The organism is Variovorax sp. GW458-11-26-14-LB1, assembly GCF_059423965.1.
In genome coordinates this window covers 55629-108436 of the sequence record NZ_JBWKYW010000020.1, presented here as the reverse complement: position 1 = coordinate 108436, position 52808 = coordinate 55629, and the positions used below count along the sequence as shown (strand labels likewise).

The 52808-nt window shown below is 68.3% G+C and carries 46 protein-coding genes, 1 pseudogene and 1 riboswitch (1 of these 48 only partly in view); of the genes and pseudogenes, 17 read left to right on the top strand and 30 right to left on the bottom strand.

Translation table 11 applies throughout. From position 1 onward, the window contains the following. The first annotated feature begins 114 nt into the window (after nt 1-114). Genes AC07YS_RS15605 through AC07YS_RS15585 form a run of 5 tightly spaced genes read left to right on the top strand, consistent with a single transcriptional unit; the run spans nt 115 to nt 4722 of the window. The gene (locus AC07YS_RS15605) at nt 115-504 is read left to right on the top strand and encodes an S-adenosylmethionine decarboxylase family protein (protein ID WP_062473535.1); all 390 of its coding nucleotides are present in this window, start codon (nt 115-117) and stop codon (nt 502-504) included. Nucleotides 505-518: 14 nt separating this feature from the next. Continuing rightward, nucleotides 519-1247 (top strand): nucleotidyltransferase family protein, encoded by a 729-nt coding sequence (locus AC07YS_RS15600; protein WP_495270357.1) that lies wholly within the window; start codon nt 519-521, stop codon nt 1245-1247. Next, nucleotides 1244-2188 carry a hypothetical protein gene (locus AC07YS_RS15595; RefSeq protein ID WP_495270358.1) on the top strand — a complete coding sequence of 315 codons (945 nt, stop codon included), beginning with the start codon at nt 1244-1246 and terminating at the stop codon, nt 2186-2188. The genes AC07YS_RS15600 and AC07YS_RS15595 overlap by 4 nt, the downstream gene beginning before the upstream one ends. A gap of 6 nt (nt 2189-2194) precedes the next feature. Next, entirely contained in the window at nt 2195-3586 is a 1392-nt protein-coding gene (locus AC07YS_RS15590) for an aminopeptidase P N-terminal domain-containing protein (protein ID WP_354345955.1), read from the top strand. Continuing rightward, entirely contained in the window at nt 3583-4722 is a 1140-nt protein-coding gene (locus tag AC07YS_RS15585) for a hypothetical protein (RefSeq protein ID WP_495261307.1), read from the top strand. Before AC07YS_RS15590 ends, AC07YS_RS15585 begins: the two co-directional genes overlap by 4 nt. A 36-nt stretch (nt 4723-4758) precedes the next feature. Here AC07YS_RS15585 and AC07YS_RS15580 read toward each other — a convergent pair whose 3' ends face one another. From AC07YS_RS15580 to AC07YS_RS15510, 15 genes are all read right to left on the bottom strand, one after another. Next, nucleotides 4759-5097, bottom strand: a complete 339-nt coding sequence (locus AC07YS_RS15580) for a DUF3325 domain-containing protein (protein ID WP_319358189.1) — start codon at nt 5095-5097, stop codon at nt 4759-4761. After that, complete coding sequence (locus tag AC07YS_RS15575) at nt 5097-6743, bottom strand: PepSY-associated TM helix domain-containing protein (RefSeq protein WP_495261306.1); 1647 nt, start codon at nt 6741-6743, stop codon at nt 5097-5099. The genes AC07YS_RS15580 and AC07YS_RS15575 overlap by 1 nt, the downstream gene beginning before the upstream one ends. Then, nucleotides 6740-7048 (bottom strand): DUF3649 domain-containing protein, encoded by a 309-nt coding sequence (locus tag AC07YS_RS15570; RefSeq protein ID WP_370680729.1) that lies wholly within the window; start codon nt 7046-7048, stop codon nt 6740-6742. The genes AC07YS_RS15575 and AC07YS_RS15570 overlap by 4 nt, the downstream gene beginning before the upstream one ends. Before the next feature lie 156 nt (nt 7049-7204). Beyond that, nucleotides 7205-8557: an esterase-like activity of phytase family protein gene (locus AC07YS_RS15565; RefSeq protein ID WP_495269365.1), complete on the bottom strand. Its 1353-nt coding sequence runs from the start codon at nt 8555-8557 to the stop codon at nt 7205-7207. Between the two features lie 74 nt (nt 8558-8631). Further along, nucleotides 8632-10953 (bottom strand): penicillin-binding protein 1C, encoded by a 2322-nt coding sequence (gene pbpC / locus AC07YS_RS15560; protein ID WP_354345963.1) that lies wholly within the window; start codon nt 10951-10953, stop codon nt 8632-8634. A gap of 21 nt (nt 10954-10974) precedes the next feature. Continuing rightward, on the bottom strand, nt 10975-16977 hold the full coding sequence (locus tag AC07YS_RS15555) for an alpha-2-macroglobulin (RefSeq protein WP_495269364.1): 6003 nt from the start codon (nt 16975-16977) through the stop codon (nt 10975-10977). 123 nt (nt 16978-17100) lie between these two features. After that, nucleotides 17101-17577, bottom strand: coding sequence for a DUF2269 family protein (locus AC07YS_RS15550; protein ID WP_495269363.1), 477 nt, complete (start codon nt 17575-17577; stop codon nt 17101-17103). Continuing rightward, nucleotides 17574-17951 (bottom strand): DoxX-like family protein, encoded by a 378-nt coding sequence (locus tag AC07YS_RS15545; protein ID WP_495269362.1) that lies wholly within the window; start codon nt 17949-17951, stop codon nt 17574-17576. Before AC07YS_RS15545 ends, AC07YS_RS15550 begins: the two co-directional genes overlap by 4 nt. Then, on the bottom strand, nt 17948-18427 hold the full coding sequence (locus AC07YS_RS15540) for an SRPBCC family protein (RefSeq protein WP_235926923.1): 480 nt from the start codon (nt 18425-18427) through the stop codon (nt 17948-17950). Before AC07YS_RS15540 ends, AC07YS_RS15545 begins: the two co-directional genes overlap by 4 nt. Before the next feature lie 7 nt (nt 18428-18434). Further along, nucleotides 18435-19574, bottom strand: a complete 1140-nt coding sequence (locus AC07YS_RS15535; RefSeq protein ID WP_495269361.1) for a saccharopine dehydrogenase family protein — start codon at nt 19572-19574, stop codon at nt 18435-18437. Continuing rightward, nucleotides 19571-21181 (bottom strand): FAD-dependent oxidoreductase, encoded by a 1611-nt coding sequence (locus tag AC07YS_RS15530; RefSeq protein WP_495269360.1) that lies wholly within the window; start codon nt 21179-21181, stop codon nt 19571-19573. Before AC07YS_RS15530 ends, AC07YS_RS15535 begins: the two co-directional genes overlap by 4 nt. Nucleotides 21182-21298: 117 nt before the next feature. Next, nucleotides 21299-22855, bottom strand: a complete 1557-nt coding sequence (locus AC07YS_RS15525) for a polyamine aminopropyltransferase (RefSeq protein WP_370869692.1) — start codon at nt 22853-22855, stop codon at nt 21299-21301. Further along, nucleotides 22852-23070 carry a DUF350 domain-containing protein gene (locus AC07YS_RS15520; RefSeq protein ID WP_062473571.1) on the bottom strand — a complete coding sequence of 73 codons (219 nt, stop codon included), beginning with the start codon at nt 23068-23070 and terminating at the stop codon, nt 22852-22854. Before AC07YS_RS15520 ends, AC07YS_RS15525 begins: the two co-directional genes overlap by 4 nt. A gap of 60 nt (nt 23071-23130) precedes the next feature. Further along, nucleotides 23131-24612, bottom strand: a complete 1482-nt coding sequence (locus AC07YS_RS15515; protein ID WP_070063341.1) for a DUF4178 domain-containing protein — start codon at nt 24610-24612, stop codon at nt 23131-23133. A gap of 106 nt (nt 24613-24718) precedes the next feature. After that, the gene (locus tag AC07YS_RS15510; RefSeq protein ID WP_062473577.1) at nt 24719-25768 is read right to left on the bottom strand and encodes an SPFH domain-containing protein; all 1050 of its coding nucleotides are present in this window, start codon (nt 25766-25768) and stop codon (nt 24719-24721) included. A gap of 176 nt (nt 25769-25944) precedes the next feature. Here AC07YS_RS15510 and AC07YS_RS15505 point away from each other — a divergent pair, with 176 nt between their 5' ends. The 3 genes from AC07YS_RS15505 (at nt 25945) to AC07YS_RS15495 (ending at nt 29363) form a co-directional block, all read left to right on the top strand. Further along, complete coding sequence (locus tag AC07YS_RS15505; RefSeq protein WP_070063343.1) at nt 25945-28293, top strand: NADP-dependent malic enzyme; 2349 nt, start codon at nt 25945-25947, stop codon at nt 28291-28293. A 180-nt stretch (nt 28294-28473) separates the two neighbouring features. After that, nucleotides 28474-28887, top strand: coding sequence for a guanyl-specific ribonuclease (locus tag AC07YS_RS15500; protein WP_056574987.1), 414 nt, complete (start codon nt 28474-28476; stop codon nt 28885-28887). A 50-nt stretch (nt 28888-28937) separates the two neighbouring features. Further along, on the top strand, nt 28938-29363 hold the full coding sequence (locus AC07YS_RS15495; RefSeq protein WP_095747788.1) for a barstar family protein: 426 nt from the start codon (nt 28938-28940) through the stop codon (nt 29361-29363). A 43-nt stretch (nt 29364-29406) separates the two neighbouring features. Here the strand turns inward: AC07YS_RS15495 and AC07YS_RS15490 are convergent, their stop codons facing one another. The 4 genes from AC07YS_RS15490 to AC07YS_RS15475 all read right to left on the bottom strand — a co-directional run bounded on the left by AC07YS_RS15490 (nt 29407) and on the right by AC07YS_RS15475 (nt 34457). After that, the gene (locus tag AC07YS_RS15490; protein WP_495269359.1) at nt 29407-29556 is read right to left on the bottom strand and encodes a hypothetical protein; all 150 of its coding nucleotides are present in this window, start codon (nt 29554-29556) and stop codon (nt 29407-29409) included. A gap of 92 nt (nt 29557-29648) precedes the next feature. Then, the gene (gene rsmA / locus AC07YS_RS15485; protein ID WP_495269358.1) at nt 29649-30416 is read right to left on the bottom strand and encodes a 16S rRNA (adenine(1518)-N(6)/adenine(1519)-N(6))-dimethyltransferase RsmA; all 768 of its coding nucleotides are present in this window, start codon (nt 30414-30416) and stop codon (nt 29649-29651) included. Nucleotides 30417-30442: 26 nt separating this feature from the next. Further along, nucleotides 30443-31846 (bottom strand): peptidylprolyl isomerase, encoded by a 1404-nt coding sequence (locus tag AC07YS_RS15480; RefSeq protein ID WP_062473582.1) that lies wholly within the window; start codon nt 31844-31846, stop codon nt 30443-30445. A 19-nt stretch (nt 31847-31865) separates the two neighbouring features. Then, nucleotides 31866-34457, bottom strand: a complete 2592-nt coding sequence (locus AC07YS_RS15475) for an LPS-assembly protein LptD (RefSeq protein WP_159274211.1) — start codon at nt 34455-34457, stop codon at nt 31866-31868. Between the two features lie 132 nt (nt 34458-34589). Between AC07YS_RS15475 and AC07YS_RS15470 the strand changes: the two genes are divergently transcribed. The 5 genes from AC07YS_RS15470 (at nt 34590) to AC07YS_RS15450 (ending at nt 39810) form a co-directional block, all read left to right on the top strand. Then, the gene (locus tag AC07YS_RS15470) at nt 34590-35687 is read left to right on the top strand and encodes an aminoglycoside phosphotransferase family protein (protein ID WP_495269357.1); all 1098 of its coding nucleotides are present in this window, start codon (nt 34590-34592) and stop codon (nt 35685-35687) included. A gap of 79 nt (nt 35688-35766) precedes the next feature. Then, a complete protein-coding gene (locus tag AC07YS_RS15465) occupies nt 35767-36498 on the top strand; it encodes a 16S rRNA (uracil(1498)-N(3))-methyltransferase (protein WP_495269356.1) in 732 nt (243 codons plus the stop codon). Nucleotides 36499-36605: 107 nt separating this feature from the next. Next, nucleotides 36606-37961 (top strand): M20/M25/M40 family metallo-hydrolase, encoded by a 1356-nt coding sequence (locus tag AC07YS_RS15460; RefSeq protein ID WP_495269355.1) that lies wholly within the window; start codon nt 36606-36608, stop codon nt 37959-37961. A 100-nt stretch (nt 37962-38061) separates the two neighbouring features. Beyond that, nucleotides 38062-38526, top strand: a complete 465-nt coding sequence (locus AC07YS_RS15455) for a YidB family protein (RefSeq protein ID WP_062473592.1) — start codon at nt 38062-38064, stop codon at nt 38524-38526. A gap of 105 nt (nt 38527-38631) precedes the next feature. Beyond that, nucleotides 38632-39810, top strand: a complete 1179-nt coding sequence (locus AC07YS_RS15450) for an MFS transporter (protein ID WP_495265874.1) — start codon at nt 38632-38634, stop codon at nt 39808-39810. Between the two features lie 3 nt (nt 39811-39813). On the opposite strand, the gene AC07YS_RS15445 is transcribed toward AC07YS_RS15450, so the two are convergent. Beyond that, nucleotides 39814-40689 (bottom strand): alpha/beta hydrolase, encoded by an 876-nt coding sequence (locus AC07YS_RS15445; protein WP_495269354.1) that lies wholly within the window; start codon nt 40687-40689, stop codon nt 39814-39816. Nucleotides 40690-40839: 150 nt separating this feature from the next. Next, nucleotides 40840-42351 carry a M20 family metallopeptidase gene (locus AC07YS_RS15440; RefSeq protein WP_495269353.1) on the bottom strand — a complete coding sequence of 504 codons (1512 nt, stop codon included), beginning with the start codon at nt 42349-42351 and terminating at the stop codon, nt 40840-40842. 92 nt (nt 42352-42443) lie between these two features. On the opposite strand from AC07YS_RS15440, the gene AC07YS_RS15435 reads away from it, so the two are divergent. Next, on the top strand, nt 42444-43298 hold the full coding sequence (locus AC07YS_RS15435) for a DUF72 domain-containing protein (RefSeq protein WP_495269352.1): 855 nt from the start codon (nt 42444-42446) through the stop codon (nt 43296-43298). Nucleotides 43299-43331: 33 nt separating this feature from the next. Here the strand turns inward: AC07YS_RS15435 and AC07YS_RS15430 are convergent, their stop codons facing one another. Next, nucleotides 43332-43844, bottom strand: coding sequence for a bactofilin family protein (locus tag AC07YS_RS15430; protein WP_493194885.1), 513 nt, complete (start codon nt 43842-43844; stop codon nt 43332-43334). Between the two features lie 115 nt (nt 43845-43959). Between AC07YS_RS15430 and AC07YS_RS15425 the strand changes: the two genes are divergently transcribed. Continuing rightward, the gene (locus AC07YS_RS15425) at nt 43960-44892 is read left to right on the top strand and encodes an ion transporter (RefSeq protein ID WP_492744064.1); all 933 of its coding nucleotides are present in this window, start codon (nt 43960-43962) and stop codon (nt 44890-44892) included. Here the strand turns inward: AC07YS_RS15425 and AC07YS_RS15420 are convergent. The 4 genes from AC07YS_RS15420 to AC07YS_RS15405 all read right to left on the bottom strand — a co-directional run bounded on the left by AC07YS_RS15420 (nt 44837) and on the right by AC07YS_RS15405 (nt 47896). Next, nucleotides 44837-45424 (bottom strand): IMPACT family protein, encoded by a 588-nt coding sequence (locus AC07YS_RS15420; RefSeq protein ID WP_139702950.1) that lies wholly within the window; start codon nt 45422-45424, stop codon nt 44837-44839. The genes AC07YS_RS15425 and AC07YS_RS15420 overlap by 56 nt on opposite strands. Before the next feature lie 37 nt (nt 45425-45461). After that, entirely contained in the window at nt 45462-46049 is a 588-nt protein-coding gene (gene metW / locus AC07YS_RS15415) for a methionine biosynthesis protein MetW (protein ID WP_062473606.1), read from the bottom strand. After that, nucleotides 46046-47206, bottom strand: coding sequence for a homoserine O-succinyltransferase MetX (gene metX / locus AC07YS_RS15410; protein ID WP_495269351.1), 1161 nt, complete (start codon nt 47204-47206; stop codon nt 46046-46048). The genes metW and metX overlap by 4 nt, the downstream gene beginning before the upstream one ends. Before the next feature lie 126 nt (nt 47207-47332). After that, nucleotides 47333-47896, bottom strand: coding sequence for a TMEM165/GDT1 family protein (locus tag AC07YS_RS15405; RefSeq protein ID WP_062473609.1), 564 nt, complete (start codon nt 47894-47896; stop codon nt 47333-47335). A 9-nt stretch (nt 47897-47905) separates the two neighbouring features. Next, nucleotides 47906-48092, bottom strand: a riboswitch (yybP-ykoY riboswitch). Between the two features lie 259 nt (nt 48093-48351). On the opposite strand from AC07YS_RS15405, the pseudogene rbp reads away from it, so the two are divergent. Continuing rightward, nucleotides 48352-48657, top strand: a pseudogene (rbp, locus tag AC07YS_RS15400) (RNA-binding regulator); the annotation flags it as partial. Between the two features lie 112 nt (nt 48658-48769). On the opposite strand, the gene AC07YS_RS15395 reads toward rbp, so the two are convergent. Genes AC07YS_RS15395 through AC07YS_RS15380 form a run of 4 tightly spaced genes read right to left on the bottom strand, consistent with a single transcriptional unit; the run spans nt 48770 to nt 51795 of the window. Further along, entirely contained in the window at nt 48770-49555 is a 786-nt protein-coding gene (locus AC07YS_RS15395) for an SDR family oxidoreductase (protein WP_495269349.1), read from the bottom strand. A gap of 43 nt (nt 49556-49598) precedes the next feature. Continuing rightward, complete coding sequence (lptC, locus tag AC07YS_RS15390; protein ID WP_070063362.1) at nt 49599-50249, bottom strand: LPS export ABC transporter periplasmic protein LptC; 651 nt, start codon at nt 50247-50249, stop codon at nt 49599-49601. Next, nucleotides 50246-50794 carry a KdsC family phosphatase gene (locus AC07YS_RS15385; RefSeq protein ID WP_495269348.1) on the bottom strand — a complete coding sequence of 183 codons (549 nt, stop codon included), beginning with the start codon at nt 50792-50794 and terminating at the stop codon, nt 50246-50248. The genes lptC and AC07YS_RS15385 overlap by 4 nt, the downstream gene beginning before the upstream one ends. Then, on the bottom strand, nt 50794-51795 hold the full coding sequence (locus AC07YS_RS15380) for a KpsF/GutQ family sugar-phosphate isomerase (RefSeq protein WP_095948397.1): 1002 nt from the start codon (nt 51793-51795) through the stop codon (nt 50794-50796). Before AC07YS_RS15380 ends, AC07YS_RS15385 begins: the two co-directional genes overlap by 1 nt. An 86-nt stretch (nt 51796-51881) precedes the next feature. Between AC07YS_RS15380 and AC07YS_RS15375 the strand changes: the two genes are divergently transcribed. Next, nucleotides 51882-52808, top strand: partial view of a monovalent cation:proton antiporter family protein gene (locus AC07YS_RS15375; RefSeq protein WP_495269215.1) — the beginning only. The gene runs 1059 nt beyond the window's last position; only the first 927 of its 1986 coding nucleotides appear in the window; it begins with the start codon at nt 51882-51884; its stop codon lies beyond the right edge, outside the window.

The window sequence follows — 52808 nt, the reverse complement described above, 5'->3', positions numbered from 1 at the left end:
GGTAAACGGGAGAACCCGAGATTTTACCGGGCGAGCCGCGCCCGGCCTCGATACAGGGCCAACACTCCGCTGATGCTCTCTTGTGTCGCAGGCCCGGCTGCTAGAGTTGCCCCCATGCAAGGGCTGCACCTCACCGCCGATCTCCACGACTGCCAATGCGGCCTCCAATGGCTCACCGACGGGCGCGCGCTCGGCGAGGTCTGCACCAAGGCCGTGGCCGCCGCCGGGCTGCAGGCCGTGGGCAAGCTGGTCCATGGTTTTCCGGCCACGCCGCAGGGGCCGGGCGGCGTGACGGCCACGCTGCTGCTGGCCGAATCGCACCTGTGCATCCACACCTGGCCCGAGCAGCGCGGCGTGACGCTCGATGTGTACGTCTGCAACTTCGGCGCCGACCACTCGGCCAAGGCGCATGCGCTGATGGCCTGCCTGGTGGCGCTGTTCCAGCCCCGCCACAGCGAACGCAACGAACTGCAACGCGGCCGTGTGGCCGGGTCGGTGCAGTGATGGCGGTGCGCGCGATGATCCTGGCCGCCGGCCGCGGCGAACGCATGCGGCCGCTGACCGACGCCACGCCCAAGCCCCTGCTCGAAGTGCGCGGCAAGCCGCTGATGCAGTGGCCGATGGAAGCGCTGGCCGACGGCGGCTTCACCGAGCTGGTGGTCAACACCGACTGGCTGGGCGCGCAGGTCGCCGCCCGGTTCGGCGCGCGCCCCGTGCTGGACGGGCGTGGTGCGCTGTCCATTTCGTATTCCGACGAGGGCCGCGACTTCGGCGGCGCGCTCGAAACAGCGGGCGGCATCGTGCGCGCGCTGCCGCTCCTGGGCGAGGTCTTTTGGGTCGCGGCCGGCGACGTGTTCGCGCCCGGCTTTCGCTTCACCCAGGCCGCCGTCGACCGCTTCCTGGCCAGCGGCAAGCTCGCCCACCTGTGGCTGGTGCCGAACCCGGCGCACAACCTCAAGGGCGACTTCGGCCTCTCGGCCGACGGGCTCGCGCTGAACCTGGCGGCAGAGAAATACACCTTCTCGACCATCGGCCTGTACCGCGCTGCGCTGTTCGCGCCGCCGTACTGCGACATCCAGGCCGGCAACCCGGGCGGCGCCAAAGCCCCGCTGGCACCGATCCTGCGCGCCGCCATGGACAACCAGCAGGTGAGCGCCGAGCTCTACACCGGCGACTGGACCGACGTGGGCACGCCGCAGCGCCTGCAGCAACTCAACGCCGGGGTCGCGCCGGCAGCGGGCGCATGACGCTCGCGCCGCTGCCCGACGCCCTGCGCCTGCTGCCGCAGCGCCTGCAGGACCTGGCCCTGGCCACCGCCGCCGAACGCAACGACGGCGCGCCCGAAGACCCGCTGACCGTCCCGCTCTACGTGAGCGACTTCACGCGCCTGAGCCTCGCGCCCATGCGCCAGGGCTGGCACGTCGAATACTTCGGCGACACCTGGGGCGACGCCTTCGACGAAACCCTGGCCTGCCTGAGCCGGCAGGACGTGGCCGACTGCATCACCTCGCTGTCGTTCAGCGGCCCCGACAGCGGGGCCAACGGCTCGCGCGAATGGATGTTCACGCCGCTGCTCGACAGCCCGGTGATGTTTCCCCGCCTGCGCTCGCTGTTCATCAAGCCGACGCAGCCGGAAGACCACAACCAGTCGCTCGTCTGCACCAGCGACGGCATCCTCGAGGAAGGCGGCGACATCGCGCGCTGGGTGCGCAAGACGCCGCACCTGAGCGAACTGACGGTGCCGAACGCGCCGAACGCCGACTTCTTCGCCGTGCCGCTGCCGCAACTGACCAGCCTGTGCGTCGGCGCCCATTTCGACACGCAGCACTTCATCCGCCACCTGGCCGCCGCAACGCAGCTGCCGGGCCTCAGGCTGCTGGATTTTTCCGAATCCACCGAGCAGCAGATGGCGTGGCCGGCCGACCGGACGCCCGGCGGCATCACGGCCTTCGCAGACTACGAGGCCTTGCTGCACAGCCCCGTGGGCGCGCAGCTGCGCGTGCTGAGGCTGCGCAACACCTGCCTCGACCTGGCCCAGCTGCAGCAGCTGCAGGGCGTGCGGCAGCGGCTGCAATTCATGGTCATCCAGTCAACGATCGGCGGCTACGTCAGCCACTTTGCACAGGATGTGTTCCCATGGCGGCATCTGGTACCCGCGGACCCCGGACTTGCACCGTATCGAAAGTGAAATCCCATGCTCAATGACACCACGATCTACGCCGAGCGCCGCGCGCGCCTCGCCTCGCAACTGGGCAAGGACGGCATCGCCATCGTCCCCACCGCGCCCGAGCGCCAGCGCAACCGCGACAGCGACTTCCTGTTCCGCCACGACAGCTACTTCTACTACCTGACCGGCTTCACCGAGCCGAACGCGTGGCTGGTGCTGGCGGGCGACGGCCGCGCCACGCTGTTCTGCGCACCGAAAGACCTGGAGCGCGAGATCTGGGACGGCTACCGCCTCGGCCCCGACGCCGCCCCCGCCGCGCTGGGCGTGGACGAGGCCTTCTCGGTGAACGACCTCGACGCGAAGTTGCCGAAGCTGCTCGAGAACCGCTCGACCGTGTGGTTCCCCTTCGCCACCCACAAGGGCCTGGAAACCCGCATCGACGGCTGGCTGCAGTCGGTGCGCGCGCGCGTGCGCTACGGCGCGCTGTGCCCCGAGGAACAGCGCGACCTGTGCGGCCCGCTCGACGAGATGCGCCTGGTCAAGGACGCGCACGAGCAGGACATCATGCGCCGCGCCGCACAGATCAGCGCCCGCGCCCACATCCGCGCGATGCAGCTGTCGGCCCGCATGCTGCGCGAGGGCAAGGACGTGCGCGAGTACCACCTCGACGCCGAGCTGCTGCACGAGTTCCGCCTGGGCGGCTCGCAGTACCCGGCCTACGGCTCCATCGTCGCGGCCGGCGCCAACGCCTGCGTGCTGCACTACCGCGCCGACGCCGCGCCCGTGCGCAAGGGCGAGCTGGTGCTGATCGACGCCGGCTGCGAACTCGACGGCTACGCCAGCGACATCACCCGCACCTTCCCGGCCGACGGCAAGTTCAGCGGCCCGCAGCGCGCGCTGTACGACCTGGTGCTCGCCAGCCAGGACGCCTCGGCCGCCGCCACCAAGGCCGGCAACCGCTTCAACGACCCGCACGATGCGGCCGTGAAGGTGCTGGCGCAGGGCATGCTCGACCTGGGCCTGCTCGACGGCAACAAGGTCGGCAGCGTCGACGACGTGATCGATTCGCGCGCCTACTTCCAGTTCTACATGCACCGCACCGGCCACTGGCTGGGCATGGACGTGCACGACTGCGGCAGCTATGTCGAACCCACGCAGGTGGGCGAGGTGAGCGAGCGCAAGGACCCGCTGTCCAACGAGCTCATCAAGAACCGCCCGAGCCGCATCCTGCACCCGGGCATGGTGCTGACGCTGGAGCCCGGCATCTACGTGCGGCCCGGCGAAGGCGTGCCCGAGAAATTCCACAACATCGGCATCCGCATCGAAGACGACGCGATCGTCACGGCCACGGGCTGCGAACTGATTTCGCGGGGGGTGCCGGTGAAGGCGGATGAGATCGAGGCGTTGATGCGGGGGTGAACACCGTCCGCAAGCGGCGCGCCAGGCTGGTGGACGACCGCCCGCCGTATTGGATGCAGCAGTGGCTGCTGCATCACAAGGAATCGGACCGGTTCGATGGACGTGAGTACCGCATCTACGACGTCCACGCGTCCAAGGGGACGCCACTGTCCTCGGTCTGCGCCGAAGGCGTGATTTCGCGGATCAGCGATACCGCACTGGAATTGCGGGAGCCCGAGTCCGTCGTGTCCGCCTATGCGATCTGGTTCGGTCTGCTGATGGCCGCGCCGCTGGTGGCATTGCTGTTCCATGTAGACATACCCCAGACGATCATGGGCACGCTGATCGCGCTCTGGTTGATCGGCGTGACGCTGTACGCCGTGATTTTCGGCGCGCGCTCGATTTTCATGACCTTCAGGGAGGTGCTGCGCCCCTCGCCGTTGACCGTCGGGATTCTGTGCGACCGGCGCAACCAAAGGCTGTGGTGGCGCGAGGAAGGGAAGGACCGCTGGGTCGCGTGGGAGCGCATCCGTGTCGCCCATCGCAAGGGATGCCCCGCGACGCAGACCTCCGAAGACTTGCGTCTGCTGATGCTGAACAAGGACGATGCCCTCGTCACCACAATGGAGCAGGGCACGGAGCCATTGACGTTGCCGCTGCCGAGCTGGGGCTTCGGTCATCGATGCACGCAATCGCATGAGAACGAGACGTGCAAGGCCGTCGTCGACTTCATCGCGGTGTTCATGCGTCACGGCCCCGAGCAATTGCCCGCCACCCGCTGGCGGACACCGGAACACGACCGCGAACGCCTGTTCCTGGACCTGGCTGGCACCCTGAATTTTTTCGCCGGGCCTCGTGCGCATGCATCAAGACCGTTGCGCGCCTTCTGCGCCGTGCTGATGGCACTGGCCGCACCGCTCCTGCTGCCACCGCAATGGCTGCATGCGCTCGCCGAATTTCGGCGTCGGCCGAGCGAATGGTCGGAAGCCACCCTGCAGGCGGTCGGGATCGATTCGCCGACGACCCGCCTGGCCGTGCCCGCGGGCAGCCGCCCGTTGCACGCGCCGCTCGATCAGGAGCAACGCGCTCTGGCGTGGATCTGGATCGCCACCGCCTTCGCGACCTACCTCATCGTGGGTTGGAAGATCGTCCACTGAGTGCGCGGACGGGTGCGGGCCCGGATGCCCGCGCGATCACAAGCAGAACAGCAGACTGAGAAACGCAACGCCCCCTGCTGCAGACGCGATCCAGTGAAAGCGATGCGGCAACCCGCTCAGCAGCCCCACCGTCGCCAGCGCCGCCGCCGTGAGCGCCCCGAGCCACAGCACCCACCCCACCGACCCGCCCGCCGCCTCCAGGCTGGCCCACAGCGACAGGCACAGCAGCGCCGTCCCGCCGAGCTGCAGCCAGCGGCGCCAGGCACCCGGCGTGCTGCCGCGGCCGAAGACGTCTTCGCTGTGGCGGTCCATCGCGAGGCTCAGCGCACAGAAGCCGGCCAGCGAGGCGGCGAACACCAACCCGAGCAGCGGCATCACGACCCCTGGCCCGACGCTGCGAGCTCTGTCGGCGGCGGCTTGACTGCCTTCTTCGGCGCGGCCAAAGCCTTGCGGCGCTTGCGCTCCACCAGCCAGGTCGCACCCGCCAACCCCAGGCCGAGCGCGATCGCCACGAGGTCGAAGCCCGCCACCGAACTCGGGCCGCTGCGCAAGCTCACGGTGAGCGGCGCGGGGCCGGTGAAGGCGTTGAGCACCGGCAACAGTGCGAACAGCAGCGCGCCGAGCGCAAGCTGCGCCTGCCACATGCGCAGGGTCGGGCGCAGCAGGCCCAGCACGGCGGTGGCGCCCCAGACGATGAAGAACCAGCGGATCTCGGCCTCGTTGCGGCCGGCCACGTCGACCGGCAGCAGGCGGTTGGCCCAGAAGAAGGCGGCCATCGCCACGGGCAAGCCCGCGATCGCGCCGAGGTTCAGGCCGTCGACGAGCCGCAGGCCGAAGCCGATGCGTCCGCCCTGCTTGAGGGTCTTGGCGTATTTCTGGCGCTCCTTCACGGCCCACAGCAAGAGGCCCGTCGCCACCATCAGGCAGCCCGCCAGGCCCGACACGAAGAACAGCGCGCGCAGCAGCGGATCGGCAAAGCGGCCGATGTGCAGGCCGTAGAGCACGCCGCGCGTTTCGGCCGCGGCCTTGGGCACGTCGCCGAAGGTGCCGATGAGCGCGCCGGTCGTGCCGTTGAACTGCATGCTGGGCTGGTCGTACGACAGGTGCCGGCCTTCGGCCCGCGTGAGCGAGACCACGGCGTTGGCGTCGTTGGGCTGGTGCACCACGATGCGGCCGACGGGCGCGCCTTCCCAGTGGGCCGTGGCCTGCGCCACCATGGGCGCGAGGGGCGCCAGCGCGGCCTTCGTGCCCGAGGCCTTGATCTGCGTGCGCACGCCGCCCGGGAAGGCCTCGGCGAAGAAGGTGTCGTTGCCGCCGTGCGCCTTGTAGGCCACCTGCGGCCCCCACGGCATGTACATGAACATCAGCGTGACCAGCCCGGTGTAGGTGATCATGGCGTGGTACGGCAGCGCGAGCACGGCGGTGACGTTGTGCGCGTCGAGCCACGAGCGCTGGCCCTTCTTCGGGCGGAAGGTGAAGAAGTCCTTGAAGATGCGCTTGTGCGTGACGATGCCGCTGACGATGGCCACGAGCATGAACATCGCGCAGAAGCCGACGATCCAGCGCGCCCAGAGCGCGGGCATGTAATGCAGGTCGAAATGCAGGCGGTAGAAGAACTCGCCGCCGCGCGTCTCGCGCGGCGCGGTGATCGCCTGGCCCGTGGCCGGGTCGAGCATGGCGCGGTCGAAGCTGCGGCGCCGGTCCACGGGCGGCGAACCGGGTGGCGGCGGCTTGGCCCACAGCAGACTCACGCCGGGCTCGCGCTCGGTGGGCAGGGTGATGAACCAGCGCGTGGCATCGGGCGCGTGGCGCTGCATGAAACCCAGCGCGTTGTCGGCGGCCACCGGCTGCGGCACCGTGCCAGGCGCCACGGCGTGCAGCTCCGGCTTCATCCAGAAGGTGATCTCGTCCTTGAAGTACGAGGCCGTGCCGGCCGCGAACACCATGAAGAGCACCCAGCCGACCAGCAGGCCCGACCAGGTGTGCAGCCAGGCCATCGACTGACGGAATCCTTCCTTCATGCGGCACCTCCGCCGCCCTGGGTCCACAGCAGCAACAGCAGACCCTGCAGGGCCGCCGCGATGGCAAGGCCGGTCCAGGCGCGCCACGCCGAGCGCGCCGCGAAGACCCACATCACGGCCACGGCGTAGACGAGGAAGGAGGCCAGCGTGCCGGTCAGCGCGGCTTCGCTGCGCGCCATGCCGAAGAGGGCAGGCAGGCCCAGCGCGAGCACGGCGGCCGACAGCGCGGCGACGCCGTAACCGCCCGCGATGGCGGCGACGGCCCGCGACGCGACGCCCATCCGGTAGCGGAGGCCGGCGCTCACGACGGGCGCCGGACGACGTGCGAGGTCGTTCGGAAATTCATGGGACAGAGGGAGAGGAGAAACCTGGAGAATGAGAATCATACTCATCTTCTGGGTTTTTCTCGCCCCCGCCCATCCCGCGAGCGGGGCCTTGAAAGGCGGGCGCCGCCGTACGCCTTACTTCGCCTGCAGCAACGCGCCGGCTTCGAGCAGTACCAGCTCGTTGTCGTCTGCCTTGTTCGGCTCGCGGCTGCTGGAGAACGGCAGGTTGTTGTCGTTGCCGACGACGATGTGGGTGGCGTCGACCACGTCGACGTTCTCGATGGTGAAGAACGGGAACTTGAGCACGCCGTCGTTCAGCGGCTTGCGCGCGAGCTTGTTCGGGTCGGCGATGTTCAGCAAGTCGATGTAGCCGATCTTGCGCACCGCGCCGCCCACGTTCGCGTCGCTCAGCTCGACCTTGTAGACGCGCTTGAACTTCGCGATGTCGTGGAAGCAGTCGGTGCGCTTCTGGCCTTCGGGGCAGGCCTTGTCGCTCGTGCCCTCGCCGTTGTCGCGCTCGATGATCAGGCCGGTGGTGCCGTCGATCATGTTGAAGTCGCCGATGGCGTGGCCGTTGGCTTCGAGCACGTACTTCCAATGGCGGCCCGTCCACTTCTCGGTCGCGACGTCGAACTCCAGCACGCGCAGCGCTTCCTTGCCGTCGACCTTCTCGTAGTCCTTGACCTCGGCGTTCCACACCGGGCCTTCGAGCAGTGCATAGAGCTTGCTGCCGTCCTTGGACGAGGCCATGCCTTCGAAGCCCTTGGAGCGCTTGATCTGGAAATCGACCGCGCCGCCCGGCGCGCCCGGCGTGGTCACGGCCGGATGGTCGGGCGAGCGCACGGCCTTGCCGTCCACCTGCGTGTCGAACACGGCGAGCACCTTGCCCTTCAGGTCGGCCTTGATCAGGAAGGGGCCGAACTCCTCGCCGATCCACAGCGCGCCGCCGGCGAACTGGAAGCTCTCGGGATCGAAGTCCGAACCCGTCAGGTAGCGCTGCTTCGTGCCTTCGTGAACGATTCGGAACGGCACCTTCTTGTCGGGGTCGTGCAGGAAGATGGTGTTGATGCGATTGAACTTGCCGCTCTTGAAGTCCACCTTGTAGTGGTTCAGGTAGAGCATGAAGTCGGGCGAGTTGGCCTTCGCGCCGGCGCCGTTGTCGGTGAGGATCCAGAACGAGCCGTCGTCCATCTTCTTGATGCCCGAGTGGCCCTGCAGCGGTTGGCCCTTGAAGGGCACCGAGACGCCAGTGCCGCGGCCGGCCGAGAGGCCTTCGACGGTGCCCAGCGCCTCGACGCGCTTGCCGGTGGTGAACTTGCCGCTCGCTTGCAGGTCGGCGGGCGCGTCTTTCGGCGCGGCGACGAAGCTCTGCGCGGGCAGCACGGCGTGGCCGGCGAGCGTGGCGGGAAAGGCGGTCTGGGCCACTGCGCCACTGCAGGCGAAGGCGGTGGCCAGGGCGACCAGAGAGAGGGAAGCGAAGCGCGTCATGAACGAAAAATCTTTCAGTCGAAAACGCGTGACCTTGCCGGGCAGGCGTGACGCCGCCGTGACATCCGCTCAACTCAAGGTGCGATGTCCACCGTCACTTCACGCGACTCGGCGCGGCCCTGGTCATCGACCGCGCGCAGCACGTAGCGCCGTCCCGATTCGGCCATGTCGGGCATCCACGTGATGCCTTCGCCGGGCGACGCCTTGCCGATCAATGCATCGTCGGCGAACCAGTAGATCGTCTGCGTGCCCGCCGCCGCTTCGGCGCGCAGCACGAGCGGCTCGGGCTTCTTCACGCGCAGCGTGTGCCGCACGCCGCGCAAGGGCGAGGTGATGAGCGGTGCCGTCTCCGAGGCCTCGCCCTTCTCGCAGCCGTCGGTCGGCAGGCTCGCGCGCGGCAGGCCCGCCTGGCGGAACAGCCGTCGCATGTCGCTGCCCCATTGCTCGACCACCTGCTGGCGCGCATTGGGCTGCGGCCCGCACACCACCTTGCCGGTCGTTTCATCGACCCACACGGCGCGGTGCAGGTTGCTGACCTGGATCGGCGACTTGCCGGCGATGAACCATGTCGTGGTGCGCACCGGGCACAGCGCATCGGGCAGCCCGCCCGTCGCGGTGCACACCTCGACCTGGCGCAGGTCCGCCGGCTGTCGCGTCGCGATCTCGCCGGGATCGAGCCGCTCTGCACGCAGCGCATCGACCATGCGCAGGAACAGCGGCGCAGCCGCATCGACGCCCACCAGCGCGGGGTTGCTCGTGCCATCGAAGTTGCCGACCCACACCACGAGCACATGGCGGCCGAACACGCCCGCGGTCCACGCATCGCGAAAGCCCCACGACGTGCCCGTCTTCCATGCGATGGCGGGGCGCGCGGGCAGCGTGGTGTCGGGGCGCGGCGTGTGGCGCAGCATGTCCAGCGTGATGAACGAGGCCTCTTCGCTCAGGAGGCGCAGCGGCTGCACCGGCCGCTCGTCGGGCGCGGGCTGCGTATAGCGCAGCGGCTGCGAGATGCCGCCGTTGGCCAGCGTGGCGTAGAGGCCCGCAAGTTCCTCGGACGTGACTTCGCCGCCGCCCAGCACCAGCGCGAGGCCGTAGTGCGATTCGCTCTGCAGCTTCTGCACGCCCGCGAGCCGCATGAAGTCGTAGAGCCCCGGCTTCGACAGCTTCGCGGCCACGGCCACCGCGGGGATGTTGCGGCTGCGGATCAGCGCTTCCTGCGCGGGCAGCGGGCCGGCGAAGCGGTGGTCGAAGTTCTCGGGTGTGTAGGGGCCGAAGGAGGTCGGTGCGTCCTTCAGCATCGTCTTCGGATGCAGCAAGCCCTGGTCGAGCGCGAGTGCGTAGATGAAGGGCTTGAGCGTGGACCCCGGCGAGCGCTTGGCCTGCGTGCCGTTGACCTGCCCCGCGATGGCGTCGTTGTGCCAGTCGGCCGAACCGATCAGCGCGCGCACCTGCATGGTCGAGGCGTCGAGCAGCAGCGCGCTCGCGTTGGTCATGCCCACGTCGGCATGCGTGCGCAGGTACTGGGCCATCACGCGTTCGAGCGTGGCCTGCATGCGCAGGTCGATGGTGGTGCGCACTTCCTGCACACCGCGCTCCTGCGCGAGCAGCATGTCGGTGGCGTGCGGCGCGAGAAAGGGGAGGCTGCCGCGCGACTGTGCCGAGAGCGCGAGTTGCGCATCGGGCGCATGCTGCTTCGCGGTCGGATCGCGCTCGGCCCACAGCGCCCACAGGCGTTCGCGTGCCGACTGCAGCTCGGCATTGCGACCGCGCTCGGCAATGCGCTTGACGGGGTTCTGCGGAATCACCGCGAGCGTCAGCGCCTCGGGCAGGCTGAGCTTGGCGGCGTCCTTGCGGAAGTAGATGAGGCTCGCGGCCTGCACGCCTTCGATGTTGCCGCCGTAGGGCGCGGTGTTGAGGTACGCCTCGAGGATCTCGCGCTTGCTGAAGCGCGCTTCGAGCCAGAGCGCCGCGCCGATCTGCGCGATCTTGCCCATGGCCGTGCGGCTGTCGATGCCGTAGACGCGCCGCGCCAGCTGCATCGTGAGCGTCGAGCCGCCCTGCCGGCGCTCGCCGCTCGCGATGCGCCAGGCGCTGCGCGCGAGCGCGGCGGGGTTGACGCCTGGGTGGGCGTAGAAGCGGCGGTCTTCGTACAGCAGCACGGCATCGACCAGCGTCGGCGAGATGCGGTCGAGCGGCACCCAGAGGCGGTATTGCTCGTCGCTTGCGAGGGTCAGGCGCAGCAGTTCACCGCCCTGCGCGTACACGGCGCGCGAGCTGCCGACGGTTTCGCTGAGGGGCGCGTGCGGCCAGAGACGCAACAGCGTGAGCAGAAAGGCAACCGCCAGCGCCCACAGCGCAGGCTTGCGCAGCCTTCCCGACTTCACGCTGAAGCGCATGACGGCCTCCGCTGCCTGGCGTCAGTTCGCGACGACCTGGAAGCGCGCACCGGCCGAGCGCGAATACACACGCCGGTCGTACATCGCCTCGCCATACGCCGCAGGCACCACGAAATCGCCGACGTTGGTGGCGCGCGCCTTGTAGGTCACTTCGAGCAGGTTCTTGTCGACGGCGCCGTAGAACACCACACGGTCTTCGCGGATGTCGGCGTACTGCACCTTCCACGAGCCGCCGCCACCGAGGCGCTTCTTCCAGATCGGTGCATCGGCATTGGCTTCCTGGTCGTCGCCCACGGCCTGCAGCACCGGCTCCAGGCCGCCTGGCAGCAGGTCGACCAGCGCCACGTCGTTGAGCTGTGCGCGCTCCAGGCTGCGCACGCGCACCCGCACGGTGACCTCTTCGCCAAGCTTGGCCTTGGTGATCGGGTTGCCCTTGGCATCGAGCACTTCCTGGAAGATCTCCAGGCCCTGGTTCACCGGCGTGGTGGGCACGTTGCGCTCGAAGCCCTGTTCGGCCCAGCTGTAGTACAGGTTGAAGTCGCTGTCGTTCGAGAGCTTGAGCTTGGCCGTGCCGGCGGGCACCGCGGCGCGCGTGATCGGGTTCACCGAGCCCAGCGCGAGCGCCGCAGCCTGCCCTTGTGCATTCACGGTCTGCGCCGTGAGCTTGCCCTCGGCGTTCTGCGCCACCGCTTCGAAGTACGCATCGACCGCGAGCAGCATCGAGGCCGACGACAGGCTGTTGTACCAACCGTCGCGCACCATCGCACCCATGCCTTCCCACACTTCGGGCTTCAGCGTCTTCAGGCGCGAAGGGAAGTGGCGGCCCACCAGGTGCAGCGTCATGCTGTCGTGCACCAGCGGGTCGTAGTACGCGCCCCACACGTTGCGGCGCTGCTTCTTTTCGGTGCGCGCGAGCAGGTCGGACCACACCGGGTTGAGCAGCTCGTTGGCCACTTGCTCCTGCTTCACGAGCTGATAGCTCGCGGCGAGGTACACGGCGCCCAGGTCGTCGCTCCAGCCTTGGGTCTGCTTGTTGCGCCACGCTTCGCGCAGGTTGGCCAGTGCGGCCGGCGCGATGATGCCCTGGCGCGTGAGCAGGTAGGCCGCCTGCGTGCGCTGGCGCCAGCCGTCGAGCGAGGTGTCGCCGCTGCCGAGCCAGCCCTGCAGGTACGTATTCGCCTTCTGCAGCAGGTCTTGCGGCACGGGCAGCTTGTGGTCCTTGGCTTCGATGAGCAGGTGTACCGCGTAGAGCGTGGCGAAGGCATCGGTGCCCGCGCCAGGCCACAACGAGAAACCACCGTCGGCCGTCTGCCGTGCGCGCAGCTGCACGAGGTAGCGCTCGAAGGTCTTGCGCGCCTCGGGCATCGGGCCCTGCTCGGGCGTGCGGCCGCGCGCCATTTCCTTCACCAGCTCGGGGCGGCCCGACAGCAGCACCGCCGGGAAGGTCTGGCTCGTGATCTGCTCGGTGCAGCCGTGCGGGTACACCTCCAGGTACTGCATGAGGCCGGTAGCGAAGGCCCACGGCGCGGCGGACACCGCGACATCGCTCTTGCGGAAGTTCGGGTACAGGTCGGCCTTGCTGCTCAACTCGCCCGCGCGCTGGAAGCTGCCCGCCTGCACCAGCGTGACGAACGGCGACGCGGGCCGCACGCTCACTTCGGTCGACAGGCGCGCGCTGAAGGTCTTGTGCGTCGAGGTGAACACCAGTGCCGACGAACCCAGCACCGCCTGCTCGCCCGGCTTGGCGCGCACGTTGAACCTGGTGCTCGCTTCGCCGCGCTCGTTGACCTTGAGCGTCTGCGTCGCATCGCCCACCACTTCGAGTCCGCCCGAGGCGGTGAGCGTGAGCGCAATGGGCACGTCCTTGCCCGAACCCACGATGTTGTTCGCGAGGCCCACGCCCACTTCGACGGTGTCGCCGGGCGCCATCGCAAGCGGTGCGTTCGGCAATATCACCATGTCGCCGCGCACCACGGTGCGGGTGCTCTTGGCGGCGGTGGTCTCGTCGTTCACCGCGACGGCCATCACACGCAGGCTGCCGTTGAAACTCTCGGGCACGGTGTAGCTGAACTCGCGGCTGCCGTTCACATCGACCAGCCCCGACCAGTACGCCACCGGCTTGTCGCGCTTGCGCTTGAACGGATTCAGGTGCTTGCCGAGCTCGCCTTCGCCATCGCCGCCGGGCGCTGCACCCTGCATGAGCTTCTTGAACTCCGGCAGGATCAGGTCGAGCGTCTGCAACGTGCCCACCTCGAGCGCGCGCTTCTGGAAGAAGTGCTTGAGCGGATCGGGCGTCTTGTAGCGCGCCACCTGCAGGATGCCTTCGTCCACCGCGAAGAGCACGGCGCGCGTGGGCTTGTCGCTGGTGAGCTTCATCTTCACCGTCTGGCCGGGCTTCACGAGTTCGCTGCTGGTGAGCTGCAGGTTGGCGGTGCGTTTGGCGAGGCTGGTGGCGAAAGGAATGACGCCGTACGACAGCGGGCTCATGTAGACCTCGTCCGAGGCCGGGTCGCGCACGAAGTGCACGTTGATGTAGCCGGTGCCCTCGAAGTCCTTGGGCAGCACGATCTTCTGCACCGAGGCGGTCTTGTCGGTCTTGAACCATGCGTGGGCGTAGACCTTGTCGCGCTCGATGGTGATGAGGCCTGCACCCACGTACGGCGCGCGGATGCTCACCTCGATCTCCTGGCCCGGCTCGTAGTCCTTGCGGTCGAGCGTGAGCTGCAGTTCGGCGTTGCGGTCCAGCGAGCGCGAGACGTTCGCGTTGCCCGCCACGCTGTACTCGACGCGGCTCAGCTCCAGCCCGCCGGCATTGCGCACCACGTAGGCAAAGTTGCCGGGCGTGGAGGTGTTCAGCGCGATGGTGTTGCCGGCCGCGACGATGGCCAGCGGCTTCTCGTCGATCACGATTTCCTTCTTGCGCGACTCGTAGCGGTACAGGCCGTTGTCCTGCTTCACGAGCACCGACAGCACCTTGCGCTCCACGCGCTCGATCTTCAGGGCGTCCACGGCCGTCTTCTTGGCCTGCGGGTCGATCGCGATCACGGTCGCATTGCGCGCGGCGCCCTTGCTCACGTAGCTGGTGTCGCCATCGACCTTCACGCCCACGAGGTAGGGCATATCGCTCACCAGCGTCTGCGCCTCGGCCGAGACGCTGCGTCCGCCCTCGGGCTCGAAGGCCTTGGCGAGCACGTGCACCTGGTAGGTGGCGGCATCGAAGCGCGAGAGGCGCAGGTCGAACTCGGCCTTGCCTTCGGCGCTGGTCTGCACGCTGCCCAGATCGTCGACCTGTTTTTCGGTGGCGCGCTGCGGATCGAAGAAGGCGTAGTCGGCGAACGCGCGGAACACCGGGAAGGCCGGGCTCAGCGTGAGCGTGCCTTCCACCTTGCGGTCGGGCGCGGGCGTGCCGAAGAGGTTCTGCACGTCGATGAGCGCCTTCAGGTCCTTGGGCTTGACCCAACCTTCGGCGACTTCGCTGCTGAGCTTGGCGACGACCTTGGTGCGGTCGGGCAGGAACTCCTGCACCTTCACCGTGGTGCTGCCGATCAGCAGGCCCTGCACCTCGGGGTTGCCGGGCGAGGATTCGCGCGGCAGGTAGAGGTTGACGGTGTAGTTGCCGGTGGGCGAGGTGTCCTGCGTGGCGTGGGCGATTTCCGCCGCGCCGCCGGGGCCGAGCTTGAGCTTCTCGCGGCGCACGCTGAGGCCGCGCGCGTCGATGATCTCGGCCTCGAGCGGCAGGTCGCGCAGCGACGTGGCCCAGTTGCCGGCCTTGACCATCATCGCGATGTGCATCGTGTCGCCCGGGCGGTAGATGCCGCGGTCGCTGAACACGTACGCGGTCATCTGGTTCGGCACGCCGGCCGCGCGCAGGCCACCGACGTCGAAGCGCGAGATGTCGAGCGTGCGGTCGCTGCGGTTGAAGGGCAGGAAGCTCAGGTCGCCGTCCTTGCGCACCACCAGCACCACGGGCGCTTTCTCGCGCTGGTAGCCGGCCAGGTTGGGCAGCTTGGCAGCGCCCGTGGCGTCGGTGGATTGCGACGCGACGATCATGCCGTTGCGGCCCCAGACCTCGACCAGCGCACCGGCCACCGGCTGTCCGTTGGCAATACTCTGCACGAACACGTCGCGCGTGCCGTCTAGCGACTTCTTGGCGACGATGCCCAGGTCGGTGACGAGCACCAGGCGCTGGTCCTTCTGATCTTCGGGGTTGCCGCTTTCGGGGTCGCCTTCGCCTTCCGATGGCTGTTCTTCCTGTTGTTCCTCTTCGGACTGCGTCGCATCGCCTTCGGCCTTCTTCTTGGCCTTGGGGTCGTAGCCCTGCACCTTGAGCAGGAACACGCCGCGGCGGTCGGCCACGTCGCTGCGCAGGTACTGCGCGAAGTCGACGGTCTCGTAGTGCGCCTTGCCGGCGGGGATGCTGAGCGGGATCTCCTTCTGGAAGCGGTCGACGAGGTTGTCCGACTGCAGGCCGCTGTTGAACTGCGGATGCGCGAAGTCGCCGTTGGTCTGCGTGACCAGGTGCTGCAGCTGCTGCGGCAGCAGGCGCCCGATTTCCAGGCGGATGCCGGGCAGGTCGCGCACCAGGATCGGCAGCTTGCGCTCGCCCGACAGCGCGAGCAGCGAGCCCTGGCTCATGATGGTGAGTTCGGGCGCGAAAGTCTTGAGCAATCGAACGTCTTGCCGCGCCGCGCCGAGCTGGTAGCCGCCCGGCGTCTTCAGGCCCTTGGCCACGCGCACCAGCAGGTAGCGGCCGCCCTCGGCTTGCGGGAGGCGGAAGCTGACCATCTCGGTCACTTCGCGTTCGCTGGCGATAGGCTGCAGATTGATCTTCTTCGCGCGGCGCAGCACGGCGTCGGTGACCTTCGAGGGGTCGGCGGACCAGTCGAACTTTTCTTCGGGGTCGCCCTTGGCTTCTTCCGTGGCGGGCAGCAGCCAGGCCTGCACCACTCGCGCCATTTCGCGCTCGTGCACCGGCATCGAGGCGGTGACGTGCATCACATGCTCGGGCTCGCCGTTCTCGCCCGTGACGATGGTGGGGTCGATGCTCGAGATGTCGAGGCTGAAGAGGCCGGGGATGTCGACCGCGCGCGAGATGTCGTTGCGCTGGCCGGGGCCGCCCTTCTGTGCGACCGCGCCGGAGGTGAGGCTCAGCACCACGGGGCGCGTCTTCTCGGGAATGGGCAGCGGCTCGGACTGGAGGGTGGCGGTGAGGCGCAGCTTGTCGTAGCTGACGGTGAACTTCTCGCTCGCGCATTTGCCCACGCTGAAGATCGAGGTGCCGCAGGCCTGGTCATAGGTCAGCACCAGGCGCTTTTCGAACTCTGCCGTGTTCACGGGGTGCGAGAAGCGCACCTGGAAGAGCGCGCGCCGCACGTTGGCCTGCACCGGGTCTTGGTAGAACTCCGCGCCCGCGATGCGCGCGTTGAATTCGGGCGATGTGAACTCGTACTTGCGCTGCTCGATCTCGATGTGCGGCGCGAGTGCGTCCTTCGCCAGCTGCACCTTGTAGGGCTGGCCGACCGGCCAGTCCTGCGCGGGCAGGAATTCGAGCTTCTTCTGGCTGCTCCACGACCAGCGCCCCGCAATGGCGGGCTCGATGCTGACGCCGGTCGCCTCCTGGCCGATGCGCGCGATCGGCGCGACCGAGGCGGAGAAGTTGATGACGACCGGGTTGGGCCCCTTGTCGTTTTCGATCTGCGTGCGCGGCGGCGGCACGATCTGCGCGGTGGAAACGACGGGCTCGACGCGGTCGGGCGTGAGGCCGTGCCACCACTTCAGCACCTGCGGGCTGGCGAACCAGCCGGCCAGCACCAGCAACGCCAGCAGCACCACCCAGGCCAGCCGTTGCTGCAGCCACTGAAGCCCGAAGAGAAGAAAGGCGCCCACGATGCGCAGCCACCCCGGGGGTCGCCAGGAACCGATGAGTCCGCGTGCCAGCGGACGCAGGAACCCGAGCACGCGGCCCAGTCCGGTGAAGAGCACGTCGCTGAGCGACGCGAGTTTTCGATTGGCAACTTGAAGCATGGACGCTCCCCCGATGTTTTTGTTGGCGCCTGACAGTCTCTGCCCGGTCTGTGAAGCCATGGCGCTGTGTGTGAAGTCTGCGTGAAAACCGCACAGGGCCCGCGCACCGGCCCGTCTCGAACGTCAGAACGAAAGTGCGGGCTTGTTCACCATCAGCCAGAACACGATGGCCATGGCCACGAAAGCCGGGTAGCCCAACAGTTCCCAGTAGCGCTGGTAGCGCAGATACAGCGACGGCAGCGCGGCGCCCTCGCGATGCGCCTGTGCCGCCAGGGCCGCCATGCGGATCTGCAGCCACACCACCGGCAGCCAGCACGCCCCCGCGAACGCGAACAGCCCCAGCGAGAGTGCGAGCCACGGCGTCGACAGCGGCCAGCCCGCCATGTGCGCCAGCGCGAAGCCGGTGACCGGCTGCAGGATGACCGTGGGTGTGGTGAACCACCAATCGGCCCGCACCACCAGCCGGCTCACTACCGCCTGCGCCGGCACGCTGCCGCTGCGGTTGGCAAAGAACATGTAGAAGGCCGACCCCAACCCCGTGCCGACCATCAGCACGCTGGAGACGATGTGCAGCCACTTGAGGACGAGGTAGGTGTTCATGGCGTGGCGCGTCGGTACAAATGCCAGAGCAGCGCGGCGATGGGCAGGTTCTTGAGCAGCGGGCCCAGCGGGTGCAGCCACAGGTCCGGCTGCAGCACGGTCGCCAAGAGCGTCATGGCGAGCATCAACGCGAAGGCGGCCAGGTAGACAGTGCGGCCGGGTCGCAGCCACAGCGCCAGGCCGATCGCCAGATCGGCCGCCGCGCCGCCGACGATCAGCGCCTGCACCAGCCACGGCGGCGAGGCGATGCCTGCGTCGGCCAGCACGCGCCGGCTCTGGCCGTCGAGTTCGACGATGCTGGCGACGGCGGTGAAGAGCCAGACGGCGACGAGGCTCAGGCGCAGCAGGCGGTCGCCGTCACGCGTCCTTGTCATGCCGCATCGCTCCCATGCTGTGCCCGTTGCCACTGAACCACCTCGTCCGCATGCCCCGCGAGAAAGTCGCGCATGCGCGCGAAACGCCGCTGTGTCTGCCGCGCGAAGACCTGGGCCACCACGGGCTCCAGCAACCAGCGCAAGGCTTTCGGTCCGGCTTCGATGGTGTAGACGTAGATCAGCACCGAATGACCGGGCTGTGTGTCCCGGTGTCGCATCGATGCGGCCCAGCGGCTGAAAGGAAAGGAACGGCCGACCATCGAAGCCGCGGCCACATGCGGCCGGTCGAACGTGACGAAGCGCGTGCGCATCGAGAGGCCGCGCAACCAGCCACCGCCGGTGTTCTCGGTTTCCGCGCCCACGAAAGGGCAGGGCGCGCCGCCCACCACGCGGGCGTTGCCGACCAGCGAGTCCCAGCGCGCACGCCAGACGTGATAGTGGAAGGCATCGAAGACCACGTCGGCCGGCGCCGGCATGTCGAATTCAAAGCGCTGGTGTGCCATGGCCTGCTGCGCTTTCGCCTTCGTCGATCACATCCGTCACCATGCCCCAGCGCGCGAACTCGGGGTCGAACTCGGGCAGCGCGAGCAGGCCGGCGCAGGCGTGCGCGCCCACCGGCAGCGCCTCGCCGCGCGCGAGCCGCCGGGCCAGCAGGATGGCGGCCATGCAGGGAATCTCGGGGCCGTGGTTGTCGTCCGCCGCGATGTGCCAGGCGCGGCGCGCGATGGCGCCGTGCGCATCGGTGCCTTCGACGCGCACCACCATGCCGCCCAGCGCGGTGCCGAGCGCATCGAACACGCCGCCCGTCGCGTGCAGCAGTGGCGCCAGCTTCTGCGGTGCGCGCAGCAGGCCTGTGCGGCGCAGGAAAGCCAGGAAGGCGAAGGCCTGCTGGGTCAGGCCGACTTCGAGTGCGGCGCGGAACATGACCGACTGCACGCCGGCGTAGCGCGCGGGAAAGAGCTCGAGGTCGGGGATGTCGCACAAGGCGCCGCGGCGCGGCTTCATGCGGGCGAACTGCACCTTCGCGGGATGGGCCCAGCCGGGCTGCTCGGTCCAGCGGCCGCCCTGCCAGACGCGGATCGGCGCGCCGCAGTAGGCGAGCACGCCCGCGAGCGTGGCTTCGCCGCGCGGTGCGCCTTGTGCCGGCGCGATGCAGATGTCGATGCTGCGCAGGCCTTGCCAGCCGGCGGCGAGGTGGTCGACCACCGCCGACGACAGCGCTGGCACGGTGCTGGCGCCGGCCACGGCGGTGCGGCCCGCGCTGCGGAAGGCCGCGTCCATCGCGGCGGGAAAGTCGCAGACGAAGCGCCGGCCGTCGGCCAGGTCGATGTAGTGCGCGCCGGCGGCCGCCACGGCCTGCGGCACGCGGTAGTCCTGGCCCTGGAACGGGCCGGCGGTGTGGATGACGAGGTCGACGCCCAGAAAGCCCAGCCCCTGCGCGAGGTCGGGCGACTGCGCATCGACGCGCACACCGCGTGCACTGCCGCCCAGCGATTGCGCAAAGGCCGTGGCCCGCTCGAGGTCGCGCCCGCCGACCCACAACTCGATGCCCGCGTCCTGCGCCAGCGCGCGGCTGATGCGCGCACCGAAGTTGCCGTAGCCGCCGAGCACCAGCGTCTTCATGCGAAGCGGGCTCCGGCGATGTGTCCGCGCGTGAACGCTTCCTCGAAGATCGAATAGCCCGACCAGTCCGCGTGCGCGAACGACAGCCGGCCCGCGGCCACGCGGTCGCCGTGCGCGCCGATCTGCGCGAGCAGACCGGGCCGCGGGATCGACATGGCGTGGCCGTAGCGCGTGATCTCGACGCGTGTGGCGAGCGTGGGCAGGTCGGGGTGCGGCACCGACAGCTCGGCCAGCAGCTCGTCGCGCCATGCGGTCCACGGGCGCTCGAGCAGCAGCTGGCGGCCGTCGCCGGTGTCGTAGCCGCTCGGGCCCAGCGGGCGGTACCAGCTGAGCACGGTGCCGCGCGGCGTGGGGTCGAGCGTCTGGTGGCGCGCATCGACATACCCGAGGCCGCGCGTGCCGTAGATCACGTTGTCCCAGCTCGGCGCGGCGCCGACGCGGTCGGCCAGCGGGCCGCGCAGGTGCACGTTGGCGACCAGCCAGGGGGCGTAGCGCACGTGCGCGGCGGCGCTGGTCAGCAGCGGCGGCGGGTTCTCGACCACGCGCGCGGCGATGAAGACAGGCAGCGCGACGATGCAGCGCTCGGCCTGCCAGCGCACCATCGATTTCGACGCGGCATCCCATGCGTCGACCTCGACGCCGGCGCGTCCTTCGGCGATGCGCGTGACGACCTGGCCGGTGTGCAGGCGCCCGCCCAGCGGCGCAGCCAGCTGCTTCGTGAGCCAGCCGTTGCCTTCGGGCCAGGTGAGCACGCCGTCGCGATCGGGGTTGCTGTCATTGACGCTGCCGCTCGCGTCGCCCGGCGCATGGAAGCCGTGCCGGCTTGCGAAGTAGTGGATGCCGGCCCAGGCCGACACTTGCGCGATGCCGGCGCCGTAGTCGTCGCGGCAGCAGTAGTCGAGGTACCAGCGCAGGTGGGCGTCGTCGAAGCCTTCGCGGTCGAGCCAGCCGGCGAAGGGCAGGGCGTCGAGCGCGAGCAGTTCGGGCGTGACGGCGAAGCGCAGCGTGGGAATGGCGAAGTGCGCGGCGTGCTGCAGCGCGTCGATGCGCTGCGCGAAGCGGCGGTACTGCGCCTGCGTGCCGGCGCCCACGTCGTGCACGGGCAGCAACCCGTCCTGCCATTCGCCGCGGAAGAACAGGCGCTCCTGCGGGCTGTGGCAGAGGTGGCGCTCGTCGTAGGTCCAGCGGCCGGCCACGCGGCGGCGCAGGCCGAGTTCCTCGAGCAGGTCCTGCACCTCGTGCGCGTCGTCGCCGGGCGTGGGCAGGTAGTGCGCGCCGAGCGGGCAGGCGATGCCGCCCACGGCGCCGCCGCGCGCGTTGCCGCCGGCGGTGTCCTCGAGTTCGAGCAGCGCGAAGTCGTCGATGCCCGCGAGGCGCAGCGCGCGCGCCGCCGCCAGGCCAGCGACGCCACCACCCGCGATGACGACGCGGGTGCGTTTGACGGTGGCCGGGGCCTGCGACTTGAGCGTGGCGTCGCGCATCGCGTGGCCGCGCGCGACATCGATGCCGGTGAAGCCGCCTTCGATGACCGGCGGTGGCGCCTCGCAGCCGGCCAGCGCCAGGGCGCCTGCACCGGCAGCGACGCCAAGAAAGCCACGGCGCCTCATGGCGCACGGTTCCTTCGTGGAACACCGCGGAACCGGCTTTGCCGGGCCGCAGGTGTTGCCCCCGGTAGGGGGTTGGCGAAGCGACACGAAGTGCGCGCAGCCTGGGGGCGAGCCATATCAGTGCGCCATGACCTTGCCCCACTCCTGTTCGTAGGTGGTGACGAGGGTCTGGTTCGACAGGCGGTTCACTTCGGTCGGCACGCGCGCCATGTCGAGCGGAAAGTCGAACATCAAAGGCAACGTCGCCGGCGTGAGAAAGCGCATGCCGCCCGGCAGCGCATCGGGCAGCCGGTAGGGCCGGTGGCTGGCGATGATGTAGCCCCATTCGCCGAAGCTGGGCACGTGCGCGTGGTACGGCGTGGCCTTCAGGCCGACCGACTCGATGGTGCTCGCCACGGTCCAGTAGCTCTTGCGCGCCACCAGCGGCGAGGTGGTCTGGATCACGGCATAGCCGCTGGCCGACAGGCGCCGGTCGAGCAGCGCGTAGAAGCTGTTGGTGTAGAGCTTGCCGATGGCGAAGTTGGTCGGGTCGGGAAAGTCGACCACGATGACGTCGAAGGTGTCGCCCTCCTGCTGCAGCCACTGGAACGCGTCGGTGTTGACGACCTTCACCTTCGGCGACGAGAGCGCGTGCCCGTTGAGCGCGGCCAGCGTCTCGTGCGTGGTGAAGAGCTGCGTCATGTTCGGATCGAGCTCCACCAATGTGACCGACTCGACCGAGGGGTACTTGAGGATCTCGCGCACCGCCATGCCGTCGCCGCCGCCGAGCACGGCGACTTTCTTGGGCGCGCCGTGCGCCGCCATCGCGGGGTGCACCAGCGCCTCGTGGTAGCGGTACTCGTCGCGCTCGGCGAACTGCAGGTTGCCGTTGAGGAACAGCCGGTGGCCCAGCGCGCCGCGCGTGACCACGATGCGCTGGTAGGGCGAGCTGGCGCTGAAGACGATGCGGTCCTGGTAGAACTTGTCTTCCGCCAGCGTGGTGATGTGGTCGGCACCCCAGAAGGCGCCGATGAGCGCGGCCAGCGTGAGAAAGCAGGCCACCGCGTGCGCGCCGGCGCGGCGCAGCTCATGGCGGAACAGCCACAGCGCCCACACGGCCACTGCGGCGTTCATCACGCCGAACAGCAGGCCGGTGCGGATCATGCCCAGCTGCGGCACGAGGATCAGCGGGAACGCGACCGACACGGCGAGCGCGCCCAGGTAGTCGAAGGTCAGCACCTGCGACACGAGGTCCTTGAGCACGATGTTGCGCTTGAGGATGCGCATCACCAGCGGAATCTCGAGCCCCACCAGCGTGCCCACCACCACCACGAGTCCGTACAGCAGCAGCCGGAACGCGCCCGGCACGTAGGCGTTGGCCAGGAACAGGATCGCCGGCAGCGCGCCGCCGATCAGCGCCACGAGCAGTTCGATGCGAAGGAAGTGCGCCGGCAGCTGCCGGTCGAAGTAGCGCGAGAGCCACGAGCCGACGCCCATGGCGAACAGGTAGGTGCCGATGATGGTGCTGAACTGCAGCACCGAGTCGCCGAGCAGGTAGGAGCTCAGCGCGGCCGCGCTCAGTTCATAGACGAGGCCGCAGGCCGCGACGACGAACACGCTGGCGAGCAGCGCGATCTCCACGGGTTGCGGCCCCCGCGCATCCGGGGTGCGCGCGGGCAGGGCCGCGTCGCTCAATGGATTGCTGCGGCCACGATGACGCTGATGCCGAGGCACATGGCGGCCACGACGAGCGCCAGCGCCCTGTTCTGCTTCTCGACGATCTCGCCCCACAGGTCATAGGGGGTGATCTTGTCGATGATCAGAAAGCAGATCCAGAAGACCACCACGCCGATCAGCGCATACACGAGCGATCCGAGGACCACGCCCGGTTTCAGCCATTCAATTCCCATGGGGACCTCCAGTCGTAGCAATAAAGAGAGAAACAAGAGAGCGCCTGCGCGCGATCTTCGTCATTTGTGGCCGCCGCCGCTCGAATAGCCGCCGTACGAACCGCCCGAGCTGCGGTACCCGCTCGAGGAGCCGCCGCTGCAGTTGCTCATCATGATCAGCACGAAGAGGATGACCACGATGACGAGGATGATCGTGCCGCAGCCCATGCCCGACGCGGCGCTCACGGGCAGCGCGTCGCCGCGCGAGAACAGGTCTTTCTTGGCGTCGAGCTTGAAGGCCGTGGCCACCGCGCCGCTGTCGATCTTGCTGCCCGACGACCACGTCAGCTCGTTGGCCGAGCGCTCCATCGAGAGCAGCGCGCCGCCGCTGGCGAAGTCGCGGTTGAAGGTCTTCTGCCCGCGCTCGACCTGCCAGTAGAACTCGCCGGCCACGTAGGTGGTTTCGGCGTTGTAGGCGTACTGTTGCTGGTAGCGCTTGTTGAGGTAGGTGGCGGTAGTGCCGTTCTCGGCCATCACGGGCGCGCCGGTGGTCGGCTTGACCATGCTCCAGCCGTCTTCGGCATCGACCAGGAAGCTGAAGCCGCGCTTCTTGTTGTACAGCAGGTACTCGTCCCAGCCGAACTGCTCGTCGTCGCCGGGCTCCTGGCCCATGCGGTGCTGGAAGCCCACCACCTGCCACTGCGCGCCCTGCAGCTGGCCCACGCTGCCCAGCGCGATGAGCGGGCGCACCGGCTCGTTCTGCTCGGCGTGCTTGAGCTCGCCGCCGATGCCTTGCGACAGGTCGATGATGCTGTTGCACGAGCCGCAGGTGATGCTCTTGCTGTCGGCCAGGTTGACCGTGACGGGCGAACCGCAATTGGGGCAGTTGAAGCTGCGGCCCTTTTCGTCCTTCGCCGATTCATCGCGCAGGCCGGTGAGCTGCAGGTCGTCCAGCTGCACCGAGCGGCCGAGGTAGGCCGTGGGCGGGGCGGTGCCGTAGTCGATGCTGAGCACCAGCCCCTTGTCGTTGCGCAGTTCGACCATCGCGAACGGTTGGCCGAGCTCGGGCAGGTGCGGCAACTCGCCCTGCGCGGAGGTCAGCGCCACCTGTTCGTTGGAGGCGACGGTGTAGCTCTGGCCGGCGAAGGCGGTGGTGGCGCCCACGCGCAGGTCGGCGGGCGGCGGCGCGGCGCGCTGCAGGTCGAAGGGCAGCGCGAAGACGTAGGCGCCGTTGTCCTCGCTGAGGACGCCGGTGCGGTCGCCGTCGAGCGCGGCGATCCACTCGGTCCAGCGCCCGCCGGGGTAGGTGTACTGCAGCCGGCCGATCAGCGTGAAGGGCTTGTCCTGGATGCGGCCGGCGGCGAACAGCTGCAGCGGGCTGAAGTCGTCGAACAGCTCGGCCATCTTGCCGGTGCGCGCGAGCGTGTCGCCCTGGCGCACGACGGTGCTCTGGCAATACGGGCAGACCGCGTGCGTCGATTGCGCCGAGCGGAATTCGACCGGCGCGCCGCAGCCGGGGCAGGGCGCGCGGTAGTAGCGTTGGGAGCCGGTTTCCTCAGCCATGGCGCACCGGGTGCGATGGCGCGGCCGGCCACGAATGATTCAAGCCCAAAAGGCCTCTGACGCCCGCTGGACGGGCGTCAGTCGCTATCGAAAACATTGCGACGAATCAGACGAGCTTTTTCAGCAGTTCGGCCTTCTTGGCGTCGAACTCTTCCTGCGTGAGGATGCCCTTGGTCTTGAGTTCGCCGAGCTTCTCGAGCGTGGTCATCACGTCGGCGGCACTCACCACGGCCACGGCCGGCTGCTGCGTCGTGGCCGCGGCCTGGGCCGCCGCATTGGGACTCAGGCCCTGCGCGAGGTTCTGCGCCAGCACCTGGCCGAGCGCCACGCCGGCGCCCAGGCCCATCGCGTCGCCCGCGATGCCGCTGCCACCCGCTGCGCCTTCGGCGAACTTGGGAATGGCTTGCGCCGTCTGGTACTGCATGAACTTGCCCATGTCGTTGCCGACCATGCCCATGCCGATCTTCTGGTCGAGGATCTTCTGCAGCTCTTCAGGCAACGAGACGTTCTGGACCGTGATGTTCTCGAGCTTGATGCCGATCTTCTCGAATTCGGGCACCAGCTGGGTGGCCAGCGCGGTCGCGAACTGGATCTGGTTGGCCGCCAGGTCGAGGAAGGGCAGGCCGCTGGAGGCGATGGCGTTGCTGATGTTCTGCAGCACCAGGCCGCGCAGCTGGCCGTCGAGGTCGGCCACGGAGTAGATGTCGCGCGTGCCGGAGATTTCGGTGTGGAACAGCTTCGGGTCGCCGATGCGGAAGCTGTAGTTGCCGAAGGCGCGCAGGCGCACGGCGCCGAAGTCCTTGTCGCGGATCGTGATCGGCTGGGGCGTGCCCCACTTCTGGTCGACCTGCTGGCGGGTGCTGAAGAAATAGACGTCGCTCTTGAAGGGGGATTCGAAGAGCTTGTCCCAGTTCTTCAGGTACGTGAGCACGGGCAGCGTCTGCGTCGTGAGCTTGTACATGCCGGGGCCAAACACGTCGGCCACCTGGCCTTCGTTGACGAACACCGCCATCTGCGACTCGCGCACGGTGAGCGAGGCGCCGTTCTGGATTTCCATCTCGGCCATCGGGAAACGCCAGGCCAGCGTGCCATCGCCGGACTCGGTCCACTGGATGATGTCGATGAACTGTTTCTTGATGAAATCCATCAGGGCCATGGTCGTTCCTCTCGAGATGTTGTCGGTTTGTGTCCCAGCCACACATATTGCCACAGGGCCTTGACGGTGCCCCGTGCTTTTGGTCATGCCTGCCACCGGCCATGCGACGTAGGGCGGTATGGACCGAGGTCTACAATCGGCGCCCCCAGAAGAAGCGCCACCAGGAGCAACGGCACATGTCCGATTCGACCGCATCGTCCCCTTCGACCCCCACCCCGGAAGACAAGCGCGCCCTGTTGCGCCGTGCCGCCCTCGAGTACCACGAGTTTCCCGTCCCCGGCAAGATCGCCATCGCGGCGACCAAGCAGATGGTCAACCAGCGCGACCTGTCGCTGGCCTACTCGCCCGGCGTGGCCGCGCCCTGCGAGGAAATCGTCAAGGACCCGGCCAACGCCTTCAAGTACACCTCGCGCGGCAACCTCGTGGGTGTCATTTCCAACGGCACCGCCGTGCTGGGCCTGGGCGACATCGGCCCGCTGGCCTCCAAGCCGGTGATGGAAGGCAAGGGCGTTCTCTTCAAGAAATTCGCCGGCGTCGACGTGTTCGACATCGAGATCGACGAAAAGGACCCGGTCAAGCTGGTCGAGATCATCGCCTCGCTGGAGCCCACCTTCGGCGCCATCAACCTGGAAGACATCAAGGCCCCGGACTGCTTCTATGTCGAGCGCGAGCTGCGCAAGCGCATGAAGATCCCGGTGTTCCACGACGACCAGCACGGCACGGCCATCACCGTGGCGGCCGCCATGCTCAACGGCCTGAAGGTGGCCGGCAAGAACATCGCCGAAGTGAAGCTGGTCACCTCGGGCGCGGGCGCCGCGGCGCTGGCCTGCCTGAACCTGCTGCTCAAGGTGGGCCTGAAGCGCGAAAACGTGTTCGTCACCGACCTGGCCGGCGTGGTCTACGAAGGCCGCGAAGAGCTGATGGACGACGACAAGCGCCAGTACATGCAGAAAACCGACATGCGCAAGCTGTCGGAAGTGATCGCCGGCGCCGACGTGTTCCTCGGCCTGTCGGCCGGCGGCGTGCTCAAGCCTGACATGGTCGCGAAGATGGCGCCCAAGCCGGTGATCTTCGCGCTGGCCAACCCGAACCCCGAGATCGCCCCCGAAGACGCCCATGCGGTGCGCAACGACGTGATCATGGCCACGGGCCGCACCGATTACCCGAACCAGGTCAACAACGTCCTGTGCTTCCCGTACATCTTCCGCGGCGCGCTCGACTCGGGCGCCACCACCATCACCGACGAGATGGAGATTGCCGCGGTGCACGCCATCGCCGAGCTGGCCCAGGCCGAGCAGAGCGAACGCGTGGCCGCCGCCTACGCCGGTGAAAAGCTGAGCTTCGGCCCCGAATACCTGATTCCGAAGCCCTTCGACCCGCGCCTGATGATGAAGATCGCGCCGGCCGTGGCCAAGGCGGCCGAGGAAAGCGGCGTGGCGCTGCGCCCGATCAAGGACCTGGACGCCTACCGCGACAAGCTGCAGAGCTTCGTCTACGCCTCGGGCACCACCATGAAGCCGATCTTCGACGCCGCCAAGCGCGCACCGAAGAAGCGCGTGGCCTACTGCGAAGGCGAGGAAGAGCGCGTGCTGCGCGCCGCGCAGATCGTGGTGGACGAAGGCCTGGCGCGCCCGACGCTCATCGGCCGCCCGGCCATCATCGCCCAACGCATCGAGAAATTCGGCCTGCGCCTGAAGGAAGAGCTCGACTACGACGTCGTCAACGTCGAGCAGGACCACCGCTACCGCGACTTCTGGCAGACCTACCACCGCATGACCGAGCGCAAGGGCCAGACGGTGCAGACCGCCAAGATCGAGATGCGCCGCCGCCTCACGCTGATCGGCGCCATGCTGCTGCACAAGGGCGAGGTCGACGGCATGATCTGCGGCACCTGGGGCACCACGCTGATCCACCTGCACTACATCGACCAGGTGATCGGCAAGCGCCCCGGCGGCTGCGCCAGCACCCCGCAGGACGTGCCCGTGTACGCCTGCATGAACGGCCTGCTGCTGCCCGACCGCCAGGTGTTCCTGGTCGACACGCACGTCAACTACGACCCGACGCCCGAGGAACTGGCCGAGATCACGACCATGGCGGCCGAGGAAATGATGCGTTTCGGCCTCAAGCCGAAGGCCGCGCTGCTGTCGCACTCCAACTTCGGCACCAGCAACGAGCCCAGCGCCGTCAAGATGCGCAAGACGCTCGACCTGCTGCGCGTGCAGGCGCCCTGGCTCGAAGTGGACGGCGAAATGCACGGCGACGTGGCGCTGGACAGCAAGCAGCGCGCGGTCGTCATGCCGCACAGCGCGCTCGCGGGCGACGCCAACCTGCTGGTGTTCCCCAACATCGACGCCGCCAACATTTCTTACAACCTGCTCAAGACCGCGGCCGGCGGCAACATCGCCATCGGCCCGGTTCTGCTCGGCGCGGCCAAACCTGTGCACATTCTCACGGCGAGCGCGACTGTTCGCCGCATCGTGAACATGACAGCCTTGACAGTGGCCGACGCAAACGCCGAGAGATAGGCCATTTGGCGAGAGTGGACGCCAACTTAAGGCGTCGCTTTCCGTCCCCGCGACTGCTCAAACTTTGGGCAGTCGCTTGCTATTTTCGCCAGCGTGGTGCACACTCGCGGGCTTGAATTTGCGGGTTAACCCCGAGGTTGAGCGCAATTCAAACCCCCCGCTCTTTTCTTGTGGTGCCCCATGGCGGCTTACGCCTCGATCACGTCCTCTGTCACTAAGTTTGCGCTCACCAGCTTGATGCTGGTGGCTCTGACGACGGGGGCCGAGGCCCGCGGATGGTTCGGCGCCGACAAAACGTCCTCCGAGGCATCGATTGCCCTGACCGATCTGCCGGTCCAGGGCCAGCGAACCTACCAGGCCATCCTTGACGGTGGCCCCTTCCGGTACGACAAAGACGGCACGGTATTCGGCAATCGCGAACGCATCCTGCCAGCGGCACGCCGCGGGCATTACCGCGAATACACGGTGCCAACGCCCGGCGCGCGCAACCGCGGTGCCCGGCGAATCGTTTGCGGTGGCGAGCAGCGCACGGCGCCCGAAGCCTGCTGGTACACGGCGGACCACTATGCGAGTTTCAGACGGATTGCGCCATGAGCGATGACAACGACCTGAGCGGCGCCCCGAAGCGCCCCGACGAGATGATGATGACTATGGAAAGACCAGCGGATATGACCTTATCCCTTCGAGCCGTACGCCCGAACATCGTGCAATCGATCCGCGCGTTCCGCGTGAACGACCTGCAGGATGCCGCCAACGCGGCCGGCCAGCACTTCCTGTACGCCAACCTGGGCAACGCCCAGACCAAGCAGGACGTGCTCGACCTGATTGCCCAGCAGTTCACCTTCCCAGCGCACTTCGGCAAGAACTTCGACGCGCTGTACGACTGCATGACCGACCCGTTGCATAAATCGGGCCCGCAGCCTGGTTTCGTCATCGTGCTCGAACAGATCCCGGCCAACGCCAAGTTCGACAAGGAAGCGCGCGAGCAACTGCTCGACATCTTCCGCGACGCTTCGGACTACTGGGGCGATCGCAAGGTCCCGTTCCGCTGCTTCTATTCTTTTCTGTAGCCCGTTCTGCATCCACCAGCCAAGCAGAACGGGCGAACGAGGCTCAGCCGACCGCTGAAACCCTCGATGGCATCGAAGTCAACACCACCGCCACGGCAGCCGCCGCGGCCACGCCCGCCGCCAGCACCGAGCCGGCCGGCGAGAAAATGCCGACCGACAAGCTCGTCGACGTGTCGCCCCTGGCGCTGCGCATGAGTAGCCCCTTCAACGCGGGGTACTGGCTGGCAGCTGCGTAACTGCAACCGCTCGCCGTCACAAAAAAAGCCCGTCATCGACGGGCTTTTTTCATGGGGGAACGGCCTGGGCCAGTGCAACGTATTCGGCCACCGGCACCTCCTCGGCCCGGCGCTGGATGTCGAACTCGCCGGTGAAGCCGTGCTCCCCCAGCCACTTGCCCAGCGTGTGCCGCAGGATCTTGCGGCGCTGGCTGAAGGCGACCTGCACGATCTCGCCGAGCCGCGCCGCATCGACCACCGGCGGCTGCGCGAGCGGCGCCATGCGCACCACGGCGCTGTCCACACGCGGCGGCGGGTCGAAGCTCTCGGGCGGTACGAACAGCACGTTCTCCATGTCGTAGCGCCACTGCAGCATCACGCTCAGGCGGCTGTAGTCCGAGGTGGCGGGTCGGGCCACCATGCGGTCGATCACTTCCTTTTGCAGCATGAAGTGCTGGTCGGCGATCAGGTGGGCATAGCCCAGCAGGTGGAACAGGATCGGCGTGGAGATGTTGTAGGGCAGGTTGCCCACCACGCGCAGCGGTTTCGGTTCGGCCTTGGCCGCGAGTTCGGCGAAGTCGACCTTGAGCACGTCCGACTCGATGACGTCGAGCTGCGGATGCTCGCGCAGCCGCTTGGCCAGATCGCGGTCGAGCTCGATGACCGTCAGGCGGCCAAGCCGCTCGACCAGCGGCTGCGTGAGCGCCGCCAACCCCGGCCCGATCTCGACCATCGCATCGCCGGGCTGCGGCGCGATCGCCTGCACGATCCCGTCGATGATCCCGCCGTCGGACAGGAAGTGCTGTCCGAACCGCTTTCTTGCAATGTGCTGTGCCATCGCGGCCTAAGACGCTGCCGCGGCCATCAGGACTGCGGCGTCTCGCGGTATTCGACGTAGGCGCGCGCGCGCACTTCCTGCACCCAGGTGGTGAAGGCTTCTTCGACACGCTGTTCGCGCAGCGCGGCACGCGCGGCTTCGCGCTGCTCCGACTGGCTCAGCTTGGCTTCGCGGCGGCCGACCACCTGGATCAGGTGGACACCGAAGCGCGACACCACGGGGTCGCTGATCTGGCCAGGCGTGAGCCGGTCCATGGCTTCCTCGAACTCGGGCACGAACTGGCCGGGGCGCGACCAGCCGAGGTCGCCGCCTTCCTTGGCGCTCGCGTCCTGCGAGTTGTCGCGCGCCAGGCCGGCGAAGTCGGCGGTACCGGCCTGCACGCGGCGCTTGAATTCCTGCAGCTGGGCCACCGCCTGCGCGGTCGTGCGCTTGGGGTCGTTCAGCAGCAGGATGTGGCGCACCTGGGTCTGGGTGATGGACGCATCCGACGAACCCACCTGCGCCTTGGTCAGCACCTTGAGCACGTGGAAGCCGGCGCCCGAGCGCACGGGTCCGGCGATGCCGTTCACCGCGGTCGATTGCGTGGCCTCGACGAACACCGGCGGGTAGCGGTCGGCGCTGCGCAGGCCGAGCGCGCCGCCGTTGGCACGGTCGGGCGAGTCGGAGTTCTCGCGTACCAGCTTGGCGAAGTCTTCGCCGCTGCGCGCGCGCTGTGCGAGGTCGGTTGCCTTCTTCTGTGCGGTCGCGACCTGCGCCTCGGTGGCGTTCTCGGGCACGGCCACCAGCAGCTGAGCGATGTTGAGGTTGAGCAGGGCGTTGTTCTTGACGGCGCTCTCGCGCTGGTCGCGCAGGTACTCGTCGGCCTCGGTGTCGCTGATCTTGACCTTGGACTCGACCTCGCGGTCGCGCAGGCGCGTGAGCAGCAACTGGTCGCGCAGGTCGTTGCGGAATTCGCGCGGCGAGATGCCTTCGGCCGCGACGCGGCTGCGCAGTTCGGTGAGGCTGATCTCGTTCTGGCGGGCCACGGTCTGCTCGGCCTGGTCGATCGCCACGTCATCGACCTTGATGCCGTTTTCCTTCGCCAGCTGCAGCTGCGCACGCTCGGTGATCAGGCGCTCCAGCACGAGGCGCGTGAGTTCGGCGCGCGGCACGCGCTCGGCGTCCGGGTTCTCGCGGATCAGACGGGTGACACGCGACTGCACCTCGGTGTTGGTGATCGGCTCGGAGTTGACCAGCGCCACGATGTACTCGGCCGCGCGCTGCACCGGCGCCGCCGCGGGACCGGCCGGGCGCGCCGCCGGCGGCACGATCCGGGGACCGGCACGCATGATGTCCGTGATGCCGCTGCCGGAACGAAAGCCCTGTGCGCCAGCCGTTGCGGCGATGGCCGCAAGGCAACCCAGGGTGATGAGGGAACGGATGTGTTTCATGGCGTGGACGGTCGTCGTTTCAGTCGTAATTGGTGAAGCGGCTCGGGGCTTCGGTCGGTTGACGCAGCGGCTGGTAGCGCTGGATGTTCTGTCGCAGCGCCTGCATCGGGCTCGAGCCGATGCTGGAGAACCCGACGAATTCGAGCTGGAACATGATGCGGGTGTTGGCCGTCACCTGGCCGGTGGTGATGCGCTGCAGCACCACACGGCTGATCCAGCAGCAGCCGTCGTACTCGACCCCGAGCACGCCGTCCGTGAGCTTCTTGTCCTGCAGGCTGTAGTTCAGGCGACCCACGGCGTACCAGCGTCCACCGCCTTCGCCCTTGCCCGGCCCGAGGTCCTTGCCCTTGTCGCCCCACAGGTCGTTGAGCGGCCATTGCCAGCCGAAGTCGATCGACTTGTTGCCGTCGGTGGCCGTGGGCGTGCTCGGCGCCTGGTAGCGGAAGGCGGCGCTGAGGTTGCGGTACGGGCCCGGGTTGTAGCGCGCGCTGATCGCGCTGCGCGTGGAGCGGCGCGAATCGGGGTTGTACTGGAGCAGCGTGTCCAGGCTCCACTTGGGCGTCCAGTTGATCTGGGCGCCCAGCAGCAGGTCGCTGGTGCGGTCGGTGACCGGCGCGACGCCCGGCAGCGTGACCTTCTGGTCGGCGAAGCGGAAGCGCTGCGCGATGCCGAAGCGCACGGCTTCGACGCCGGTGCCCGGATCGATCAGGCGGGACGTGACGCCCAGCGTGAGCGCGTTGGTGTCCGAGATGCGGTCCGCGCCCGAGAACGCGTTCTCGGTGTAGATGGTCGCAAAGCTGAAGTCGTTGGCGGCCGAGTCGTAGTTCGGCAGCATGCTCTGGTTGCGGTACGGCGTGTACACGTAGTACGCGCGCGGCTCCAGCGTCTGGCGGAAGGCGCGGCCGAAGTAGCTGGCGTCGCGCTCGAAGACCAGGCCGCTGTCCAGGCTGAAGGTCGGCACGACGCGGTTCGACGAGGTCGGGAAGAAGTACAGCTGGCTCGGGTTGTACGGCATCCCGTTCACGTAGTCGATGCCGTTGACCGACACCTTCGGAATGGACGACTGCGGCAGGTAGTAGTTGTACGAGGTCGCGTGCAGCTGCAGCTTGGGGATGACGAACGAACTCGGCGTGAGGAACGGCCGGCTGATCGCCGCCTGCGCGAACACGCGGTCGCCGTCGGGCTGCGACTGCTGGATGAGGTCGAAGCCGGGCTGGCCGGCCAGGATGCTGTTGACGCGAAAACGCGAGTAGTCGGTGTTCAGCGAAACGTCGAAGCCGTGCCAGTCGTACTTGGCGTAGTTGGCCGTGATCTGCGGCACGCGGTCGTACGAGGGCACGACCGGCGACAGGTTGTACTGCAGCGTCTGGTAGCGCAGGGCGCGCACCGCGCCGCTCCAGTCGCCCTTGGTCCAGTTCAGTGAGGCATCGTTCGGCAGCTGGCGCTGCGCCAGCGTCGGCGTGCGCGTGAAGTCGCGCCAGTAGTCGTTGTCGCTGACGCGGTTGATGTTGAGGCTGGCGGACAGCGAGTCCAGGCCCAGCGCCTTGGCGTCGAAGTCGTGGTGGTGGTTGAGCCACAGACCCCAGCGCTTGCTGCTGTCGGGCGGCTTGCCGAAGTTCAGGTCCTTGAGCGCGATCTCGCCGTTGTTCAGCTTCTGCAGCTGCTCGGCGCGCGCCTCGTTGTAGCGCTGGCCCACGAGGCGGTCGCTGCCCATCAGGTCCAGGCGGATGCTGCCGCTGTAGTCCTTCTCGAGGTAGCGGAATTCGCTGGCCAGGTTGAGCCCGCGCTTGCTCATCAGCGTGGGCGTGAAGGTGGCGTCGCGGTTGGGCGCGATGTTCCAGTAGTAGGGCTGCGCGACCTCGAAGCCGTTGGTGTTGTCCAGCCCGATGGTGGGCGGCAGCAGGCCGCTCTTGCGCTCGTTGGACAGCGGGAAGGTCACGCGCGGGATCGGCGGCGTCGTGATGCCCATGAAGCTCATGCGCGCATCGATGGCGACGCCTTCGTTTTCCTCGGTGTCGGTGGTCAGCGTGGCGGCGGTCAGCAGCCAGGCCGGCATCCAGCCGGGGAAGTCTTCGCGGCGGCAGGTGGTGTAGCTGGCGCGCCGCGCGATCGAGACGTTGGAGTCGACGAAGTCGATGCGCTCGGCCTCGCCGTGGCCGCCGGTCGCGAGGAAGCGGTAGCGCACGTTGTTGAAGAAGCCCTCGAAGGTCTCGAGCTTGAGCTCCAGCTCGGGGCCTTCGTACACGTTGCCGGCCTGGTTGACCCGCACGTTGCCGGTGGCCTTGGCGCGGTCGTCGGGCTGGTAGTACTCGAGGCGGTCGGCCGTGATGGCGACCGGGCCACGACGCAGCGTGGCGTTGCCCTCGACCACGGTCTCGAGGTCGGGGCGGCCGGAAATGCGGTCGCCGGTGACGAGGCTGGGCAGCTGGCTGCGTTGCACGGGCGTCAGCGTCTCGGTGAGCAGCGGCGTGCGCTTCAGCGTGAGCGGTCCCTCAAGCACACCGGCTTGCTGGGCGAAGGCGCCATGCGCGTGCAGCAGCGCCAGCGACAGCACGGCCAGTGGCAGCGGCGGGCTCGAACGTCGCAAGGCAGCGCGTGGGGTCGTAGGCATCGATTCGGAACGAAAAATCGTCGGGACGGCGCGGCAAGCCGGCGGGTTGCGGGGTCCGGCAGCCACCCCGCCCGGTCGGATCGACCTCGAGCAGGGGTGCCGCGCCAGGCGGATTTGTAGAATTGATTATCCATGACAGCACCTTCGACCCCGGCGTCCACGACCCCACACCCCGCCCAGGCCATTCTCTGGACAGATCCGCAGCGGGCCGAAGCGTTCCGGGGCTGGCTGGCCGGCATTGCCGACACCCGGCAACTGCGACCGGACACCGTCCGGCTGGCCTCGGCCGACGCGAGCTTTCGCCGCTACTTCCGCCTCGACACCACCGACGGTGGCACGCGCATCGTGATGGATGCGCCCCCCGACAAGGAAAACAGCGCCCCCTTCGTGCAGGTGGCGCAGCTGATGACCGAGGCCGGCGTGACGGCGCCACAGGTGCTCGAATGGGACCGCGACCACGGCTTCCTGCTGCTCGACGACCTGGGCCGCCAGACCATGCTGGACGTGATCGACCCGGCCCGCCCGGACGCCAACCGGCCGCTCTACGACCTGGCCATCGACGCGCTGATCCGCTGGCAGCTGGCCTCCAAGCCCGGCGTGCTGCCGCCCTACGACCGCGCGCTGCTCGAGCGTGAACTGGCGCTCTTTCCCGAGTGGTACATCGGCAAGCACCGCGGCGTGGCCGTCGAGGGCCAGCTGAAGGAGCGACTGGACCGCGCCTTCGCGCTGATCGTCGAGAACAACCTCGCGTCGCCGAGCGTGTACGTGCACCGCGACTTCATGCCACGCAACCTGATGGTGGGCGACGACGCCGACCAGCCGCTGGGCGTGCTCGACTTCCAGGACGCCGTCTACGGCCCGATCACGTACGACATCGCCAGCCTGATGCGCGACGCCTTCCTGAGCTGGGACGAGGAGTTCGTGCTCGATATCACCATCCGCTACTGGACCGCCGCGCGCAAGGCCGGGCTGCCGGTCGACGAGGACTTCGGCGCCTTCTACCGCGCGGTCGAATGGATGGGCCTGCAGCGCCACCTCAAGGTGGCCGGCATCTTCGCGCGCCTCACGCTGCGCGACGGCAAGCCGCGCTACCTGGCCGACACACCTCGCTTCATCGCTTACATCCGCGCCACCGCCAGCCGCTACATCGAATTGAAGCCGCTGCTGCGCGTGATCGACGAGGTCGAGGGCACCACGGCCGTCACCGGCTTCGCCTACGGCCGAGTCTGAAGAGAAACTGAAAAAAGCCGAAAAAGAAAATCGCTGTAGCGCCCGCACCACGGGCGCCGTCAGCTCCTGATCTCATCGCATGCCCCGTTTTCACTGCTCCGTGCCGCTGACCGCCGGCGCCAGCCTGGCGCTGCCGCCGGGCGCCGCGCGCCATGTGCAGGTGCTGCGCATGCAGCCCGGCGACACGCTCACCCTGTTCGATGGCGCGGGCGGCGAGTACGCCGCGACGGTCGAGCGCATGGGCCGCAGCGAGGTCGCCGTGAAGGTGGGGACCCACACGCCGGTGGAGCGCGAAGCGGCCCGCGCCGTGCATCTGGCGGTCGGCATGCCGGCCAACGAGCGCATGGACTGGCTGGTCGAGAAAGCCACCGAACTCGGCGTGACCAGCATCCAGCCGCTGGCCACGGCGCACGGCGTGCTGCGCCTGTCGGGCGAGCGCGCCGAGAAGAAACGGGCGCACTGGGAAGCCATCGCCGTCGCGGCCTGCGAACAGTGCGGTCGCAACCGCGTGCCGGTGATCCATCCGGTGCAGTCCTTCGCGGGCTGGCTCGGCAGCGCTGCCGCCGCGGATACGACAGCGACGCGCTTGGTGCTGAGTCTGGCCGACGGCACGCGCGCCGTCACCGCCGTGGCCGCAGAGACACCCACCGCGCAACCGGCGCTCGTGCTGAGCGGCCCCGAAGGCGGTCTCAGCGCCACCGAGGAACAGGACGCCATCGCGCGCGGCTTCGCACCAGCCACGCTCGGCGCGCGGGTGCTGCGCGCAGAAACCGCGGCACTCGCGGCGCTGGTGTCGCTCGTCGGCGCCTGAGCGGTTCGGGGGGTGTTTTCCGCGAGGCGCACACCGGGCGCCTGCGGAACAATGGCCGCTTCGTTTTTTCCTTGTTCAATCCGCCTCCCGGAAGGACCGCTCCCCCCATGCCTCGTTCATCCCGCGCGTTTCGTCTCGCCCCCCTCGTCCTGGCCGCGCTGTGCGCCATGCCCGCCGTTCACGCCCAAAGCCAGGCCGTTGCCCCCACACCGGCGCAAGTCAGCCCCGCGGTCGACCAGGCCTACACCCAGCTCATGGCGTCGCCCGCGATCCGCAAGCTGCTGGAATCGGTCAAGGCCGACCACGAACGCACGGTCGAAGAACTGAAGACGCTGACAGAGATCGAGGCGCCGCCCTTCAAGGAACAGAAGCGCGCCGAAGCCTTCCTGGCACGGCTGAAGGCACTCGGCCTGCCTGACGCGAAGATCGACGCCGAGGGCAACGTGATCGGCCTGCGCAAGGGCACGGGCAACGGCCCCAAGCTGCTGATCTCGGCGCACCTGGACACGGTCTTTCCGGCCGGCACCGACGTCAAGGTGAAGGAGCGCGACGGCAAGCTCTTCGCGCCCGGCATCGGTGACGACACGCGCGGCCTGTCGGTGCTGCTGTCGTGGCTCAAGGTGCTCAACGACAACAAGATCCAGACCGTGGGCGACCTGATGATCGTTGCCAACGTCGGCGAGGAAGAGCTGGGCAACCTGCGCGGCATGAAGGCCATCTTCCGCGACCACCTGGACATCGACGGCATGGTCGGCCTGGAGCCCTCGCCCGACGGCCACGTGCTGGTGCTCGGCACCGCGAGCCATCGCTACGAAGTCACCTTCAAGGGCCCGGGCGGCCACAGCTTCGGCGCCTTCGGGCAGGTGCCCAGCGCGATCCACGGCATGGGCCGCGCCATCGCCAAGATCGCCGAGGTGCGCACGCCCAGCTTCCCCAAGACCACCTTCACCGTCGGCACCGTCGGCGGCGGCACCTCGGTGAACACCATCGCGCCCGATGCGCGCATGGCCATCGACATCCGCTCGGACGACATGGTCTCGCTGCTGGAGACCGAGAAGAAGATCCTCGCCACGCTCGACGAGGCCGTGGCGGAAGAAAACAAGCGCTGGAACGTGACCAGCCTGAGCGTGAGCACCAAGCTCATCGGCGACCGCCCGGGTGGCCGCACGGCGCCCGACTCGGTGATCGTCGAGGCCGCCACGCGTTCCAACAGTGCTTTCGGCCACAAGACGCTGCTGCGCGGCGGCAGCACGGATGCGAACGTTCCCATTTCGCTGGGCATCCCGGCCATCATCATCGGCGGCGGCGGCAAGTCGGGCGGATTCCACTCGCTGGCCGAGTCGATTGACGTGACAGATGCATGGAAAGGCGCGCAGAATTCGCTCGTCACCGTGCTCGGCCTGGTCGGTGTGCAGGGCGTCAGCCCCGCGCTCCTGCCGAAACGCGCAGCACGCAGCAAGTAATTTGTCACGTTGCCAGTTCGAAAGTGGCCGCGCCACTTTCGGCAAGCGGGTCGCCACATTGGAAAATGTGAGCGTTTCTGTCACACACCAAGGAATGGTCATGGGGTTGCTCGATTCGGTACTCGGTCAGGTGCTAGGAGGCGCTGCACAACAGCAGCAACCGCAAGGCGGTGGCCTCGGGGGATTGGGAGATCTCGGAGGCCTCGCCGGTGCCCTGGGCGGCCTGCTTGCCAATAACGGCGGGCAGGGCGGCCTCGGCGGCATGGTCTCGAAATTCGAGCAGGCGGGCATGGGCGACGTGATCGGCTCGTGGATCGGCAACGGTGAAAACAAGCCGGTGTCGGGCGATCAGCTGCAGAACGCGCTGGGCGGCGACACGATCGCCGCCATCGCCTCCAAACTCGGCATCAACGCACAAATGCTGCTGCCGATGCTGGCCACCATGCTGCCGGCCCTCATCAACCAGCTCACGCCGCAGGGCAAGGTGCCCGAGCAAGGCCTCGGCAACCAGGACGACCTCCTGGGCTCGCTCAGCGGACTGCTTCAAGGCAACAAGCCGACCTGACCTGCCACCCGGCGAATTTCATTCTCAGAATTCCGGCGCCCGCGAGGGCGCTTTTTTTTGGCCGGCGCCTTGCCTTCGTCGCCCAATCGCGTAGAACCGCGCCCCATGAATCGCAATCTGTGGCTCCTGGCCATCTGCCAGGGCCTGCTCCTGACCAACAACGTCACCTTCATCGCCATCAACGGTCTCGTGGGCCTGGGCATCGCACCGCAGGGCTGGATGGCCACGCTGCCGGTGATGGGCTATGTGGTGGGCGGCGCGCTGAGCACGGGGCTGGTGGCGCGCACGCAGCAGCGCTTCGGCCGCCGCGGTTCGTTCCAGATCGGGCTGGCGGTGGCGGTCGGCTCGGCGCTGCTGTGCGCCTACGCGGCGTCCTCGAAGAACTTCTGGCTGCTGTGCTTCGCGACCGTGGTCGCGGGCTACTACAACGCCAACGCCGGGCTCTACCGTTTCGCGGCGGCCGAACTGGCACTGCCGGCCTGGCGCGAGAAGGCCGTGTCGATGGTGATGGCCGGCGGCCTGATCGGCGCGGTGGCGGGGCCGAACCTGGCGACCTTCACGCGCGAAGCGCTCTCCGTGCCCTTCGCCGGCGCCTACATCGCGCTGGCGGCGGTGGCATTGCTCTCGATGGCAGTGATGCATTTCATCGAGTTCCCACCGTCACCGACACGCAAGGAAGCCGCCGGCGGCAGGCCGCTGGGCGAGATCATGCGCCAGCCCGTGTTCATCGTGTCGGCCGCTGCGGGCGCTCTGAGCTACGGCGTGATGAACCTGCTGATGGCCGCCACGCCCATCGCAATGCAGATCTGCAGCCTGCCGTTTTCCGACGCGGCGCTGGTGCTCGAATGGCACGTGATCGGCATGTTCGCGCCGGGCTTCTTCACCGGCCACCTGATCCGCCGCTTCGGCACGCTGCCGGTGATGGGGGTGGGGCTGGCGCTCAACCTCGGCTGCATCGTGGTGGCGCTGTCGGGCGTGGACCTGCACCACTTCCTGGTGGCGCTGTTCCTGCTGGGCGTGGGCTGGAATTTCCTGTTCACCGGCAGCACGACGCTGTCGCTCACGGCCTACACGGCCGAGGAGCGCGACCGCGCCCAGGGCGCGCTCAACTTCTGCGTGTTCGCGACGCTGGCGCTGACCTCGTTCGCCTCGGGTGTGCTGGTGACCACGCAGGGCTGGCAGCTGTTGAACTACGGCTCGCTGGTGCCGGTGGCCCTGACCGGCGCCGCGCTGCTCTGGCTCGCGCAGACGCAACGCCGGCGCGCGCCGGTGGCCAAGGCCTGAGCCTCAGGCCACGCGCGCAGGGACAGCCGCCGCCGGAAACCGCCGGTCGAGCCAACGCTGCAGCGTGTCGAACACGGGCTCCGCATCGAGCTCGTTGAAGAGCTCGTGGTACAGCGCGTCGAAGCACTTCGCCTCGACGTTGCCGCTGGGCGCCGCAGCGGCCGCGAAGGCACGGCTGGCCGCCGGCCGCACGAGCCGATCGTCACCCGCGTAGATCAGCAGCGTGGGCACCGGCCAGCGCGCCGCGTGCTGCTGCACCGTGGCGCCTTCGTACGCAAGAAAACGCGCCAGCCGGCTGCCGATGCGGTCGTGCGTGAGCGGATCGTCGCGGTAGGCCTGCACCACCACCGGGTCGTGCGAGAGGTAGTTGTCGTCGAGCCCGTTGCCCACGCGCAGGTTGGGCGCGATGCGCGGCAGCACCGCCAGCAGCACCTTCTGGAAGCCGTTCAGCCCCGGATCGAGCCCCGGCGACGAGAGCACCAACGCATCGACCGGCCGCACGCCGCGCGCCACCAGGCTCGCGGCGACCAGGCCGCCCAGGCTGTGGCCCAGCAGCACCAGCGGCACACCGGGGTTCTCGCGGCGCGCATCGTCGATCACCAGGGCCAGGTCGTCGACCAGCCGCAGCTCGCTGGGCAGGCCGCCGCGCGCGCCGGTGGATTCGCCGTGCCCGTGATGGTCGTGCGCCCAGACCGCGAAGCCCCAACCGTGCAACTGCTTGGCCAGGCCGTGGTAACGCCCCGCGTGCTCGCCCAGCCCGTGCACCACGACCACCACGGCGCGGGGCCTGCCGGCGGCGGGCAGCCGCCGCAGCGCCAGCGTCTCGCCGTCCGGCGTGGACAGCGACACGCGATGTGGCAAGGGCAGCGCGTCGCTCATGGGTGCACCCTTGGCGCTGCGCGCCGTCCCGCCAGGCGGGAGCGCGCTTGCTTGGGGCGGCCCGGCGCGGCGATCATTGGTGCACCCTTGGCGCTGCGCGCCGTCCCGCCAAGCGGGAGCGAGCTGGCTTGGGGCGGCCCGGCGCGGCGCTCAAGCCGCCACCGGCTCCGCAGCCGCGGCGCGGTGCGCGACGGGCAGGGCGGCGATGACCTCGGCCACGGCGGCCGTCAGCTTCTTGGCGTAGGGCACGTGCAGGAACTCGTTGGGGCCGTGCGCGTTGCTCTTCGGGCCCAGCACGCCGCAGACCATCATCTGCGCGGTCGGGAAGCCGGCGCTCAGCATGTTCATCAGCGGGATCGTGCCGCCCTGGCCGATGTAGCCGCACGAAGCGCCGAAGTGCGCGCGCGAGGCCTTGTTGAGCGCGTCCTCGAACCACGGCGTGATGGTGGGGGCGTTCCAGCCGGTGGCGCCGCCGCCGCTTTCGAAGGTGACACGTGCCTGGTAGGGCGCGTTGTCTTCGAGCAGGGCCTTGAGCTTTTGCACCGTCTCGGCCGCATCGACCAGCGGGGGCAGGCGCAGCGAGAGCTTGAAGGCGGTGTAGGGGCGCAGCACGTTGCCCGCGTCCTTCAGGACCGGGAAGCCTTCGGCGCCGGTGACCGACAGCGTGGGCTTCCAGGTGCGGTTGAGCAGCGCCTCGACCGGGTCGGTGGTGGTCGGCAGCGCGAACATGGTCGAGCCGCCGCAGTCGTAGTGCGCCCACGGGAAGCGCTTGTAGACCTCGTCACCGAGGATGGCCGCGGTGGCCTTGGCCTGTGCCAGCCGGTCGGCCGGCACTTCGCAATGGAAGCTCGCGGGCAGCAGGCGGCCGGTGGCGCTGTCTTCGAGGCGGTCGAGCACCTGCCGCATGATGCGGAAGCTCGAGGGCACCAGGCCCGAGGCGTCGCCCGAGTGGATGCCTTCGGTCAGCACCTCGACCTTGAGCGTGCCGCTGGCCATGCCGCGCAGCGAGGTCGTGAGCCACAGCTGGTCGTAGTTGCCGGCGCCCGAATCCAGGCAGATCACCAGCTCGACCTCGCCCAGGCGCGGACGCAGCGCGTCGACGTAGGGCAGCAGGTCGTAGGAGCCGCTTTCCTCGCAGGTCTCGATGAGGCCGACGATGCGCGGATGCGCCACGCCCTGCGCCTTGAGCGCCTGCAGCGCGGCCACGCTGGCGTACACCGCATAGCCGTCGTCGGCGCCGCCGCGGCCGTAGAGCAGGCCGTTCTCGTACTTGGGCGTCCACGGGCCGAGGTCGTTGCGCCAGCCGGTGAATTCGGGTTGCTTGTCGAGGTGGCCGTACATGAGCACGGTCTCGGTCATGTTCGTGCCGGTGGCCGGCACTTCGAAGAACAGCACCGGCGTGCGGCCTTCCAGGCGCACGATCTCCAGCTTCAGGCCCTCGACCTTCTGCGCCTCGACCCAGGCCGCGGCGTTGCGCAGCACGGTCTCCAGGTAGCCGTTGGCCGACCAGTCCTTGTCGAAGCCGGGCGACTTGGCGGGAATGGCGATGTAGTCGGTGAGTTGCTTGACGATGTCGCCGTCCCATTGGGCGGTGACATCAGAGAGGGCGCGCGTCGCGTCGAGCGTGCCGGCGGGCATTTCACGGTGCAGGGGGGCGTTCATCGGGGGGTTCTCCGCGGGGACGAAAAAACGCATTTTGCGCCTCACGGCGAGCGCGCGTAGAGTGCGGGCGATCTCAAAACCCGGAGCGCAATGTGAGCAAGGCAACATCGACGCGGATCAAGGCAGGGATAGGCGGCTGGACCTTCGAGCCCTGGCGCGACAACTTCTACCCCAAGGGCCTCGCTCACGCGAAGGAGTTGAACCACGCCAGCCGGCAGGTGAGCGCCATCGAGATCAACGGCACCTACTACAGCACCTTCAAGCCCGAGACCTTCCGCAAGTGGCGCGACGACACGCCCGACGACTTCATGTTCTCGATGAAGGCCTCGCGCTTCACCACCAACCGCAAGGTGCTGGCGACCGCGGGCGAGTCGATCCAGCGCTTCATCGACAGCGGCGTGGCCGAGCTCGGAGACAAGCTCGGGCCGATCGTCTGGCAGTTCATGCCGACCAAGCAGTTCGATGCGGAAGACTTCGAAGCCTTCCTGGAACTGCTGCCCAAGAAGGAAGGCAGCCGCGTGCTGCGCCACGTGATGGACGTGCGCCATGAAAGCTTCATCACGCCCGCCTACAAGGCGCTCGCGAAGAAGCACAAGGTGTCGACCGTGTTCACCGACGCGGAGAAGTTTCCGTCGTTCGAGGAGCCCGAGGGCGACGTCGCCTACGCGCGGCTCATGATGGCCGACGCGTCGCTTGCGACCGGCTACGCGCCCAAGGCGCTCGACACCTGGGCCGCGCGCGCGCAAGGCTGGACCACGACGCCGAAGGCGCGCGATGTGTTCGTGTATTTCATCAACGGCGCCAAGGAAAGGGCACCGGCCGCGGCCGGTGCCTTGCTGCAACGCCTGGGGTGGGCGCCGCCGGCCGCAGACGCAGCAATGGCCGCCGCCGCGGACAAGCCGAAGCCGGCGGCCAAGAAGGCCCCACCGAAAAAGAAAGCGCCCTGATCGACGGTCGTCAGACCAGGCGCGTCAGGTGCCTCAGGCGGCGGCCTGCAGCGACGGCTTGGCGCCGAAGCTGATTTCGCCGGACAGCTGGCCGCCTTCTTCGATCACGATCTTGCCGTAGCGGATCTTGCCGGTGACCTTGCCGGTCGAGTGGATGACGAGCTTTTCGCGCACGGTGAGGTTGCCGTCGAACACGCCGCGGATCTCGGCGATGTCGATCTCGGCCGAGCCCTTGAACTCGCCCTGTTCGGCGATCTGCATCAGGCGCGAATCCATCGTCGCCTCGACCAGGCCTTCGACCACGAGCGTGTCGCAATCGGTGATCTCGACGCCCTTGAGCTTGATGTTCGGGCCGACGGTGAGCTTGCTGCCGCCTTCCTTGGCGGGCGCAGCCGCCGGGGCCAGGCCGGCCTGCGCGGTCAACGAGGAGGGATTGACGGGAGTGCCCGAGAGATTGGTGCCCGAACCAACCAGCGGTGCGGGACGGGACGTCAGCGAATCGGTGTCACGATCGCGCTTGCCGAAAAAGGGGGACTGTGTGGCCAATGGGGAGCTCCTCAAGAAAGGGGACTATCGTAAGAACGCACTCACGGCATGCGGCACTTCATTGCGCAATAAGCGTAACTGAATAAGTCGCCCGGGGCCCCTGACAATGCCCCGCATGACCCGCCTGATCCGACCGAACATCGAAGCCCTGTCCACGCCCGCCGCCACCGACTCGCGGTTCGACAAGCCCGCGCGCGGCTGGCGGCGCACGCTGTTCACCGTGATCTTCGAGGCCGACACGCCCGCCGGCCTGTGGTTCGACCTGACGCTGATCGCGGTGATCGTGATGAGCGTGCTGGTCGTCATCCTGGACAGCGTGCAGTCGATCCGCGACCAGTGGCGCCCACTGTTCAATGCCCTCGAATGGGTGTTCACGATTCTCTTCACGCTGGAGTACATCGCGCGGCTGTGCTGCGTGAACAAGCCGCTGCGCTACGCGCTGAGCTTCTACGGCGTGATCGATCTGCTCGCGCTGCTGCCGACCTTTCTCGTGGCCTTCGCGCCCGAGCTGGCGTACCTGATCGACGTGCGCATCCTGCGGCTGTTGCGCGTGTTCCGCATCTTCAAGCTGTCGCGCTATTCGGTGGAGTACCGCGCACTGGTGTCGGCGGTGGCATCGAGCCGCCGAAAGATCACGGTGTTCGTGGGCTTCGTGATGCTCGTGGTGCTGGTGATGGGCACGCTGATGTACGTGGTCGAAGGGCCGACGCACGGCTTCACCAGCATTCCGGTGGCGATCTACTGGGCCATCTCCACCATGGCCACGGTCGGCTTCGGCGACCTCGTGCCCAAGACCGACCTGGGCCGCGCGATCGCCTCCGTGATGATGCTGCTGGGCTGGGGCGTGCTGGCCGTGCCCACCGGCATCGTGACCGCCGAGATGACGCGGCGCGGTGTCGACGACGACCTGGCCGAGCCGATCGCGCTCGCATCGCGCGGCGTGCTCGCCCTGGCGGTGGAGCCGGCCCCGGGCAAGGTGCCGGCGAAGCGGCTCACGCCGTCGGCCAGACGACGCGCCCTTGCGCAGCATCGTCGAGGCGCGCGATGAAGGCATCGGCCTCGGGCGCGGGCAGCGCGAAGGCCAACCGAACGTCGTCGCCGTGCTGCACGTCTTCGAGCACCGCGCCGATGGCGGCCAGCTCGCGCCGCACCAGCCCCTCGAGCGCGTAGGGCACGGCGCACTGCAGGTGGCGCTGGCGCACGAGCGGCACCAGCGTGGCGCCGAGCAGGGCCTGGGCCACGGCGTCGGTGTAGGCGCGCACGAGGCCGCCGGCGCCGAGCTTCACGCCGCCGAAGTAGCGCACCACAGTCGCGAGCGCGCCTTCCACCTGCTGGTGGCGCAGCACCTCGAGCATGGGGCGCCCGGCCGTGCCGCCGGGCTCGCCGTCGTCGTTCGCGGCCGACTGGCCGCCGGCCATCAGCGCCCAGCACACGTGCGCAGCGCCCGGGTGTTCAGCGCGCAGCGAGGCGACCACCGCCAGCGCGGCCGCGCGGTCGGGCACCGGTTGCACGCAGCCGATGAAGCGGCTTTTCTTGATGAGCAGGTCGCTGTGAACCGGCTGCGCGAGCGTGAAGCTCATTCCGACCCGATGTCCGTGGGGTGCAGCGGCGGCGTGCTCAGCCGCCCCGCTCGAACTTGAACACCGCCGTGCTGGCGCGCGCGTTGGGCAGCCAGCGCACGTCGCGCCCGTTCTGCAGGCCGAAGGCGTCGAGCACGCGCAGGTTGTTCTTGCCGGCCAGCACCTCGAAGTCCTTGTAGGTGCCGACGCGGATGTTGGGCGTGTCGTACCACTGGTAGGGCAGGCGGCGCGTCACGGGCATGCGCCCGCGCGCCACGCTCAGGCGGTTGGGCCAGTGCGCGAAATTGGGAAAGGCGACGATGCCGAAGCGGCCCACGCGCGCGGTCTCGCGCAGCATGACCTCGGCATTGCGCAGGTGCTGCAGCGTGTCGATCTGCAGCACCACGTCGAAGGTGGCGTCGTCGAACATCGCCAGGCCTTCGTCGAGGTTGAGCTGGATCACGTCGACGCCGCGGCGGATGCACTGCAGCACGTTGCCGTCGGCGATCTCCACGCCATAGCCGGTGCAGCCGCGCTCGCGCTGCAGCAGGTCGAGCAGGGCGCCGTCGCCGCAGCCCAGGTCGAGCACGCGCGAGCCCTTCGGCACGAGCTCGGCGATCAGTCGTTGATGTGCAAGGTCGCTCATTGGAATTCCTTGGCGACGCGTTCGAAGTACGAGCGCACCACGCCCATGTAGCGCACGTCGTCGAGCAGGAAGGCGTCGTGGCCGTGCGGCGCGTCGATCTCGGCGTAGCTCACGTTGCGGCGGTTGTCGAGCAGCGCCTTCACGATCTCGCGGCTGCGCGCGGGCGAGAAGCGCCAGTCGGTCTTGAAGCTCACGAGCAGGAACTTGGCCGTCGCCTGTGCCAGCGCGGTGCTGAGTTGGCCGCCGTGGTGGCGCGCGGGGTCGAAGTAATCGAGCGCGCGGGTGATCAGCAGGTAGGTGTTGGCGTCGAAGTACTCGCTGAACTTGTCGCCCTGGTAGCGCAGGTAGCTTTCGATCTGGAACTCGATGTCCTGCGTGGAATAGCGGTAGTCGAGCCCCGCCGCTTCGCCCTCGACGGCGCTGCGCAAAATGCGCCCGAATTTGGCGTTCATCACGTCGTCGCTCAGGTAGGTGATGTGGCCGATCATGCGGGCGATGCGCAGGCCGCGCTTGGGGATCACGCCGTATTCGTAGAAGTGGCCGCCGTGGAAGTCGGGGTCGGTCACGATGGCGCGGCGCGCCACCTCGTTGAAGGCGATGTTCTCGGCCGTGAGGTTGGGCGCGCTGGCCACCACCACGGCGTGCCGCACGCGATCGGGGTACTGCAGCGTCCACGACAGCGCCTGCATGCCGCCGAGGCTGCCGCCCATCACGGCCGCGAGCGTCTGGATGCCGAGCGCATCGAGCAGCGCGGCCTGGGCGTCGACCCAGTCTTCGACCGTGACCACCGGGAAGTCCGCGCCATAGACGCGGCCGTTGGCGGGGTTCACGTGCATCGGCCCGGTCGAGCCGAAGCAGGAGCCGAGGTTGTTGACGCCGATCACGAAGAAGCGGTCGGTGTCCAGCGGCTTGCCCGGGCCCACCATGTTGTCCCACCAGCCCTCGGAGCGGGCCTGGCCCTCGTACACGCCCGCGACGTGGTGCGAGGCGTTGAGCGCATGGCACACCAGCACCGCATTGCTGCGCTCGGCGTTGAGGGTGCCGTAGGTTTCGTAGGCGAGCGTGTAGCCGCTGATCGAGGCGCCGCTGCGCAGGGCCAGCGGGCCTGCGAACTGCATCGACTGAGGGGTGACGACCAAAGGTGACGACGACGACATGAATGAAAAACCCGGCCTCGCCAAAAACGAGCCGGGTTCGGCAGCCGTCTTTAGCAGAATTTATAAAGCGCCCGCAAGCTGAAGCAAATCGGCGCAGGGCAAGTATAGCCCCGTGACTTTTTCCTGCTACCAGCCGACGATCATCACGACGCCCAGCACCAGGAAGATCGCCGCCGAGATGCCGTGCACGAGCTTGATCGGTACGCGCCGCACGATCTTGTCGCCCAGCCACACGACCGGCGCATTGGCCAGCATCATGCCCAGCGTGGTGCCGACGACGACCCAGGCGTAGTCCTGCGTGAAGCGGGCGGCCAGCATGACGGTGGCGATCTGGGTCTTGTCGCCCATCTCGGCCAGGAAGAAGGCGATCACCGTGGTGCCGAAGACGCCGAACTTCGAGACGCCGGGGGCGTCGTCTTCATCGAGCTTGTCGGGAATCAGCATCCAGACGGCCATGGCGATGAACGAGCCGCCCAGGATCCAGCGCAGCACCTCGGGGCCGAGCCAGCGCGTGATGTAGTTGCCGACCGCGCCGGCCAGCGCGTGGTTGATGACCGTGGCGACGAAGATGCCGAACACGATCGGCCAGGGTTTCCTGAAGCGCGCGGCCAGCAAAAGGGCCAGGAGTTGGGTCTTGTCGCCCATTTCGGCGAGCGCGACCACGCCCGTTGCAACGAGAAAAGCTTCCATGATGGATGTGGGGTTCCTTGGGCCGAAGGACGCAATTGACCGCACAACACCTTCGGCCATATTCCCGAAGTTGTGCGGTCAAAGGTCTCGCCAGGTGTGTTCACTGCACGCGCCATGTCCTCGTGGGGCAAGGACAAGTCTGTTGACGCGGGCCCTTCTCGTATGCGGAAGGCGGCTACTCCCCAATGACCGGCGAATTGTAGCCGCATCGTCAATTCCCCCGGCTCAAACAGGTAGGCGTGCGCTAACTTCTACTAGTTTCGAAAGGTGCTACCTCAAGACGCAAATTCCTGCTTGCTTTTTTGATATTTCACCCATAATGCACGAGCATCCCTCTTGATTTTGGGCGGGAGCAATTCGGTGATCGGTCAGTTTCGCGCGGCTCGGCGGCTCTCGTTTGAGTGATGCTTTCGGGACTCCATCGCTTTTCTTGATGTGTTTATAGGAGTCCCTTGATGGGCAACAAACTCTACGTCGGCAACCTGCCTTACTCGGTGCGCGACGGTGATCTCGAGCAGGCCTTCGGCCAGTTCGGCGCAGTGACCAGCGCCAAGGTCATGATGGAGCGCGACACGGGTCGCTCGAAGGGCTTCGGCTTCGTCGAGATGGGCAGTGACGCGGAAGCACAGGCCGCCATCAACGGCATGAACGGCCAACCCCTGGGCGGTCGCAGCGTGGTCGTCAACGAAGCACGTCCCATGGAAGCACGTCCCCCCCGCAGCGGTGGCGGCGGCTACGGCGGCGGCGGCAACGGTGGGTACTGAACCCCGTTCACTCCTTCGCATGCCTCACGGCACACAAACACAAAAGGCTCCCTCGGGAGCCTTTTTCTTTGCCTGCGCGCTGTGCCCGCTGTGCAATCGGCAATGAAGCTCAGGCTTCGCCGCTGCGCTTCTTGCGCGCCCGGCCCTGCACCGCGCGGTCGAGCACGGCATTGGGCAGCAGGCGCATGACCTTGGCGACCACGCCCATCTGCCACGGAATCACGCGGTAGCTCGTGCCAGCCTTGATGGCGCGCAGCGCCTGAGCTGCGAAATCCTCGGGCTGCATGAGAAAGGGCATGCCGTAGCGGTTGCCCTGCGTCAGCGGCGTGTCGATGTAGCCCGGGCAGAGCGTGACGACCTTCACCCCGCTGTTGTGCAGTTCCCCGCGCAGGCTCTCGCAGTACGCGACCACGCCGGCCTTGCTCGCGCAGTAGGCGCCGTGCCCCGGCAGCCCGCGGATGGCGGCGACGCTGCCGATGCCCACGAGCCGCCCGCTGCCGCGCTGCACCATGGCCTGCACGAAGGGATGGAAGGTGGCGGCCAGCCCCACGTTGTTGACGGCGAAGGTGCGCGCCAGCACGTCGAGGTCCGAACGCTCGGCCGTGTCGATGCCGATGCTGATGCCGGCGTTGGCGATCACCACGTCGGGCACGCCCTGGCGCGCGATGCAGTCGGCGCCGGCGGCCACGATGCTGTCGGTGTCGGCCACGTCGGCGCCGTAGACCTGGTAGCGGCCCGCGTCCAGCTGGCGGCCTGTCGCCCAGGTGTCGATCTCGCCCGTGCGCCGCGCGACCAGCGCCAGCCGGTAGCCGGCGTCGTAGAAGCGCGCGGCCAGGGCCTGGCCGATGCCGCTGGAGGCGCCGGTGATGAAGACGAGCGGTGCGGCGGTGGTCATGCGTGGATCGTCTCCCGGAAACTTGTTCTTGTGTGGCAGCTGCTCAGCGCGGCTTGCCCGCGGCGGCCGACGGCACCAGCACGCCGCGCACGCGGCCCGTGAGGTTGGCCACGCCGCTCAGGTTGTCGTAGTCGAGCGTATCGCCCGTGAACTGGTCGCTGCCGCGGATGAGCGTGACCGGCTTGTTCGACTGCACCTTCTCGGTGTCGAGGAAGGCATGCAGGAACTCGCCGCGGAACTCGAGGCGCGGCGTGGCCTTGCCGCTCGCGCTGACCGCGGGTTCGCGGATCACGATCGCGTTGCCGAACAGCTGGATCTCGCTGCCGTCGGAATTCGACAGGCCCCGGTTCGCCGACGAGCGCGTGACCAGCCCCTCGGGCGACACCGAGCGCATGCGCACCTGGTCGACCTCGATGGTGTCGGTGTCCGGGTAGTGCCGTCCCTCGGTGCCGTGCAGCTCGCTGCGCAGGTCGCCGTTGGGCAGGAAGTTCTTGATGACGAAGTCCCGCATGAAGTAGTCGGGCTCGTGCGTGGGCGCGGCCTTGACGGTGGGCTCCAGCAGCTTGGGCGCATTGCGCACCAGCCAGTAGGTGCCCAGCGCCACGCCCGCCATCAGGATGATTGGCAGGTAGATGGTGGTGCGGTCGAGCACATCGCGCGTCAGGTTCCAGGCGCGTCGCAGCTGCGGGCTCATGGTCGGGGGCCCAGGGCAGCGTCGAGCAACGGGCGGTACTGGCCGCAGGCCGTCAACAGCAGGTCGCAGAATTCGCGCGCCGCGCCTTCGCCGCCGCGTGCGGTGGTGACATAGCGCGCCACGGCGCGCACCTCGGCGTGCGCATTGGCCGGCGCCGCCGCGAAGCCGACGCGGGTCAGCACGGGCAGGTCGGGCCAGTCGTCGCCGATGGCGGCGGCCTGCGCCCAGATGAAGCCCAGCTGCTTCAGCATGGCTTCGGCGGCGGGCAGCTTGTCTTCGGTGCCGTAGCGCACGTGCTCGATGCCCAGCGCCTCGAGCCGCACGCGCAGCGGCTTGGAGTCGCGCCCGGTGATCACGGCCGGCGTGATGCCGGCCTTGCGCAGCAGCTTGAGGCCGTAGCCGTCGAGGATGCTGAAGCGCTTGAGCGTCTCGCCGTGCTCGGTGAAGTACACGCCGCCGTCGGTCAGCACGCCGTCGATGTCGAAGAAGACGATGCGCACGTCTTGCGCGGCCAGCAGGGTCTCGGCCTGGAAATCAAGCGGCATCAGATGACCTTCGCGCGCATCAGGTCGTTGGTGTTCACCGCGCCGACGATCACCCCCGCGCCGTCGATCACGAACAGGCGGGTGATGCCGCATTGCTCCATGAGTTCGGCCGCCTCCACCGCCAGCGCGTCGACGCGGATGGTGCGCGGGTCGCGGTGCATGATGTCGGCCGCCTTGGGCGTGCGCAGGTCGGCGCCGGCCTCGATCAGGCGGCGCAGGTCGCCGTCGGTGAAGATGCCCAGCGCCCGGCCGTCGGGCTCGACCACCGCGGCGGCGCCGAAGCCCTTGATGCTCATCGCGCGCATCAGCTCGCTGACGGTGGCCGTCGGCGGCACGCACGGCACCTCGTCGTCCGAGCGCATGACGTCGCTCACGTGGGTGAGCAGCTTGCGGCCCAGCGCGCCGCCGGGGTGCGAGCGGGCGAAATCTTCGGAGCCGAAGCCTCGCGCGTCGAGCAGGGCCACGGCCAGCGCGTCGCCCATGGCGATCTGCGCGGTGGTGCTCGCGGTGGGCGCGAGGTTCAGCGGGCAGGCTTCCTTGGCGACGCCGGCGTCGATCACGATGTCGGCATGGCGCGCCAGCGTGGAGTCGGGGCGGCCGGTCATGGCGATCAGGGGCACGCCCTGGCGCTTGACCACCGGCAACAGCACGGTGAGTTCGTCGACCTCGCCGCTGTTGGAGATGGCCAGCACGAGGTCGACCGCCTTGATCATGCCGAGGTCGCCGTGGCTGGCCTCGGCCGGGTGCACGAACATCGCGGGCGTGCCGGTGGAGGCGAGGGTGGCGGCGATCTTGCGGCCGACATGGCCACTCTTGCCCATGCCCATCACGACCACGCGGCCGCGCACTTCGAGGATCTTGCGCACGGCCTCGACGAAACTCGGGCCGACGCGGGCCTTCAGGCCGAGGACGGCTTCGGCTTCGATGTCGAATGTGACGCGTGCCCGGGCCAGGATGGCGTCGGGGTCGACCACGTGGGTCGGGGCGGGGCGGGAGCTCATCGCCGGATTTTACGAGGCGGGCGCGGTCGGCGATCACATGGCCCGGGGAAGCCCGGGGCACGGACATTGCTCTAGCATCGGCGCCTATGTCTTCGTTCGATCTCACGCTGTTGTATCTGTTGGCCGCGGTGATCGGCGTGGTGGCCTGCCGGTCGCTCAAGCTGCCGCCGATGCTCGGCTACCTGACGGCCGGCGTGCTCATCGGCCCGCATGCGCTGGCGCTGGCGCAGAACTCCGAAGGCATCCGCCACCTGGGCGAATTCGGCGTGGTGTTCCTGATGTTCGTGATCGGGCTCGAATTCAGCCTGCCCAAGCTGCGCGCCATGCGCAAGCACGTGTTCGGGCTGGGTCTGCTGCAGGTGCTGCTGACCATGGCGCTGGCCACCGTCGGCGCGCTGATCATCGCCACGCAGCTGCCGCCGGCCTGGCAACTGGGGTGGCAGACCACGCTGGCGCTGTCGAGCGCGCTCACCATGAGCAGCACCGCCATCGTGGTCAAGCTGATGGCCGAGCGGCTCGAACTGGAGAGCGAACACGGCAAGCGCGTGATGGGCGTGCTGCTGTTTCAAGACTTGGCCGTGGTGCCGCTGCTGGTGCTGATTCCCGCGCTGGGCGCGCCGCCCGAGGCGCTGGCCAAGGCGCTGGGCTTCGCGCTGGTGAAGGCCACCTTCCTCATCGGCGTGCTGCTGTACGGCGGGCCGCGCATCATGCGCTGGTGGCTCACGCTGGTGGCGCGGCGGCGCAGCGAGGAGCTGTTCATCCTGAACGTGCTGCTGATCACGCTGGGCCTGGCCTGGCTCACCGAGCTGGCCGGCCTGAGCCTGGCGCTGGGCGCCTTCATCGCCGGCATGCTGGTGTCGGAGACCGAATACAAGCACCAGGTCGAGACCGACATCCGCCCCTTCCACGACGTGCTGCTGGGGCTGTTCTTCATCACCGTCGGCATGTCGCTCGACTGGCACATCGTGGTCGAGCGCTGGCTGCTGGTGGCGGTGCTGCTGCTGGTGCCGCTG

What these genes read in the sequence shown, in the direction of transcription:
- AC07YS_RS15590 (WP_354345955.1), top strand. Translation starts at nt 2,195, where the DNA reads ATGCTCAATGACACCACGATCTACGCCGAGCGCCGCGCGCGCCTCGCC.
- pbpC (WP_354345963.1), bottom strand. Translation starts at nt 10,953, where the DNA reads ATGCGCTTCAGCGTGAAGTCGGGAAGGCTGCGCAAGCCTGCGCTGTGG.
- AC07YS_RS15500 (WP_056574987.1), top strand. Translation starts at nt 28,474, where the DNA reads ATGGCGGCTTACGCCTCGATCACGTCCTCTGTCACTAAGTTTGCGCTC.
- AC07YS_RS15465 (WP_495269356.1), top strand. Translation starts at nt 35,767, where the DNA reads ATGCCCCGTTTTCACTGCTCCGTGCCGCTGACCGCCGGCGCCAGCCTG.
- AC07YS_RS15545 (WP_495269362.1), bottom strand. Translation starts at nt 17,951, where the DNA reads ATGACAAGGACGCGTGACGGCGACCGCCTGCTGCGCCTGAGCCTCGTC.
- AC07YS_RS15450 (WP_495265874.1), top strand. Translation starts at nt 38,632, where the DNA reads ATGAATCGCAATCTGTGGCTCCTGGCCATCTGCCAGGGCCTGCTCCTG.
- AC07YS_RS15380 (WP_095948397.1), bottom strand. Translation starts at nt 51,795, where the DNA reads ATGAGCTCCCGCCCCGCCCCGACCCACGTGGTCGACCCCGACGCCATC.
- AC07YS_RS15460 (WP_495269355.1), top strand. Translation starts at nt 36,606, where the DNA reads ATGCCTCGTTCATCCCGCGCGTTTCGTCTCGCCCCCCTCGTCCTGGCC.
- AC07YS_RS15515 (WP_070063341.1), bottom strand. Translation starts at nt 24,612, where the DNA reads ATGGCTGAGGAAACCGGCTCCCAACGCTACTACCGCGCGCCCTGCCCC.
- AC07YS_RS15605 (WP_062473535.1), top strand. Translation starts at nt 115, where the DNA reads ATGCAAGGGCTGCACCTCACCGCCGATCTCCACGACTGCCAATGCGGC.
- AC07YS_RS15420 (WP_139702950.1), bottom strand. Translation starts at nt 45,424, where the DNA reads ATGAGCTTCACGCTCGCGCAGCCGGTTCACAGCGACCTGCTCATCAAG.
- AC07YS_RS15395 (WP_495269349.1), bottom strand. Translation starts at nt 49,555, where the DNA reads ATGACCACCGCCGCACCGCTCGTCTTCATCACCGGCGCCTCCAGCGGC.
- AC07YS_RS15470 (WP_495269357.1), top strand. Translation starts at nt 34,590, where the DNA reads ATGACAGCACCTTCGACCCCGGCGTCCACGACCCCACACCCCGCCCAG.
- AC07YS_RS15505 (WP_070063343.1), top strand. Translation starts at nt 25,945, where the DNA reads ATGTCCGATTCGACCGCATCGTCCCCTTCGACCCCCACCCCGGAAGAC.
- AC07YS_RS15600 (WP_495270357.1), top strand. Translation starts at nt 519, where the DNA reads ATGATCCTGGCCGCCGGCCGCGGCGAACGCATGCGGCCGCTGACCGAC.
- AC07YS_RS15595 (WP_495270358.1), top strand. Translation starts at nt 1,244, where the DNA reads ATGACGCTCGCGCCGCTGCCCGACGCCCTGCGCCTGCTGCCGCAGCGC.
- AC07YS_RS15530 (WP_495269360.1), bottom strand. Translation starts at nt 21,181, where the DNA reads ATGAGGCGCCGTGGCTTTCTTGGCGTCGCTGCCGGTGCAGGCGCCCTG.
- AC07YS_RS15405 (WP_062473609.1), bottom strand. Translation starts at nt 47,896, where the DNA reads ATGGAAGCTTTTCTCGTTGCAACGGGCGTGGTCGCGCTCGCCGAAATG.
- AC07YS_RS15480 (WP_062473582.1), bottom strand. Translation starts at nt 31,846, where the DNA reads ATGAAACACATCCGTTCCCTCATCACCCTGGGTTGCCTTGCGGCCATC.
- AC07YS_RS15550 (WP_495269363.1), bottom strand. Translation starts at nt 17,577, where the DNA reads ATGAACACCTACCTCGTCCTCAAGTGGCTGCACATCGTCTCCAGCGTG.
- AC07YS_RS15445 (WP_495269354.1), bottom strand. Translation starts at nt 40,689, where the DNA reads ATGAGCGACGCGCTGCCCTTGCCACATCGCGTGTCGCTGTCCACGCCG.
- AC07YS_RS15385 (WP_495269348.1), bottom strand. Translation starts at nt 50,794, where the DNA reads ATGCCGCTTGATTTCCAGGCCGAGACCCTGCTGGCCGCGCAAGACGTG.
- metW (WP_062473606.1), bottom strand. Translation starts at nt 46,049, where the DNA reads ATGAGCGACCTTGCACATCAACGACTGATCGCCGAGCTCGTGCCGAAG.
- AC07YS_RS15490 (WP_495269359.1), bottom strand. Translation starts at nt 29,556, where the DNA reads ATGCGCAGCGCCAGGGGCGACACGTCGACGAGCTTGTCGGTCGGCATT.
- AC07YS_RS15535 (WP_495269361.1), bottom strand. Translation starts at nt 19,574, where the DNA reads ATGAAGACGCTGGTGCTCGGCGGCTACGGCAACTTCGGTGCGCGCATC.
- AC07YS_RS15555 (WP_495269364.1), bottom strand. Translation starts at nt 16,977, where the DNA reads ATGCTTCAAGTTGCCAATCGAAAACTCGCGTCGCTCAGCGACGTGCTC.
- AC07YS_RS15495 (WP_095747788.1), top strand. Translation starts at nt 28,938, where the DNA reads ATGACTATGGAAAGACCAGCGGATATGACCTTATCCCTTCGAGCCGTA.
- AC07YS_RS15475 (WP_159274211.1), bottom strand. Translation starts at nt 34,457, where the DNA reads ATGCCTACGACCCCACGCGCTGCCTTGCGACGTTCGAGCCCGCCGCTG.
- rsmA (WP_495269358.1), bottom strand. Translation starts at nt 30,416, where the DNA reads ATGGCACAGCACATTGCAAGAAAGCGGTTCGGACAGCACTTCCTGTCC.
- AC07YS_RS15565 (WP_495269365.1), bottom strand. Translation starts at nt 8,557, where the DNA reads ATGACGCGCTTCGCTTCCCTCTCTCTGGTCGCCCTGGCCACCGCCTTC.
- AC07YS_RS15510 (WP_062473577.1), bottom strand. Translation starts at nt 25,768, where the DNA reads ATGGCCCTGATGGATTTCATCAAGAAACAGTTCATCGACATCATCCAG.
- AC07YS_RS15540 (WP_235926923.1), bottom strand. Translation starts at nt 18,427, where the DNA reads ATGCCGGCGCCGGCCGACGTGGTCTTCGATGCCTTCCACTATCACGTC.
- AC07YS_RS15580 (WP_319358189.1), bottom strand. Translation starts at nt 5,097, where the DNA reads ATGCCGCTGCTCGGGTTGGTGTTCGCCGCCTCGCTGGCCGGCTTCTGT.
- AC07YS_RS15520 (WP_062473571.1), bottom strand. Translation starts at nt 23,070, where the DNA reads ATGGGAATTGAATGGCTGAAACCGGGCGTGGTCCTCGGATCGCTCGTG.
- AC07YS_RS15455 (WP_062473592.1), top strand. Translation starts at nt 38,062, where the DNA reads ATGGGGTTGCTCGATTCGGTACTCGGTCAGGTGCTAGGAGGCGCTGCA.
- lptC (WP_070063362.1), bottom strand. Translation starts at nt 50,249, where the DNA reads ATGAGCCCGCAGCTGCGACGCGCCTGGAACCTGACGCGCGATGTGCTC.
- AC07YS_RS15575 (WP_495261306.1), bottom strand. Translation starts at nt 6,743, where the DNA reads ATGAAGGAAGGATTCCGTCAGTCGATGGCCTGGCTGCACACCTGGTCG.
- metX (WP_495269351.1), bottom strand. Translation starts at nt 47,206, where the DNA reads ATGTCGTCGTCGTCACCTTTGGTCGTCACCCCTCAGTCGATGCAGTTC.
- AC07YS_RS15440 (WP_495269353.1), bottom strand. Translation starts at nt 42,351, where the DNA reads ATGAACGCCCCCCTGCACCGTGAAATGCCCGCCGGCACGCTCGACGCG.
- AC07YS_RS15425 (WP_492744064.1), top strand. Translation starts at nt 43,960, where the DNA reads ATGACCCGCCTGATCCGACCGAACATCGAAGCCCTGTCCACGCCCGCC.